48 protein-coding genes and 1 pseudogene (2 of these 49 only partly in view) are annotated in these 56,843 nt (G+C 65.8%); 21 read left to right on the top strand and 28 right to left on the bottom strand.

The features are described from left to right. From ACV7NL_RS19890 to ACV7NL_RS19840, 11 genes and pseudogenes are all read right to left on the bottom strand, one after another. Positions 1-513: the 5' portion of a TonB-dependent siderophore receptor gene (locus ACV7NL_RS19890; RefSeq protein WP_463357175.1), read on the bottom strand. Its footprint begins 99 nt before the window's first position; only the first 513 of its 612 coding nucleotides appear in the window; it begins with the start codon at positions 511-513; its stop codon lies beyond the left edge, outside the window. A gap of 44 nt (positions 514-557) precedes the next feature. Beyond that, positions 558-825 (bottom strand): annotated as a pseudogene (locus ACV7NL_RS19885) (transposase); the annotation flags it as partial. Continuing rightward, positions 826-1,164 (bottom strand): hypothetical protein, encoded by a 339-nt coding sequence (locus ACV7NL_RS19880; protein WP_463356628.1) that lies wholly within the window; start codon positions 1,162-1,164, stop codon positions 826-828. Then, positions 1,161-2,270 carry an IS5 family transposase gene (locus ACV7NL_RS19875; RefSeq protein ID WP_463356627.1) on the bottom strand — a complete coding sequence of 370 codons (1,110 nt, stop codon included), beginning with the start codon at positions 2,268-2,270 and terminating at the stop codon, positions 1,161-1,163. The genes ACV7NL_RS19880 and ACV7NL_RS19875 overlap by 4 nt, the downstream gene beginning before the upstream one ends. A gap of 353 nt (positions 2,271-2,623) precedes the next feature. Beyond that, positions 2,624-3,121, bottom strand: a complete 498-nt coding sequence (locus ACV7NL_RS19870; RefSeq protein ID WP_463356626.1) for a GFA family protein — start codon at positions 3,119-3,121, stop codon at positions 2,624-2,626. A 45-nt stretch (positions 3,122-3,166) separates the two neighbouring features. Then, complete coding sequence (locus tag ACV7NL_RS19865; RefSeq protein WP_463356625.1) at positions 3,167-3,499, bottom strand: four-helix bundle copper-binding protein; 333 nt, start codon at positions 3,497-3,499, stop codon at positions 3,167-3,169. A gap of 60 nt (positions 3,500-3,559) precedes the next feature. Continuing rightward, positions 3,560-4,357, bottom strand: coding sequence for a cytochrome c oxidase assembly protein (locus tag ACV7NL_RS19860; protein WP_463356624.1), 798 nt, complete (start codon positions 4,355-4,357; stop codon positions 3,560-3,562). A 19-nt stretch (positions 4,358-4,376) separates the two neighbouring features. Next, positions 4,377-4,775, bottom strand: coding sequence for a GlcG/HbpS family heme-binding protein (locus ACV7NL_RS19855; RefSeq protein WP_463356623.1), 399 nt, complete (start codon positions 4,773-4,775; stop codon positions 4,377-4,379). A gap of 44 nt (positions 4,776-4,819) precedes the next feature. Next, positions 4,820-5,275: a c-type cytochrome gene (locus ACV7NL_RS19850; protein ID WP_463356622.1), complete on the bottom strand. Its 456-nt coding sequence runs from the start codon at positions 5,273-5,275 to the stop codon at positions 4,820-4,822. After that, complete coding sequence (locus tag ACV7NL_RS19845) at positions 5,275-6,114, bottom strand: substrate-binding domain-containing protein (protein WP_463356621.1); 840 nt, start codon at positions 6,112-6,114, stop codon at positions 5,275-5,277. Before ACV7NL_RS19845 ends, ACV7NL_RS19850 begins: the two co-directional genes overlap by 1 nt. Further along, the gene (locus tag ACV7NL_RS19840; RefSeq protein WP_463356620.1) at positions 6,083-8,029 is read right to left on the bottom strand and encodes a methanol/ethanol family PQQ-dependent dehydrogenase; all 1,947 of its coding nucleotides are present in this window, start codon (positions 8,027-8,029) and stop codon (positions 6,083-6,085) included. Before ACV7NL_RS19840 ends, ACV7NL_RS19845 begins: the two co-directional genes overlap by 32 nt. Before the next feature lie 344 nt (positions 8,030-8,373). Between ACV7NL_RS19840 and coxB the strand changes: the two genes are divergently transcribed. The 7 genes from coxB to ACV7NL_RS19805 are packed head-to-tail and all read left to right on the top strand — an operon-like array spanning position 8,374 to position 13,829. Further along, positions 8,374-9,351 (top strand): cytochrome c oxidase subunit II, encoded by a 978-nt coding sequence (gene coxB, locus ACV7NL_RS19835; protein ID WP_463356619.1) that lies wholly within the window; start codon positions 8,374-8,376, stop codon positions 9,349-9,351. 10 nt (positions 9,352-9,361) lie between these two features. Beyond that, on the top strand, positions 9,362-11,350 hold the full coding sequence (gene ctaD, locus ACV7NL_RS19830; protein ID WP_463356618.1) for a cytochrome c oxidase subunit I: 1,989 nt from the start codon (positions 9,362-9,364) through the stop codon (positions 11,348-11,350). Continuing rightward, on the top strand, positions 11,343-11,975 hold the full coding sequence (locus ACV7NL_RS19825; protein WP_463356617.1) for a cytochrome c oxidase subunit 3: 633 nt from the start codon (positions 11,343-11,345) through the stop codon (positions 11,973-11,975). Before ctaD ends, ACV7NL_RS19825 begins: the two co-directional genes overlap by 8 nt. 4 nt (positions 11,976-11,979) lie before the next feature. After that, on the top strand, positions 11,980-12,393 hold the full coding sequence (locus ACV7NL_RS19820; protein ID WP_463356616.1) for a hypothetical protein: 414 nt from the start codon (positions 11,980-11,982) through the stop codon (positions 12,391-12,393). Next, a complete protein-coding gene (locus ACV7NL_RS19815; protein WP_463356615.1) occupies positions 12,384-12,740 on the top strand; it encodes a c-type cytochrome in 357 nt (118 codons plus the stop codon). The genes ACV7NL_RS19820 and ACV7NL_RS19815 overlap by 10 nt, the downstream gene beginning before the upstream one ends. Positions 12,741-12,766: 26 nt before the next feature. Next, positions 12,767-13,339 (top strand): DUF4396 domain-containing protein, encoded by a 573-nt coding sequence (locus ACV7NL_RS19810; protein WP_463356614.1) that lies wholly within the window; start codon positions 12,767-12,769, stop codon positions 13,337-13,339. A gap of 10 nt (positions 13,340-13,349) precedes the next feature. Continuing rightward, positions 13,350-13,829 carry an MgtC/SapB family protein gene (locus ACV7NL_RS19805; protein ID WP_463356613.1) on the top strand — a complete coding sequence of 160 codons (480 nt, stop codon included), beginning with the start codon at positions 13,350-13,352 and terminating at the stop codon, positions 13,827-13,829. A 99-nt stretch (positions 13,830-13,928) separates the two neighbouring features. Here ACV7NL_RS19805 and ACV7NL_RS19800 read toward each other — a convergent pair whose 3' ends face one another. Together ACV7NL_RS19800 and ACV7NL_RS19795 are read right to left on the bottom strand one after the other, a co-directional pair. Then, complete coding sequence (locus ACV7NL_RS19800; protein WP_463356612.1) at positions 13,929-15,182, bottom strand: cation:proton antiporter; 1,254 nt, start codon at positions 15,180-15,182, stop codon at positions 13,929-13,931. A 639-nt stretch (positions 15,183-15,821) separates the two neighbouring features. Next, positions 15,822-16,373, bottom strand: a complete 552-nt coding sequence (locus ACV7NL_RS19795; RefSeq protein WP_463357174.1) for a fasciclin domain-containing protein — start codon at positions 16,371-16,373, stop codon at positions 15,822-15,824. A 386-nt stretch (positions 16,374-16,759) separates the two neighbouring features. On the opposite strand from ACV7NL_RS19795, the gene ACV7NL_RS19790 reads away from it, so the two are divergent. The 4 genes from ACV7NL_RS19790 (at position 16,760) to ACV7NL_RS19775 (ending at position 19,933) form a co-directional block, all read left to right on the top strand. Beyond that, on the top strand, positions 16,760-17,218 hold the full coding sequence (locus tag ACV7NL_RS19790; protein WP_463356611.1) for a PRC-barrel domain-containing protein: 459 nt from the start codon (positions 16,760-16,762) through the stop codon (positions 17,216-17,218). A 26-nt stretch (positions 17,219-17,244) separates the two neighbouring features. Next, positions 17,245-17,529, top strand: coding sequence for a hypothetical protein (locus tag ACV7NL_RS19785; RefSeq protein ID WP_056184286.1), 285 nt, complete (start codon positions 17,245-17,247; stop codon positions 17,527-17,529). Between the two features lie 107 nt (positions 17,530-17,636). Then, positions 17,637-18,632, top strand: coding sequence for a mechanosensitive ion channel family protein (locus ACV7NL_RS19780; RefSeq protein WP_463356610.1), 996 nt, complete (start codon positions 17,637-17,639; stop codon positions 18,630-18,632). Further along, entirely contained in the window at positions 18,629-19,933 is a 1,305-nt protein-coding gene (locus tag ACV7NL_RS19775) for a DUF2254 domain-containing protein (protein WP_463356609.1), read from the top strand. Before ACV7NL_RS19780 ends, ACV7NL_RS19775 begins: the two co-directional genes overlap by 4 nt. A 33-nt stretch (positions 19,934-19,966) precedes the next feature. On the opposite strand, the gene ACV7NL_RS19770 is transcribed toward ACV7NL_RS19775, so the two are convergent. The 4 genes from ACV7NL_RS19770 to ACV7NL_RS19755 all read right to left on the bottom strand — a co-directional run bounded on the left by ACV7NL_RS19770 (position 19,967) and on the right by ACV7NL_RS19755 (position 23,715). Continuing rightward, positions 19,967-21,358, bottom strand: a complete 1,392-nt coding sequence (locus ACV7NL_RS19770) for an SLC13 family permease (RefSeq protein ID WP_463356608.1) — start codon at positions 21,356-21,358, stop codon at positions 19,967-19,969. 254 nt (positions 21,359-21,612) lie between these two features. Beyond that, a complete protein-coding gene (locus tag ACV7NL_RS19765; protein ID WP_463356607.1) occupies positions 21,613-22,008 on the bottom strand; it encodes an exopolysaccharide production protein YjbE in 396 nt (131 codons plus the stop codon). A gap of 141 nt (positions 22,009-22,149) precedes the next feature. Then, positions 22,150-22,449 (bottom strand): DUF3862 domain-containing protein, encoded by a 300-nt coding sequence (locus tag ACV7NL_RS19760; protein WP_463356606.1) that lies wholly within the window; start codon positions 22,447-22,449, stop codon positions 22,150-22,152. 54 nt (positions 22,450-22,503) lie between these two features. Beyond that, positions 22,504-23,715, bottom strand: coding sequence for an efflux RND transporter periplasmic adaptor subunit (locus tag ACV7NL_RS19755; protein ID WP_463356605.1), 1,212 nt, complete (start codon positions 23,713-23,715; stop codon positions 22,504-22,506). A 148-nt stretch (positions 23,716-23,863) separates the two neighbouring features. Between ACV7NL_RS19755 and ACV7NL_RS19750 the strand changes: the two genes are divergently transcribed. Further along, a complete protein-coding gene (locus tag ACV7NL_RS19750; RefSeq protein ID WP_463356604.1) occupies positions 23,864-27,019 on the top strand; it encodes an efflux RND transporter permease subunit in 3,156 nt (1,051 codons plus the stop codon). A gap of 320 nt (positions 27,020-27,339) precedes the next feature. Here ACV7NL_RS19750 and ACV7NL_RS19745 read toward each other — a convergent pair whose 3' ends face one another. Next, positions 27,340-27,534 carry a hypothetical protein gene (locus tag ACV7NL_RS19745; protein WP_463356603.1) on the bottom strand — a complete coding sequence of 65 codons (195 nt, stop codon included), beginning with the start codon at positions 27,532-27,534 and terminating at the stop codon, positions 27,340-27,342. An 833-nt stretch (positions 27,535-28,367) separates the two neighbouring features. After that, positions 28,368-32,099, bottom strand: a complete 3,732-nt coding sequence (locus ACV7NL_RS19740) for a vitamin B12-dependent ribonucleotide reductase (protein ID WP_463356602.1) — start codon at positions 32,097-32,099, stop codon at positions 28,368-28,370. A gap of 495 nt (positions 32,100-32,594) precedes the next feature. Here ACV7NL_RS19740 and ACV7NL_RS19735 point away from each other — a divergent pair, with 495 nt between their 5' ends. Further along, positions 32,595-33,011: an NADH:ubiquinone oxidoreductase subunit NDUFA12 gene (locus tag ACV7NL_RS19735; protein ID WP_056184269.1), complete on the top strand. Its 417-nt coding sequence runs from the start codon at positions 32,595-32,597 to the stop codon at positions 33,009-33,011. 146 nt (positions 33,012-33,157) lie between these two features. Continuing rightward, the gene (locus ACV7NL_RS19730) at positions 33,158-33,802 is read left to right on the top strand and encodes a DUF2155 domain-containing protein (protein WP_244476873.1); all 645 of its coding nucleotides are present in this window, start codon (positions 33,158-33,160) and stop codon (positions 33,800-33,802) included. A 23-nt stretch (positions 33,803-33,825) separates the two neighbouring features. Here ACV7NL_RS19730 and aat read toward each other — a convergent pair whose 3' ends face one another. From aat to ACV7NL_RS19705, 5 genes are all read right to left on the bottom strand, one after another. Further along, a complete protein-coding gene (aat, locus tag ACV7NL_RS19725; protein WP_463356601.1) occupies positions 33,826-34,494 on the bottom strand; it encodes a leucyl/phenylalanyl-tRNA--protein transferase in 669 nt (222 codons plus the stop codon). A gap of 125 nt (positions 34,495-34,619) precedes the next feature. Then, complete coding sequence (locus tag ACV7NL_RS19720; RefSeq protein ID WP_156376029.1) at positions 34,620-34,952, bottom strand: hypothetical protein; 333 nt, start codon at positions 34,950-34,952, stop codon at positions 34,620-34,622. 863 nt (positions 34,953-35,815) lie between these two features. Next, positions 35,816-37,171: an acetyl-CoA carboxylase biotin carboxylase subunit gene (accC, locus tag ACV7NL_RS19715; protein WP_056184260.1), complete on the bottom strand. Its 1,356-nt coding sequence runs from the start codon at positions 37,169-37,171 to the stop codon at positions 35,816-35,818. A gap of 14 nt (positions 37,172-37,185) precedes the next feature. Then, positions 37,186-37,668, bottom strand: a complete 483-nt coding sequence (accB, locus tag ACV7NL_RS19710) for an acetyl-CoA carboxylase biotin carboxyl carrier protein (protein WP_056482066.1) — start codon at positions 37,666-37,668, stop codon at positions 37,186-37,188. Between the two features lie 113 nt (positions 37,669-37,781). Continuing rightward, positions 37,782-38,570: a DsbA family protein gene (locus tag ACV7NL_RS19705; protein WP_463356600.1), complete on the bottom strand. Its 789-nt coding sequence runs from the start codon at positions 38,568-38,570 to the stop codon at positions 37,782-37,784. A 161-nt stretch (positions 38,571-38,731) separates the two neighbouring features. Here ACV7NL_RS19705 and ACV7NL_RS19700 point away from each other — a divergent pair, with 161 nt between their 5' ends. Next, on the top strand, positions 38,732-39,910 hold the full coding sequence (locus ACV7NL_RS19700) for a pyridoxal phosphate-dependent aminotransferase (protein WP_463356599.1): 1,179 nt from the start codon (positions 38,732-38,734) through the stop codon (positions 39,908-39,910). A 60-nt stretch (positions 39,911-39,970) separates the two neighbouring features. On the opposite strand, the gene ACV7NL_RS19695 is transcribed toward ACV7NL_RS19700, so the two are convergent. Beyond that, positions 39,971-43,054, bottom strand: a complete 3,084-nt coding sequence (locus ACV7NL_RS19695; protein WP_463356598.1) for an Rne/Rng family ribonuclease — start codon at positions 43,052-43,054, stop codon at positions 39,971-39,973. Between the two features lie 799 nt (positions 43,055-43,853). Here ACV7NL_RS19695 and ACV7NL_RS19690 point away from each other — a divergent pair. Together ACV7NL_RS19690 and ACV7NL_RS19685 are read left to right on the top strand one after the other, a co-directional pair. Continuing rightward, positions 43,854-45,137: an N-acetylmuramoyl-L-alanine amidase gene (locus ACV7NL_RS19690; RefSeq protein ID WP_463356597.1), complete on the top strand. Its 1,284-nt coding sequence runs from the start codon at positions 43,854-43,856 to the stop codon at positions 45,135-45,137. A 234-nt stretch (positions 45,138-45,371) separates the two neighbouring features. Beyond that, positions 45,372-47,804, top strand: coding sequence for a penicillin-binding protein 1A (locus tag ACV7NL_RS19685; RefSeq protein ID WP_056184248.1), 2,433 nt, complete (start codon positions 45,372-45,374; stop codon positions 47,802-47,804). Positions 47,805-47,857: 53 nt separating this feature from the next. Here ACV7NL_RS19685 and ACV7NL_RS19680 read toward each other — a convergent pair whose 3' ends face one another. The 3 genes from ACV7NL_RS19680 to ACV7NL_RS19670 form a co-directional block, all read right to left on the bottom strand. Continuing rightward, positions 47,858-48,844 (bottom strand): alginate O-acetyltransferase AlgX-related protein, encoded by a 987-nt coding sequence (locus tag ACV7NL_RS19680; RefSeq protein WP_463356596.1) that lies wholly within the window; start codon positions 48,842-48,844, stop codon positions 47,858-47,860. A 65-nt stretch (positions 48,845-48,909) separates the two neighbouring features. Further along, positions 48,910-51,036: a TonB-dependent receptor family protein gene (locus ACV7NL_RS19675; RefSeq protein ID WP_463356595.1), complete on the bottom strand. Its 2,127-nt coding sequence runs from the start codon at positions 51,034-51,036 to the stop codon at positions 48,910-48,912. Positions 51,037-51,255: 219 nt separating this feature from the next. Then, entirely contained in the window at positions 51,256-52,275 is a 1,020-nt protein-coding gene (locus ACV7NL_RS19670; protein WP_056184244.1) for a DUF1775 domain-containing protein, read from the bottom strand. Between the two features lie 697 nt (positions 52,276-52,972). Between ACV7NL_RS19670 and ACV7NL_RS19665 the strand changes: the two genes are divergently transcribed. The 4 genes from ACV7NL_RS19665 to ribD all read left to right on the top strand — a co-directional run. After that, complete coding sequence (locus tag ACV7NL_RS19665) at positions 52,973-54,271, top strand: L,D-transpeptidase family protein (RefSeq protein WP_056184365.1); 1,299 nt, start codon at positions 52,973-52,975, stop codon at positions 54,269-54,271. A 273-nt stretch (positions 54,272-54,544) separates the two neighbouring features. Further along, on the top strand, positions 54,545-55,849 hold the full coding sequence (glyA, locus tag ACV7NL_RS19660) for a serine hydroxymethyltransferase (protein WP_056184242.1): 1,305 nt from the start codon (positions 54,545-54,547) through the stop codon (positions 55,847-55,849). A 126-nt stretch (positions 55,850-55,975) separates the two neighbouring features. Continuing rightward, the gene (gene nrdR / locus ACV7NL_RS19655) at positions 55,976-56,563 is read left to right on the top strand and encodes a transcriptional regulator NrdR (RefSeq protein ID WP_082507860.1); all 588 of its coding nucleotides are present in this window, start codon (positions 55,976-55,978) and stop codon (positions 56,561-56,563) included. Between the two features lie 11 nt (positions 56,564-56,574). Continuing rightward, positions 56,575-56,843, top strand: partial view of a bifunctional diaminohydroxyphosphoribosylaminopyrimidine deaminase/5-amino-6-(5-phosphoribosylamino)uracil reductase RibD gene (gene ribD / locus ACV7NL_RS19650; protein ID WP_463356594.1) — the 5' portion only. 844 nt of this gene lie beyond the right edge of the window; only the first 269 of its 1,113 coding nucleotides appear in the window; its start codon is at positions 56,575-56,577; its stop codon lies off the right edge, out of view.

Here is a 56,843-nt window from a genome sequence, read left to right as displayed (position 1 = left end):
GTCGAACAGATTGTTGGCTGCAACCTGGAAGCGCCAGCTGTCATAGGTGTAGCGGATCGAAGCATCGGTGAGGACGTAGCCCTTCACCGGGACCGTATTCTGCGCGTCCGCATAGGTATCGCCGATGTAGCGCAGGCCGACGCCGAATCCGAGGCCGCGGAAGGCGCCGGTCTGGACCGTGTAGTCGAGCCAATTCGAGATCACGATGTTGGGCACCTGGATCGGCCGCCTGCCGATCGCGCTGAGGCCGGCCGGCGGCGTGTCCCGCGTGACCCGCGCATCGAGTGCGGTGAGTGAACTCAGCAGGCGAAACCCGCTGCTGAGTTCGACCGTTCCCTTGATCTCGAAGCCGCGCACGTCGACCTCGCCGGTCTGGTAATAGGCCTGCTGCAGCGGATCGGTGGCGTCGAAGCTGAGCGCGTTGCGCTTCTTGGTGTCGAGGACGGCGAACAGGAAGGACGTCACCGCGCCCGGCGGCACGAACTTCACGCCGGCCTCCACGGTCTCACCGATCTCGGGCTTGGCCGGCGAGATCTGTGAGATGTCGGCACCGGAAGGCCGGCGACCTCGCAGCGAGCGGTGGGCCTCACCACTTTCGTTTCAGGACCTCCTGCAGCATGGATCGGTCCAGCGTCAGGTCAGCGACCTGCCGCTTCAGCTTGCTGTTCTTGTCCTCCAGCTGCTTGAGCCGCCGGATCTCTGGTACGCCCATGCCGACGAACTGTTTCCTTCAGCGATAAAACGTTGGCTCGGACCCACCCATCTCGCCGCGCAGACCTCGTCGACCGTCGCACCGTTCTTCGCCTGCCGAAGGGCGAAAGCGATCTAGCAGGGTGTTGAAAAAGTCGGCCAACGGCGGGCGATGAAGGGGATTTCGTCGCCGCGATGGACGCGGATTTCGCCGCGAAGCGATCCGTCAGCCTGGAGCTCAGCCGATCCAAAGCCGCAGACCGGGTCCATCTCGTCATTGCCGTTCCAGTCGAACGCAATGGCGGCACGATCACTCCCGTGGCCGGCTCCGCCAGCGAAAGCCCCGGTGACACACCCGAAATCGAACTCGCCGCGACCCTTCTCGAAGAGGATGTAGGCTGGCTCGACCATGTCGGCATAGTCGTCCTCGTAGCCGGGTAACTCGACGATCCGCCACTTGCCCAGGACGCTCACGCCAGAGCTCCAAGCAGCTTTGGCAGGCGGACCAGGTTATAGGCCGCGGCCGTCAGAGTGAAGGCCCATCCGACCTTGTCGCGGCCTACGAAACGGGTCTTGCGCAGGCCGCCGACGGTCTTGATCCAGCCAAAGCCCTCCTCGATTCGCTTGCGGATCTTCTGGCTCCGACCGTAGCCGGCGTGGCGGGTGGTTCGTCCGTCGATGGAGGAGCGGCGGCCGTTGGTGTTCCGGGCCACGTGCGCGCGCACGTTCATCGACCTGAGCTCATTGACGAAGTCCTCGGCGTCATAGGCCTTGTCGGCACCCACCGAGATTGCCTTGGGCCGATCCGCCCTCGGCTCGATCATCGACAAGGCCGCGATCCGCTCGGCGTGACCGTTCGCCGAGGTCAGGCGGGTGTCCACGATCAGGCCCGAGCGGTTCTCCATCAGGGTGTGGCCGAGGAAGCAGAGCTTGGCCTCCATTCCCGGACCCTTGCGGTAGAGGCGGGCTTCTCGGTCCGTGGTGCTCGCGTGGGTCTCGTTCGAGCGCGTCTGACCCCTGAAGTCGACCTCGGCGTTACGCTCGCCGGCGGAGGGCGGCGGGTCTTCCCCTTGATTGGTGCCGCCCTGATCCTTGGGCTTGAAGCTCTTGATTGAGGCCCATGCCTCGATCAGCGTCCCGTCGACGCTGAAGTGATCGCTGGACAGAAGCCGCTTCACGCGGGGTTGAGCCAGCACGGCGGCCAGGAACTGGGCCGCGATATCGCCGGCCAGAAGCCGATCCCGGTTCCGGGTGAAGCTCGAATGATCCCAGGCCTGATCGTCGATGCCCAGTCCTACGAACCAGCGGAACAGCAGGTCGAACTCCAGCCGCTCCATCAGCTGCCGCTCCGAGCGGATCGAGTAGAACGCTTGCAGGAGCAGGGCCCGTAGCAGCATCTCGGGCGGGATCGACGGACGACCCATCCGAGCCGCATAAAGCGCCCAGAACGACCCGCTTAGGGCCGCCAGCGCCTCGTCCGTCAGTTGCCGGATGCTCCGCAGGGGATGATCCGCACGGACCCGAGCCTCAAGGTCCACATACGAGAACAACGCTCCCGAACGTTGATCTAAGCCTCGCATCTGACTTCCCCGTCCGCCGCCGGGACGGAGTGAATCATGCCAAGCCCCGTCACGCCACGGACTTCTTCAACACCCTGCTAGGCGTTCGTGAAGCGTTTGCGAGGCATGTCATCCACGCTCGTTCAAGATTCAGGATGTCCGAAAAACTTGCGTTCAGCGTGGACCACTTTGCTGGGTCAGGGTCAGCCGAGAAGCAGGACTGCCAGATGGGGGGCGCGGAGACGGGGGAGGGTCGAACGGATGATCTGCGGCATGTCTGCCGCCGGGTTCGTCGACGGTGAGAGGTGGACGGGCGCTCAGCGCCTCGATGGATGAACCGAGCGACGCCCGGAGAGTTCGGGTGCAGCCCGCATTCAGTCGACCCAGAGGCCGCGTTTCCGGTGCCAGTCTTCGAGCGACTGCGTGGAATAGCCCTCGAAGATCGCATCCCCGTGCCGGACATGCGTGGTGACCCAGTCCGGCTTGAAGCGCAGCATCATGTGCACGCTCGCCGGCGGGACCGGCAGAGCCGTGTCGATCGCGGAGGCGAAGGGATGGACGAGATCCGGATAATCCGGCGCGAAGAGCCAGAGCGCCGTCGCGCACTGAGCGCAAAAGTTCCGCTCCGCCGACGACAATCTGCAGGCGCCATCGTCCTGGCGGATCTCCGCGCGGAAGACCCGCAGGGCTGAGCCGGGATCCTGTATCTCCAGGCTCGCCGTGTCGGCCCCGAGATTGATGGCGTAGCCGCCGCCTCCGGCCGTCTTGCGGCAGATCGAGCAGTAGCAGCGCTGATAGGGCTGCGGCGTGTGGCTCTGGCAGGCGAACACGACGGCGCCGCAGCGGCAGGAGCCCTCGAGGGCGAACGGCATCGGCAACCCCGTATCGGGCGGAACGGATCGGAAGCGGGTATCCGGTCAGGCCGCCATCTGGCGGCACATCTCGGCGCAGCGGCGGCACTCGGCGACGCAATCGTCCATGCCGCCGACAGTCGCGCAACTCGCTGCGCAGGCCTGACACACTTCGGCGCAGGTCCGACAGGTGCTCCGGTGTTCGGGCAGGCCCAGGAGCAGGAAATGCGCCGAGGTCCGGTAGATCTCCGCACAGGCGAGCATCAGGCGAAAGTGCTGCGGCTCGACGTGCTTGCCGCCCACAGGAAGGCAGTGGTCCGAGGCCATGCCGAGGCAGGTCCGGTAGCAGCTCAGGCACGCCTCGGTGCAGGCGTGCATCTCGCTTGATGTCGAATGCATAGGACCTTGGGTGTGTGTGAAGGGGCAAGATGATGCGCCGGTCGGGCTTGGCCGCGTCGATCAGGGCCCCTGCTTCGACAGGACCGGCTCGGGATCGGTCCGGATCAGCCGATGAAAGGACAAGCAGGCCGCGGCCACGAAGATACCGCACCCGGGAATCCACATCAGAATGCCGCCGAGCTGCTGGTCTTGAAGCGGGGTGTAGCCCCAACTCGGCGCGGTCAACACGTGGTCGCCGAAGCGCGTCCGGCCGGCGAAGGTCAGGATCGCGCCGAGGAGCCCCATCTGGATCGAGGTGCCGATGCCGAGCAGGAGGCTGGCGAGGCTCTCGGACCCCCCGGCGAGAAGGCTCGACCACAGGGCGAGCGCGCTGCCGAACAGCGTGAGATGCATCAGCCAGTAGATTGCGTCGCTGCGGAAGGTGGCGGCATAGGGTCCTGGCATGTGCCAGAGCCACAGCATGAGCGCGAAGACCACGCCCGAAGCTACGGCGCCGGGATGCCGCATCGGTTCGAGGTCCCGCCCGCCGATCAGGGCGCGAAGAGCCACGCGCGGGCGGCCCATCACCACGAGGGGGGCGCCCACGAGGGCGATCAGCATGTGCTGCCCGACCCGGGCCGAGAACAGGGCCACCGAGAACGCGCAGAGCGGCGAGACGAGCGCCAACCCGACGATGCTCCAGCCTACCAAGAATAGCGCGCGCTCGGAGCGGCCGAGGCCGGCGCGCGCCGCCCCGATTGCATAGGCCAGGGCGCTGCCCACGAGACCGGTGATGAGCACGGGATCGAGGTTCCAACGCTCCGCCAGGAGGCCGGGAACCGGCGGGCTGCCGCAATAAGGGGTGATCGACTCGAACATGCGGTTTCGGCCTCTCGCTTCAGAGCGCTGCGGCGCCGGCCTCGGCCACCGCCTGATCCTGCTTCGAGAAGCCGCCGCTGACGCCGACCGCGCCGATGACCCGCCCGTCGCGCTTGAGCGGGATGCCGCCCGCGAAGATGACGACGCGGCTGTGGTTGCTCGCATGGATGCCGAAGAACTGTTCCTCCGGCTGGCTCAGCTCCGACAGGTCCTTGGTGGACAGGTCGAAGGCGCGCGCGGTGAACGCCTTGTTGATGGCGATGTCGATGCTGCCGAGCCAGGCGTCCGGATGGCGCACGAAGGCCAGGAGATGGCCACCGCCGTCGACCACCGCGATGTTCATGGGTTGCTTGACGTTGTCACTGGCAGAGGTTTCGGCTGCGGCGATGATGCGCTTGGCGTCGTCGAGCGTGAGCATTCGGTCTCTCCTGCGCCGTGTCGGATCCGATTGTCGGGCGTGCGTCAGAGCGGCGGGGCGATGCCGCCGGGCTTGCTGAGCGATTTCACATAGGCCGCGAGCTGCCACATCTGCTCATCGGGGATCTTGCCGCGCCAGGCTGGCATACCCTTCGGGCGGCCCTCGTAGAGCGTCGCGACGATGTTCGGCAGCGAACCGCCGTAGATCCATTGATGGTCGGACAGGGCGGGCCCGAAGCCCCCGCCGCCACCCGCATGGCAGCCGTTGCAGTTGAAGGCGGCGTAGAGGCCTTTACCGGCCGCGATCGCATCCGGGTCGTCCTCGTACTTCTTGGCCATCTCCGCCCCGGTGGTCGGCACCGCTGCGCCGCCGACGCCCTGCGGCGTGAGAACGACCTTGGGCTCACCGCCGCCCGTATCGTCGGCCAAAGCCCGATGGATCGGTGGCGCGGCCACGAGAACGAGCGCGGTGGCGCCGAGTGCGGCGAGGACAGGCTTCATCACTGGACCTCCGGGGAACGGGGTTCGTCGAGGCGGGGCACCGCGTAGTCTGCGAGGATCGCGTCGACCTCGGCACGGTGGCGTCGCAGGGCGCCGCCGATCTCCCGGGCGAAGGCGCCGTCATCGTCGTCGCGACGCACCGAGAAGGCGATGTCGAAGGCGAGCGGCAGGCGCGCCCCGTCGAAGGGCGGGCGCACCAGGGTTACGCGCAGGGGCGGATCGGCCTTGGCTGCGAAGTATCCGGCGAGCGGCCCCCAGACCACGGCCACGTCGACCTCGCCCTTTGCCACCGCATCGACGATGCGCGAGGGCGGATGCGGTTGGCTGTAGTCGCCGTAGACCCCGTAGCCGCGCACGCTCGCGACGATGCCCCGGCGCGACAGCGCATGGGCGGGCGGCGTGTTGTAGCCGTCGTCGCCCACCATCTGGACGCCGATCCGCATGTCCTTGAGGCGCGCATCGTCGAAAGAGGTGATCGGCTCGGCGCCCATCGGCTGCACGAAGGCGTAGCCGGAGCGGTAGAGCGGGGTGGTGGGCCGAGTCAGTTCGGTGCCTACGGGAAGGCCCGGCACCACGTCGCACAGGCCGGCATTCAGGGTGTTGCGCAGGAAGCCCCGGCGCTGGGCCCACCACGTGTAGGTGAGCGTGGCCCCGAGATCCCGGGCAACGATTTCGGCGATCCGGTTCTCGAAGCCCTCGCCCGCCTTGTTCGAGAAGGGCAGGTTGTTCGGATCGGCGCAGACGCGAAGCTCCCGTGCGCCGGCGGTCCCGGAGCCGGCCAGCGCCAGCACCGCGACGGCCAGCACCTTAGGACGGAGTCTTGGGAAGCTTGAAGACATAGAGCGTGCCTCCCGCCGTAGTGACTTTCGGTAGATCGCGCATGGCCGCGACGAAGCCGAGGGCGGCCGTGCCCTCGCGCGGATCGAGGCCGCCCGACACGATGGCGCCGGACCAGCCGCCGACGCCGTCGATGATGGAGACGTACTGGTGTCCGTCCGGCCCCTTCCAGATGGTCGGCTGGCCGATGATCCCGGACCCGGTCTTGAACTTCCAGAGCTCCTTGCCCGTGTTGGCGTCCACCGCCTTGAACCAGCCATCCATGGTTCCGTAGAAGACCACGTTGCCGGCCGTCGCCGCCGCGCCGCCCCAGACGGGGAAGGTCTCCTTGATGGTCCAGGCTTCCGAGCCGTCGGTGACGTTCCAGGCGGTGAACTCGCCGCGATGACCGCTGGGGCCGGGCTTCATGTTCACGTCCGCCCCGACATAGGGGGTGCCCTCGATGTACCCGACCTGGCTCAGGCGCTCGTCCATGCACAGGTTGTTGTGCGGCAGGTAGAGGAAGCCAGTCTTGGGCGAATAACTCGACGGGCTCCAGTCCTTGGCGCCGGGCGGGCTCGGGCAGATGTCGCGCGTGACCGTGTCGACCTTGGGCGCCTTGTCGGTGTTATGCTTGAGCTGGCCCGTCTTCAGGTCGACGCCGAAATTCGTGTTGGTGTAGTGGTATGTGCCGGCCGACAGCACCTCGCCGGTCTGGCGGTCCATGAGGTAGACGTGGCCGTTGCGGTCGGGATGCACCAGGGCCTTGCGCGGCTTGCCCTTCCACTCGATGTCGAGGAGCACGTGCTCGTTGACGCCGTCATGGTCGTAGTAGTCGTGCGGGCTATACTGGTAGTACCACCGGGCGTTTCCGGTATCGACGTCGCGGGCGAAGACGCCAGCGGTGAACTTGTTGTCGCCGGGGCGCTGCTCGTGGTTCCACGGCCCCGGGTTCGAGGTACCGTAATAGACGAGCCGCAGCTCGGGGTCGTAGCTGACCCAGCCCCAGACCGAGCCGCCGCCCTGGCGCCACATGTCGGCGGGCCATGAGGTGACGCCGAGATCCTTGCCCTTCTCCTGGTCGTAGAACGGCTTGTAGTCGGGACCGATCTTCACGTCGGCATCGGGGCCGGTGGTGTGGGCGCGCCAGACCTCCTTGCCAGACTTGAGGTCGAGGGCTTTCGCCCAGCCGCGCACCCCGAGCTCGCCGCCCGAATTGCCGACAATGACCTTGTCGCCCGCGACGAGCGGGGCCATCGTCATGGTCTCGCCCTGGTTGATGTCGCCGTTCTTGGTGCGCCAGACCTCCGAGCCCGACTTCGCGTCCACCGCGACGGTGAAGTTGTCGAGGGTGTTGTAGAGGATCTTGCCGTCGGCATAGGTCGGCCCGCGATTGACCAGATCGCAGCAGGCCACGCCCTGGGAGGCTATTTCCGATTTGGGGTCATAGGACCACTTCATCGGAAAACCGGGCTTGGTCAGGTCGAGAGCGTAGAGAATGTTCGGGAACGACGAGACCAGGTAGAGCGTGTCGCCGACGACGATGGGCGACGATTCCTGACCCCGATTGGTGCCCACCGAGAAGGTCGCGGCGACCTGCAGGGTCTTGACGTTGTCGCGGTTGATCTCGTCGAGCGCACTGTAGCGTGTGAGCGCGGTGTTGTGGCCGGGGCTGGTCCACTGCCCGGCCGTCTCATTGTCGGATTTCTGCGCGAAGGCTGGGATCGTGGGCTTGGAGGCGCTTTCCGTGACCTTGTTCACCGTCGGCTCCAGGGCTTTCGGGTTCTTGCCAAGCTCCTGCTGGGGAGACGGCGTCTGTCCCGAAGGGCCTTCGGTGCCGGTGCCCTGACCGGTGGCCTCTCCCTGTCCCTGAGCGATCGACGGTCCCGCCCCACAGATCATGGCGAGGAATGAGACCGAGACGAGAGTCTGCCGCATGAAGGGCCCTTCTTGCTCACGAAGATCCGGATGGCGGCCGCCGACCCGGTCGTTACGGGTATAACCAAGACGGGAACTGCGTGTTCAGGCCCGGACGAATAAAATGCAGAAATAGTCCTGCCTTATCTCAAGTGATTTTCATCACATCTCTTACCGACCTAGGCTCTTGCCCGATCATCTCCGGAATCCGTCATCTCATCGAATGACAGGATTCTCTTTTTAGCCAGACCATCGAGGGGATTGACTTGAAGCAACCCTCCGGTTCCTTGTTACTTGCTTTCACTGATCTAGTACGTTCTACGAGACGAATCCGATCGGGATCGGTTTTCACGTTCGCCCTGCTCATGCCGGCACCGGCCTTCGCAGATGGGTCGCCCCTCAACTACCTGACCGCGTATGGCCCGCGCGCCGACGCCATCCTGCCCCTGACCTATGGGACGATGGTGATCTCCTGCCTCGTCTCGGTCCTCATCGCGATCCTGCTTGGCGGGGCGATCCTGCGGCGGCGGCCTGCTTCCGACGCTGAGAATCCCCACGCCCTGGCCGTGAAGCGCAGCGGCAGCGGCCTGCCCTGGATCTATGTCGGCGTCGGAATCTCGACCGTGGCGCTGTTCGGCATTGCCGTCTGGACCATGGTGGTGCTCTCCGCCGTGGCGACGCCGTCCGGCAAGCCGAAGCTCACCATCGAGATCACCGCGCGGCAATGGTGGTGGGGGGTCCGCTACGCCGGCGAGCCGCACGACGGCACCTTCACCACGGCCAACGAGATCCATATCCCAGTTGGCGAGCCGGTGGCGTTCACGCTGAAGAGCGAAGATGTGATCCACTCGTTCTGGGTGCCCGCCCTGCACGGGAAGACCGACGTGATCCCCGGGCAGACCAACACGACCTGGCTGGAAGCCCGGGTGCCCGGCACCTATCGCGGGCAATGCAGCGAGTATTGCGGCAAGCAGCACGCCCATATGGCCTTCGTGGTGATCGCAGAGGATCGCCCCGCATTCGAGGCCTGGCTCGAACGCCAGCGCGCCCCGGCGCCGCGGGTCAGCGGGGCCCTGGTGGAGGCGCAGACGACCTTCGCCGCCAAGTGCGGCCTGTGCCACGCGGTGCGGGGAACACAGATCGGGGGTCGCCTCGGGCCGGACCTCAGCCACCTGAAGAGCCGCGCGACCCTTGCAGCCGGCACGCTCCCAAACACACCCGGCCATCTCGGGGCCTGGATCGCCGACCCGCAGCACATCAAGCCGGGCGCCAAGATGCCGAGGCTCGACATCTCGGGGCCGGAACTCGCCCAGGTCCAGGCCTATCTCGACACGCTCGATTAGAGGACGCCCGATGGCGGAAGCAGGAACGGCCGACGATCGGGTCCCCGAGACGGTGGTGCGCCCCGGCCCAGAGGTTCGCGAGCGACTCCAGCGGATCTGGCGGACGGAGCCGGGCCTCCTGGGCATCGTCGCCACGGTCGACCACAAGATCATCGGCATCCGCTACATCGTCACGGCCTTCGCATTTCTCATCGCGGGCGGCCTGGAAGCCCTGGCGATCCGCCTCCAACTTGCTGGACCGGACCGAAGCCTGATCTCGCCGCAGGCCTACAACCAGCTCTTCACGATGCACGGCGTGACGATGATGTTCCTGTATTCGTTTCCCGTGCTGTCCGGCTTCTCGAACTATCTCTGGCCCCTGCTGCTGGGCTCGCGCGACATGGCCTTCCCGCGCCTCAACGCCCTGTCCTACTGGATTTTCCTGGCCTCGGGCCTGTTCCTCTACGCGAGCTTCTTCATCGGCCAGGCACCCGACGACGGCTGGTTCAATTACGTTCCCTATGCCTCCAAGACCTACAATGCCGGACCGAACATCGACTGGTACCTGCTCGGCCTGATCTTCCTCGGTATCTCGACAACCGTCGGGTCGATCAACTTCATCGTCACCCTGCTGCGCACCCGGGCGCCCGGCATGTCGATCAACCGGCTGCCGATCCTGGTCTGGGGCACGATGACCGCCTCGGTCGCCAACATCTTCGCGGTGCCGGCCGTCAGCCTCGCCTGCCTGCTGCTCTGGCTCGACCGCCAGTTCGGCACGAGCTTCTTTGAGGCGAAGAATGGCGGACCGCCACTGCTCTGGCAGCACCTGTTCTGGATGTTCGGGCACCCCTGGGTCTACGCCCTGGTGCTGCCCGCGATGGGCATCGTCTCGGACGCGCTGCCGACGTTCTGTCGGCGTCCCCTGGTGGGCTACACCCTGGTTGCACTCGGGACAGTGGCAACGATGGTGTTCGGGTTCGGCGTGTGGGTCCACCACATGTTCGCCACCGGTGTGCCCGACCTCGCCCTGTCCTTCCTCTCGGCGACCTCGATCGTGATTGCGGTGCCGAGCGCGGTGGCGGTCTTCGCCTGGATCGCCACGATCTGGACCGGACGGCCGGTCCTCACCACGGCGTTCTTGTTCTTCGCGGGCTTCGTGCTGCTCTTCGTGATCGGCGGCGTTTCCGGCGTGATGACCGGGGCCGTCGCCGTCGACTGGCAACTCACCGATACGTATTTCGTCGTCGCGCACATCCACTACGTGCTCGTTGGGATCAACGTCTTCCCGGTGATCGGCGGGATCTACTACTGGTTCCCGAAGTTCACCGGCCGGATGCTGAGCGAGCGCCTTGGCGCCTGGAACTTCTGGGTGATGTTCGTCGGCTTCAACCTTGGCTTCTTCCCCATGCACATCACCGGGCTGATGGGGATGCCGCGCCGGGTCTACACCTACGGCGCCGAGATGGGCTGGACCAACCTCAACCTCCTGACCACCCTCGGCTCGTTCCTGTTCGCGGCCGGCGTACTTCTGTTCCTCATCAACATCGTCGTCAGCCTCCGGGCGGGCGAGCGGGCGGGTGACAACCCCTGGGACGCCCCCACCCTCGAATGGGCGACCACCTCGCCACCGCCGCCCTACAACTTCGCCGTGATCCCCACGGTGGCGAGCCGCCATCCGCTCTGGGAGGACCGCCTGGAGGCAGAGAGCACCGAGCGCTCCCGGCTGGATTCCGGCCTCCTCCTCGACCAGGGCCGCGAGACCATCGCCACGACGATGCTCGACGCCGAGCCCGACGTGATCCTCAAGATGCCCGGCGACAGCCAGGCGCCGTTCTGGCTCACCCTCGCCCTCTCCATCCTGTTCGTGGCGATGCTGCTGCACGCCTGGTGGTTCGCCGGGGCAGCCCTGCTGGGCACCGGTCTAGCCATCCTGGTCTGGCTCTGGCCAGAGGTGGAACTCGGCCAGCGCGAACCTGCTCTGCGGGGCGGGGCGACTCAAGGAGCAGCGGCTCATGTCTAGCACCGCCACCCTCGACCAAACCGCGCCGGATCACGTCGAACCGGATGCCCGGCGCCTGCCCGTGGGCACGGTCGGCGGGTATCGCTCGTCGGGCTGGTTTGGGATGCTGTTCCTCATCCTGACCGAAGCCTCGATCTTCGGGTACCTGGTCTTCGGCTACTTCTACACCGCGGCCTTCGCCACGGGGGCCTGGCCGCCGCAGGGGCCGCCGCGCCTCGCCTACGCGCTGCCGAACCTTCTCGTCGCCCTGGTGAGCGCCGCGACGATGGGCTGGGCCGAGCGCAGCCTGCACCGGGGACGGCTGAAGCCGGTGGCGCTGGGCCTTGCCCTCACCCTCGTCCTCGGCCTCGCCTTCGCGGGGCTCCAGTTCCTCGATTGGCGGGCCCATGCCGGGCTGGTTCCGGGCGCCTATGCGTCGCTGTACTTCACCATCACGGGCATCCACGTCGCCCATCTCCTCGTCGGGCTCTGCGTGCTCGGCGCGCTCCTGGTCTGGACGCTGCGGGGCTATGTCAGCCCCGCCCGCGCGGCCCCGGTCCTGATCGGAGCGGCCTACTGGTACTTCGTGGTCGCGGCCGAGATCGCCGTCTTCGCGACCCTCTCGCTGTCGCCCTACCTCGGTTAGCACCATGGCATCGGACATCGCCGCCGGGCATCCGGCTCCGCAACGCCGACGGGTCGGCGGTCTCGCGATCCTCCTCGGCCTGACCGGCGCGCCCGCTGCCTGGATCGGCGTGAGCCTCGTCAACTACGGCCTGACCAGCGAGGCCTGCGCCCGATCCGGATCGGCGGGACTCCCCTGGACGATCCTGCTCGGCCTCAATCTTCTGGGTCTCGCCGCCGCCCTCGGCGCGCTCTGGATCTCCTACGATGGCTGGCGGCGCAGCCATACCGAGCAGGCCGGCGAGCAGCAGAGGACCCTGGAGGTGGGCGAGGGCCGCACCCGGTTCCTCGCCCTCTGCGGCATCGTCACCAGCATCGGCTTTGCCATCGGCATCGCCTTCGCCATCCTCCCCCTGCTGCTGGTGATGACATGCGTCTGATCGGCGGGGGACTGGGCCTCGCCGTCCTCGCGGCTGCGCTCGGGGCGTGTGGCGAGCCGGCGACGTCCCACGGCGATGCGGAGGCGATCCGGCTGGTCGAGGCCCATGGTTGCGGCGGGTGCCACGTGATCCCTGGCATTACCGGCGCGAGCGGTCATGTCGGGCCGCCACTCACCGGCATGGGCCGGCGCGTCTTCATTGCCGGGATGCTGCGCAACACGCCCGACAACATGGTCCGGTGGCTGCGCGACCCGCAATCGGTCGTTCCGGGCAACGCAATGCCCAATATGGGCCTCGACGCGCGCGACGCCCGCGTGCTGTCCACCTATCTCGCAACCCTACGCTGATGCGGACGGATCAAGGGAGGGAGCCGATGTTTCCCGACTGGCTGCATGGTCTCGCGATTGCCGCTCTGCTTCTCGGGGCCGGCTGCGCCCTCGTGGTCTCGATCGACGTCGTCCGGCATCCGCAGCACATGGGTATCATGAACGTCGTCTGGCCGGTCACGGCGCTGTTCGGGACGGTCGCGGTGATCTGGGCCTATGTCCGCTACGGACGTCTCGCCATCAGGGAGGCGCCCCACGCGGCGATGGAGCGGCACGAAACGCCGCCGAACGTGACCGGCATGCCGTTCCCCGTGATGGTCGGCAAGGGCGCGCTCCACCGCAGGGCCGGCTGCATGCTCGGCGACGTTCTCACCGAGTGGCTCGCTTTCCTCGTGCTGGCGGTGGCGATCTGGTTCGGCTGGCAGAGCCTGTTCGCCGAGACAATATACGCCGTCTGGGTGCTCGATTTCCTGTTCGCCTTCGGGCTTTGCGCGCCCAGGGCGGAGGTGAACACGGTCGCGTTCTGGTTCATCATGCAGGTCGCAATGGTGGCGGGCTTCGCCACGGCCTACCCGGTGAACTGGTGGCTCGTCTTCTCCGGAATTAAAGAGCGCATATAGGCCGACGCCGATGCCGCCCGACCTCACCGCCATCCCACTGGTCGACATCCTTCTCCGTTTAGGCCTAGCCACGGTTTGCGGATTGCTGCTCGGTTTCGAGCGCGAGTGGCGTGGCAAGGACGCCGGCATCCGTACGCATGCGCTCGTCGCGCTGAGCTCGGCCATGATCACGACCTCGGCGCTGAGCCTCTATGCCGAGGTCCAGAGCCATGGCGGCGACGCCGATCCGCTCCGCGTCATCCAGGGGCTCGCGCAGGCCATCGGCTTCATCGCCGCCGGCACGATCTTCGTCGCCAGGGGCGACCCGCGGCGCACGGTCCGGAACCTGACGACGGCGGCCAGTATCTGGCTGGCGGCCTCGGCCGGGATCGTGGCCGGGGCGGCGCAGTTCCGGTTGCTCGCCGTCGCGATGGGCTTCGGGCTCCTCATCCTCACGGTGGTCACCACGCTGAAGCGAGCCGGGCTTGCCCGGCACGAGGACGAGGACTGAGGCCCTTGGCAGCCCCCTTCGCAGGTTAGGCTTCAGACGGGGTCAGGGGACGTGGGGTGAAGGTCCGGGATCAACCTTGGTGCCCACCGGCGTGGAGCTTTACATATCTCGCAACGTCCTTCGCGCCACCATCCCGAGCGTGGAGCCCTGGACGATGATGGTGAACAGCACCACCGCGTAGGTCGCCGCCAGGATTGCGGGCTTGGCATCGCTTTCTGGAATCGACAGCGCCAGCGCCACGGAGATGCCGCCGCGCACCCCCGCCCAGGTTAGGAACGGAACGTTGCGGGGAGAAAGGGTACCACCCCAGCGGAAGACGAGGAGGGGCATCGACACGGCCACCAGCCGGGCGAGGAGGACGATGGGCACCGCGCAGGCGGCGAGCAGAAGACCGTTCGCCTCGAAACGCAGAACCAGCACCTCCAGTCCGATCAACAGGAACAGCACCGAGTTCAGCACCTCGTCGATGAGGGTCCAGAGGGCGGAAACGTATCCTTGGGTCCGCTCGCTCATCGCGTCGCGCGAGGCCCGGTCGCCGACCAGTAATCCTGCGGCGACCACCGCGAGGGGACCGCTGGCATGGATCTTCTGCGCGAGGGCGTAGGTCCCGGCCACGAGCGCCAGCGTGATCAGCACCTCGACGGGGAAGTCGTCGATGGTCCGCATCGCCCGGTAGGCGACGTAGCCCGTGACGACCCCGAGGAGGAGGCCGCCGCCCGCCTCCTGCAGCAGGAGCCGGGAGATGCCGGTGGCACTCGTCGCCTCGCCGCCCGAGCCCGCCGCGAAGGCGACGAGGACCGTGAACAGCACGATGCCGACGCCGTCGTTGAACAGGGCCTCGCCCTGCATCTCGACTTCCAGCGCCTCGGGGACCTTGACGTTCTTCAGGGTCGCCAGGACCGCCACAGGATCGGTCGGGCTGATGAGCGCGCCGAAGACGAGCGCCCACGCGAGCGGGATGGGCCGGCCGATGAGGTCGGCCGCAAGCCAGAACCCACCGCCGACGATGGCGGTGGAAATCAGGGTTCCGAGGAGGGCTAGGGTGGCCACGGCCCAGGCGCGGTCGCGGAGCGTGCGCAGGTCGAGGCTCATCGCCCCGGCGAACAGCAGGAAGGCCAGCATGCCGTTCATCACCACGTCGGTGAAGTCGACCTGGCGCAGCACCTTCGTGAGATCGTCGTAGAGGTGCTGAGATGGGAAGGCGAGGTCGAGGCCGACGAGGGCCAGCGAGGCGGCAAGTCCCATGACGAGGAGGCCGATGGTGTGCGGCATCCGCAGGAACCGCCGGTTCAGCCAGCCGAACAGGGCCGAGAGGGTCAGCAGCATCGCGGCGAGGTCGAAGATGGAGATCACGGGCATTCACCGTTTGCGCAGCAACGACCTGCCGGGATGTTTCGATGGACGAGGGCAGTCGATGCGGATCCGCCCGTTCGGTCATGTCCTCCGCGGCCGGGTGCACGCCCCGTGCGCCTCAGCGCATGTCCTTCGGAAGGTGCTGGATCGGGTTCGTCCTGCCGCCCTGGTCCTTGCCCTGAACCGAGCCTTCGGAATGCATGACGTCCGTCGAGGATTGGATCGCGCTCGGCGGCGCGACCCCACCGGTGCCCTAATGGCGCACCGCATCCGACCCTTTCGTGGTCGACGTTCCCGACGGCATCGTTCCGGAGGTGGGCTGGTCGATGGAGCTCGCTGCGGACTGCGCGACCGCCGGCCTGGCCAGGACGAGGCCGGCAACGATGAGAAGAGAGCCGGCGAGACGCGCGGTGGCGCAGCCCCATGCGGGGCGGGAGAAGCTGCAGATCTGCATCGGCGGGGTTCCTGTCGGACGCCTGGGCGTCGGTGCCGTAGAGTCGAAGCGCCGCGCGCCGTCCTTGTTCCCCTTCCGGACACGCATGGTGGCGTGGGCCGGGATGACTCGACCCACGCCGACCACAGGGAGACGCGAGTTGGCCCCACCCCCAGCGTGGGGAGAGGGCCAACTGGTTTGGCGGGTTACTTCGGCATCAGCACGCTGTCGATCACGTGCACCACGCCGTTCGACTGGTTCACGTCGGCCTGCTCGACGAAGGCGCCGCCGCCCTTCTGGTCGATCAGCGCGAGCCGGTTGCCGTCCATCTTCACCGTCAGGACCTGACCCTCGACCGTCTTCAGGTTGGCGTCGGCGCCGCCCATCTTCGCCTTAGCCATCAGCTCCTTGGCGTCGAGCTTGCCCGGGACGACGTGGTAGGTGAGCACGCCCGTCAGGGTCTTCTTCATCTCGGGCTTCAGGAGCGAGTCGACCGTACCGGCGGGCAGCTTCTTGAAGGCGTCGTTGGTCGGGGCGAAGACCGTGAACGGACCCTTGCCGCTCAGGGTGTCGGCGAGGCCCGCGGCCTTCACGGCGGCGACGAGGGTCGTGAGGTTGCTGGCCTTGGACGCGTTCTCGACGATGGTCTTGTCGGCCATCATGGGCGCGCCACCGACGATGGGGGACGTTTCGGCGAAGGCGGGAGCGGCCACGGTCAGGCCGATGGCGAGAACGGCGGCGTTCAGGGGCGAGCGCATCATGGGGAACCCTTTAGGTGAGATGAAGCTTCGCAAATCGAGGCTCATGCCATCCTTACGCACCGAATTGCCGAACGGTTTCAGCGTTCTGATCACAATAATTTCATAAAAACAGAGACATGACACTCGGTCATTCCCATAGCTGAAAGACTATCAATTTAGATTACGCATCTAAGTTACCTCTTGATATCGAGGCAGCCCATCCCATGGGCCATACACGATGCCGGCTTGTCCGGCCAATACTTCGAATGAAGCCGATCGATTGACATGAACGTTTCCTGAAGGGGCGCGTTGGACCTGCGAACCGGTCGACCGAGCGTCGGTCAATTACCCTCCAGGCTTCGCTGGTATTCCAGTCCGTTCAGGCCCCATTCCCGGAGATCTCCTTGTCCTATCGCACCCTCGCCGCCGCCCTTGCACTCACCTGCCTGTCGCTGCCCGTGCTTGCCCAGACCACACCGGCCGCGCCCGCACCCGGCACCGCGATGCCGGCGACGTCCGATACGGGCATGAAGATGGCCGACACCGCCACGGTGAAGCTGAAGTTCATGACTGTGAAGCCCGCCGACGTGATGTCCTCGAAGCTCGTCGGAACCACCGTCTACAACAACAAGAATGAGATCGTTGGCGAGGTCGAGGACCTTGTCATCGAGAACGGCAAGACCCTCACCGGCGTCGTTGTCAGCGTCGGCGGCTTCCTTGGGCTCGGCGAGAGCTACGTCGTGCTCGACCCCTCTTCGCTGGCTATCAACAACAAGGACGGCAAGTGGATGGTCCATGCCGACACCGACAAGGACACCCTGAAGAACGCGCCGAAGTTCGAGTATTCCAAGAAGAAGATGTGATCCCCGCAGAAAGAGGAGACCTAACCATGAAGCACACCATTCTCGCCTCGGCGCTCCTGGCTGGCCTCGGCCTCTGCGCCTTCAGCCTGCCCTCGGCCGCCCTGCCCATGAACGCCTCCGGCGTCACGGCCTCGGATGGCGGCGAACTCGTACAGGTCCGCATGACGCGGCGTCAGATGCGTCGTCACCGCATGATGCGCCAGCATCGCATGCGGCAGGGCTCGGCCAGCCGCGGCAACGCGAGCATGCCCTCGCGCAGCCAGTTCGGCGGACAGCAGTACGGCGGAACGTCCGGTGGCCCGCGTCGCTGATATCAGCGTGATAGGTCTGCGCGGTCCGTGACGGCGCCAATAGCCCTTTAAAACGCCGCCGGATGGCACGCCCGCCACCGGCGGCTTTCCCATGACCCACGGTTCTCATGATTTTCTCGGAAGCGCTCGGGCGCCTCGAAGGACTGGGGCGCTCGGCCGCCGCCCTGCTGCCGGGGCTCGCCGTCGCCCTCGTGCTGTTCGGCCTCGGCCTGCTGGTCGCGCGCGGGGTCCGTGCCGCCGTTCGCCGCGCCGCCACGTTACGGGAGGCCTCGCCCGGGTCCGCCTCGGTGCTCGGGCGCATCGCCGGCGGCATGACCATCCTGGTCTCGTTCCTGGTGGCGGCCTCGGTCGCCTTCCCCTCCGTCTCGGCCGCCGACCTGTTCAACCTCCTCGGCATCGGCGGCGTCGCCATCGGCTTCGCCTTCCGCGACGTGCTGCAGAACCTGCTGGCCGGCATCCTCATCCTGCTGACCCGACCCTTCGTCATTGGCGATCAGATCCGGGTCGGATCGCACGAGGGCACGGTCGAGGACGTTTGGGTGCGGGCGACGGTGCTGCGCACCTACGACAACCAACGCGTGCTGATCCCGAACGCCACGCTGTTCGTCGACAAGATCACCGTCATCACCGCACACGACAAGCGTCGGCTCGCCTTCCCGCTCACCATCGGCAACGGGGACGACATGAAGGAGGCGCGGCGCGTCATCGTCGAGGCCCTTCGCGGGACCGAAGGGGTCCTGGCCGACCCAGCCCCGGAGGCGCTGGTCACCGGTCTCGGGGCCGCCGGCGTCGACATGACGGCGCGCTTCTGGATCGACCCGCCTCGGCGGCGCGACGCGATGGACGCCCTCGACCACGCCATCTCCAACGTCAAGGACGCGCTCACCGCAGCCGGCATCGACCTGCCTTACCCCACGAGCCAGGTTCTCCTGCACGACCAGACCGAGGCGTCGGATGGGGACCGCACGCGCCAGCGCGAGGGCTGGCCCGCCGGCAAAAGCCCGCCGCGGGCGCGGTGGCAGGTGCTACGCGCGGATCGTGACAACGTCCGACGTGAGAACTCCGAATGCTGGGGTTCGGAAGCAAAGGATGAACCGGCATGAGGGCACGCCTACGCGCCTGGATCGAATCTTTGGGCGACCAGTTCTGGCTTCGGCCCGCTCTGATCGTCCTTGGCTGCATCGGCCTCGCCCAGCTCGGGATCTGGCTGGAGACCGCCCATGTCGCCGGATACGACGCCTCCTCGCCGAACAAGAACTGGGGCTATTCCGGAGGCGCCGAGGGGGCCCGGGCGCTCCTGAGCGCGGTCGCGTCCTCGACCATCGGGGTCGCCGGCACCACTTTCTCCATCACCATCGCGGCCCTGACGCTGGCCTCCGGGCAGATGGGCCCGAGGCTGCTGCGCAACTTCACCCGTGACGCCCGCAACCAGATCGTCCTGGGTATTTTCCTCGGCACCTTCGCCTATGCGCTCATGGTCCTGCGCACCGTGCGAACGGTGCAGGAGAGCCCCTTCGTCCCGCACCTCGCGATCACGGGGGCCATGCTCCTGGCGCTCCTCTCCCTGGCGACCCTGGTCTGGTTCGTCCACCACATCGCGGCCAGCATCAATGTCGAGACGGTGGTCGATGCGGTCCATCGCGACCTCTGCGCCGCCGTCGAAGCCCGGACCTGTGAAGCGGCCGGCATGACGCTCCCGGACCGGCTGCCCATCAGCGGCGGAGTCTCCATCGACGCCAGCGGCTACCTCCAGGCCGTGGACGAGGATGCCTTGGCCGACTGGGCGCAGGAGCACGGTGCGACCGTCGCCCTAAGGGTGCGGCCCGGCGATTATGCGCCAAGCGGGTTACCCGTCGCGTTTCTCCCCGCCGGTATCGCGAATGCGGAGGTGGCGCTCGGGCGAGCCCTGACCTTCGGGCGCCGCCCGGCCGCCCTGCAGGACCTCGAATACTCGATCCGGCAACTGGTCGAGATCGCGGTCCGGGCGCTTTCGCCCGGTATCAACGACCCCTTCACGGCCGGCAGCGTCGTCGACCATCTCGGCGATGCCCTGTGCCGGGTGGCATCACGCCATCTACCCACCGGTGCCGTCGTCCGGGACGGCCGGGTGGTGCTCGTCCTGCCCGTGACCGATTACGACGGCCTGTGCGATGCCATGTTCCACATGATCCGCCAGAACGCTGCCGGATCGGTGCATGTCCTCGCCCGGCTGCTCGACGTGCTCACCCGCGTCGCCGAGGTGGAGCGCCTCAAGGACCGGACCGCCGAACTCGCCCGTCACGCCGACCTCGTGGTCGCTGCCGCCCGGCGCGACGTCGCGGATCCCAACGACCTCGCCGACCTCGAAGCGCGACATCGCCAATTCCACGCCGTCGCGACCCCGTTCTCGCAAGCGCCCGTTTAAGAACATGCCCAGCGTCGGGCAATGGGTAACGGATTACCTGAGCGCCAAGCCAGTCTGCGCCCAGAAGGCGTAGTAGGCGACGATGATCAGCGCCGCGTAGGCCGGGGCCAGCAGCGCCCCCAGCTTGAGCAGATCCGTCGAGGTCCAGGCCGGCCGCTCCTCGACTTGGAAGATCAGCAGCGCTTTCGAGGAGACCGGCAGGGTGAGGCAGTAATCCATGCCCGCATTTGCCAGGAAGGCGACCGCGACCGGGTTGAGGCCGAGCCTGTCTGCGAGGAGTAGCAGGGGTGGCAGCAGGGCCACCACCCGCGCGGTGTGGGACACCATGTAGAGGTGCGCCGTCAGGCCGAGCGCCGTCAATCCGAGCAGGATCGGAAGCGTCGGGCTGTCGGGCCCGAGACCGCTTGCGGAAAGCGCGGAGCCGATCAGCCATTTCGCGGCGCCCGTCGAGATCAGGGCGCGGCCGAGCACGAGGGAGGCCGCGATGAACAGGACGAGCGACCAGTTCACGGCCTTCACACCGTCCTCCCAGTCGAGGACGCCGACGACAGGCATCGTCAGGATCACCGCGCCGACGACCGCCACGGTGGCGATGCCGAAGGGATGATAGCCCTCCGTCAGCCACAGACCCAGCATGGCGAGCACCACGGCCGCGGCCCGCCACTCCTTGGCGGACAAGGGGCCTGACGACGCCTCGATCTCCGCGACCTGCCGGGCGCGGGTCTCGGCGTCGAGGAAGAGGTAGCCGATCAGGAATGTCGTGATCAGGCAGGCGGCAACGCCGAAGGGCAGTCCCCAGAGCATCCATTGCCCGAAGCCGATGCTCTGGTCGGAAAGCCGCTCCAGCAGGTCGACGGTGACGAGGTGGGAGCCGGCGCCGGTAAGGCTGCCGATCGTCGAGAGCACGATGAGCGCCGGGATCAGCAGTCCGATGGCCTTGGCGAGGCGCGGGTCGTCGTCGGCCTCGGTGAGGCTGCGATGCAGCGGCAGGAGCACCGTGGCCCGCCCCGAGGTGGAGGGAATCAGGAAGGCGAGCGGGACGATGCCCAGGGTCAGGCGCCACATCAGCCCGCCGACGCTGGTCCCGCGCCCGGCGATCAGGGCGGTGAGCCGGCCCGCAAGCCCGCTCTTCTCAACCGCCGCGCCGAGCACGAAGGTGCCGATGACGAGCCAGACGACCTTGGAGCCGAGGCCCTCGATCAGCGCGCGCTGCTCGATGGCCCGGACCGCAACCAGGGACACGGCCGCGGCGACGGCGACATAGGCCGCGCTGAGTCCGGTCAGGACCCATAAGATGGCGGCGCCCCCGAAGGCCAGCATGGCCGCCCGCGCCGGCCAATCCAGGTCCTCCGGCAGGGTCACGGCGAAGGCCAGGGCCACAAGAAGTCCGGTGGCCGAAAGCGTCCGAGCGCTCGTCATCTGCATGGTTGACAGACCCGCGCCGGGACAAGCGACGGTGCGGCCGCCGTTCGGTCAGGGAGACACGTATCCCCGGACGCGGCATGCCAAGTGTCGAGGCGCTCCCTAAGACCTGGGAATGCCAAAAGGCCATGAAATTTCATTGGCGGGTCGGGTCCTTGGCCGCCAAGGTCTTCGATGACGTGGGGCAAACATGGGAAGGGCCCGCCTCGGCAGTGCTCGGCGGGCCCAGTGGGGTGGTTTCGCTCAGACGGCGTGCCTCAGCAGTTGTCGTCCTTGCCAAGGCCCTGGTTCGCGCCGGCGTTGTTCATGGCCCCGACCGTGCCCGGCGAAGCGGGCTGCTGGCCGCCGGCGAGGTTCTTGCTCGACGTACCGACGCCGTTGCCCTGGTCGTTCTTCGCCTCGGAGCCCGGCTTCTCACCGACCATCTGGTTGGTGCCGACGTTGTTCATGGCACCGACCGTGCCCGGCGAAGCGGGCTGCGGACCGCCGGCCAAGTTCTTGCTGGACTTGTCGACGTCCGAACTCTTCGGGTTCACATGGTCCGGCGTCGGGTCCTTGGAGCGCGTAGCTCCCGTGTTGCAAGGGGCCGCGAGGGCCGGCGCAGCCAAGGCCAGGGTGGCGACAGCGGCGAGAGCGAAGGAGCGCATCGACATATCCTCAGACTGTTGACGTTGTCTCCGACAAGCCTTCCGATACCATCGGGTTCCTATTCGGGATGGCTATCCGGGGGCTCACCAGGGCGCGTTGACCCGGTCCATCGCGATGATCCTCCCAAAACGCTGTGCTCGGGGTCATCAGTTCAGTCCCAGCTGCGACTTGCTCGTCAGTTGGCCATTGCGGAACGACAGGGTGAGGTTTGCACCGTAACGGCCGGTCCCTTGCCAGGCATAGGTCGTGCGCCGGGTCTCGCCGATGCTCATCCGGGTCACCGTCCGGCCGGGACAGCCCAGGATCTCGACGACCCGGTGGTAGGGCATGCCGTGCTTCAGGGCGCCGTAGGCCGCGCGGGTCGCGCGGCACTCGGACGCGGTTGCCGGTACGATTCCGAAGGCAAGGAGAACGGCCAGGGCGGCCGTATATTGAAGATTCGACATGGAGGGACCGGCGGGTGGGGTGGCGGGATTGGGGCGAAGACCGTGATGCCGCGCTCAGCCGGGCTCCTTCCGAGCCGGTGCGCCTGCATCCCCCGGTTCCCGGTCCGGCTCTCCATCCCCCGCCGGCCGCCCCACGACCGCGAGGCCCTGTTGCATCTCCTGAAGGTGATCGACCACGACGCGGTCGCCGTCCGAGAGGCCGTCAAGGATCGCGGTGTTCTCGCCGAAGGTGTCGCCGGTTGTGACAGGCTTCTGCTGAATCTTGCCCTCGGCATCGACCACGTAGACGATCTGCTGGGCGAGCTGGGCGTCGAGGGATGCGGTCGGGACCAGCAGCCTGTCCTTCGTGCCGGTCCGGATGCTGGCGCGGACGAACTGGCCCGGCAGGAAGCGCTCGTCGGCATTCGGCATCAGGGCCCTGACGAGGCGCCGGGCAGTCCGGGGATCGAAGCGGTTGTCGAGCTGGTAGATCTTGGCCTCGCGCACGGGCTTGCCCTGGGCATCCAGGACCGCGACCGTGACGCTCCCCTCCGTCATCGCCGCCCGGATCGCCTCCGAATCCTCCGCCGACAGCGCCATCTGGATGTCGATGGGATCGAGCTGAACCACCGAGACCAGTTGCGTCTGGTTCTCGATGACGAGGTCGCCGGGATTAATGGTCGAGAGGCTGGCCCGACCGTCGAAGGGTGCGTTCACGATGGCGTAATCGAGGTTCAGGTTCTGCCGGGCGATGGCGGCTTCCGCCCCCTGCACCTGGGCGACGGCCGAGGTCCGGTTCGATTGCAACTGCTGGAAGCGCTGCTCGGTGGCGTAGCCTTTATCGGCCAGGGATTCGGTGCGGTCGACCTCCGCTTGCGCGAAGGTGAGCTGCGCTTGCGCCTGCGCCTGCTGTGCCTTGGCCGTCTGGAGCGCCACCTCGAACGGGCGCGGATCGATGCGGAAAAGCACCTGCCCCTTCTTGACGTGTCCACCGGGCTCGAAGGGCCGCTCCGTCACGTTGCCGGTCACCCGCGCCTGGAGGGTGGCGTCCTGCTGCGAGATGATGGTGCCCGTATAGGTGAAGGCGATCGGAACCTGCGCCGTCCGGGCGATGACAAACCGGACTGCCAGGGGCGGCTCGTCCGGCTCGGCTGCGCGCTTGTCGGCGGTGAGCGGCAGTGCGGCCATCATCTGGTTCGGCGAGGGCCGTCCGGCCGCATACCATCCGCCCGCGCCCGCCAGCCCGGCCAGCCCTACCCCGATCCCAACCCTGACAGCTGCCCGCACCCGATGACGCTCCTGAGGTCGAAGGGCCGGACCTCCGCGTCCGCCCAGCGCCAGAGGAACACGCTTGAAGACCGGACGTTGCACCGCGGGGTCGACGATCGCGGCCTTCGAGCCCATCGCGCCGCAAGACCGAAAGTCACGATCTCGCATGTTCGCTCGCTTCGTCGACCGGCCGGTGCTCGCCGGCGTCATCTCCGTGCTGATCACGCTGATCGGAGCCGTCGCGGGCCTGACCCTGCCCATCGCGCAGTTTCCCGAGATTGCCCCGCCGATCATCAACATCCAGGCGACCTACCCGGGCGCCAGTGCGCAGCAGGCCTACGAGGCCATCGCGATCCCCCTCGAGCAGGAGATCAACGGTGCGCAGAATCTCCTCTACATCAGCTCCACCAGCAACACCGACGGCAGCGTCAGCATGGACGCGACCTTCGAGGTTGGCTCGGACCTCGACGCCGCCGCCGCCGAGGTGCTGACCCGCGCCAATCGGGCAGAGGCGAAGCTCCCGCCCTCGGTGAACGCGCAAGGGCTGGAGATCACGAAGAGCTCCCGCCAGCGGCTGGGCAACATCGTCCTCTATGCGGAAGAAGGCGCCCCCTACGACGAGTTGTTCCTCGCCAACTGGGCCGAGACACAGGTGATCAAGCCCCTGCGCCGGGTGCAGGGCATGGGCCGCATCGTCAACTTCTCGAACAAGCGCTACGCCATGCGGGTCTGGCTCGATCCGCTGAAGATGGAGGCGCTCGGCATCAGCCCCAGTGCCGTCACGGACGCCATCAGCCAGCAGAACGCCCAAATCACCACGGGCACTCTCGGCAAACCGCCGGTGGACCAGGCGACCGCCTTCGAACTGCAACTGGTGACGCAGGGGCGCCTGCGCCAGCCCGAGGAGTTCGGCAACATCCTCCTGCGCGCCAACCCGGACGGATCCGTGGTGCGCATCCGCGACGTCGCCCGTGTCGAGCTCGGCTCGGAGCAGTACGGCGTCCGGTCGAGCTTCGACGGGGCGCCCTCGGCGACCCTCGGTCTCTATCAGAACCCGGACGCGAACGCCGTGCAGGTGATGGACGGCGCGCGGGCCACCATGACCGACCTCGCGAAGCGCTTCCCGCCCGGCCTCAAGTACCGGATCGCCCTCGACCGCACCGAATTCGTCAAGGAGGCGATCTTCGAAGTCGTGCGGACCCTCTTCGAGGCGCTGGCCCTCGTGGTGATCGTGACTTACCTGTTCCTGCAGAACTGGCGCGCCACCCTGATCCCAGCGATCGCGGTCCCGGTGGCGCTGGTTGGCACCTTCGGGCCGATGGCGCTGCTCGGCTTCTCGTTCAACACCTTGAGCCTCCTCGGCATGGTGCTGGCCGTAGGCCTCGTGGTGGACGACGCCATCATCGTGGTCGAGAATACCGAGCGCCTGATGGACGAGGGGATGGCGCCACGCGAAGCGTCGCGCGAGGCCGTGACGGAGGTGGCCGGACCCGTCATCGCCACCACCCTGGTGCTGGCCGCCCTGTTCGTCCCGGTGGCCTTCATTCCCGGCCTTACCGGTAAGCTCTACAATCAGTTCGCCCTCACCATCGCCATTTCCGTATTGATCTCGGCGGTGGTCTCCCTCACCCTGACCCCGGCACTGTGCGGGCTGATCCTCAAGCACCGCGACGCGGAGGCGAAGGACGAGAGCCGTTGGCGCGCCCCCCTGCGCTGGTTCAACGCTATGCTTGAAGGTACCAGCCGCCGGCTTGTGGCGGCCATCGGCTGGCTCACCGGCCACGTCGCGCTGGTGGGCCTCGCCTTCCTGCTCCTCGCCGCCGTGACGGTGTGGATGACGATGCAGCGTCCCTCCGGCTTCGTGCCGGACGAGGATCAGGGCTACTTCTTCGCCGACGTGGTCCTGCCGAAGGGGGCCTCGGTGGCGCGCACCAACGCCATGGTCGATCGCCTGGGCGAGACATTGCGCGCGATTCCGAGCGTGGAGCACACCATCGGGGTGACCGGGCGCAGCATCCTGGCCGACGCCATCGCGCCGTTCTACGGATTCCAGATCCCGACCCTCAAACCCTGGGGCGAACGCGAGCAGAGCGTGAGCGACGTCATCGCGACGGTTCAGAAGCGCTTCAAGCACGATCCCGATGGGCAGGTCCGTGTGGTGAATCCATCGCCCCTGCCGGGCCTCGGATCACGCAGCGGCCTGACTCTGGAATTGCAGGACCGCAGCGGCACCGGCGGCCTGAAGCTGGCGCAGGCCGCCAACCGCTTCATCGCTGAGATGGAGACGCTGCCCTCCGTGGGCCGCGCCATCCCCACCACCACCTACGGCGTGCCGCAGATGCGGCTTGAGATCGACCGGGCCAAGGCCGAGCAACTCGGCGTGCCGCTCCAAAACCTGTTCGATACGTTGGGCACCTATGTGGGTTCGAGCTTCGTCAACCTCTTCAACCGCTTCGGCTACGTCTACCAGGTCTACGTCCAGAGCGAGGCATCGGGCCGGCGGACGATCCAGGACGTCGAGGCACTGACCGTGCTCAACAGCCGCGGCGAGCCCGTGCGGGTTGGCTCGCTGATCCAGACATCCTTCGTCACAGGCCCGACGGCAGTCCTATCCTACAACACCTACCCGACCATCGAGATCGCCGTGGACACGGCACAGGGTGCCAGTTCGGGCACCGCCATCGCGGCGATCGAGGCGCTCGCGGATGCCAAGCTGCCAACGATCTATGCAGTGGAATGGACCGACGTCGCCTATCAGGAGAAGATCGCCGGCGGCTACGCACCGCTGATCTTCGGCCTCGGTACGCTGATGATCTTCCTGCTGCTGGCCGGACAGTACGAGTCCCTGCGCCTGCCGTTCGTCATTCTGCTCGGGACGCCAATCGCCATTTTCGGCGCGGTGGGTTTCCTGGCGATCCGCGGGCTCGCCCTCGACATCTTCGGGCAGGTCGGCCTCCTGCTGCTCGTGGGGCTGGCCGCCAAGAACTCCATCCTGGTGGTGGCCTTCGCCGAGGACCTGCGCAAGCAGGGCGAGGACGTCCTGACGGCTGCGCAGGACGCCGCTCGCCTGCGCATGCGCCCGATCCTGATGACGTCCTTCGCCTTCATCATGGGGTCCGTGCCCCTCGCCATCGCCAGCGGCGCGGGCGCCAACGCCCGCATCTCCATGGGCACCGTCGTGATCGGCGGCCTCCTGGTGGCGACCTTCATCACCTTGTTCGTAACGCCGACCTTCTACGTCGCCTTCGAGCGCTTGCTTGGCAAATCCCCCACCTCGCGGGAGGAGACAGATGACACAAGGATGCCTCAGCCGGCAGAGTGATTGCCTGCCTCGAAGGAGATCCTGACGTACAAACGTGTCTCTCCGGAAAGGACACCCTTTGATCCGTCTGCTCAGGCGCCGTATCGCTTTGCAAGCAGCCATGCTGCTTTTGACCCCAGGCGGACGTTTCGATCGCGATCCATGCCAAGCATCTGGACAGACGTGGGCGCTTTCCTAAAACCGGCCCTTCAGTACAGCGACCGGTTGGTGGTGTCCCGCGAGCGCGGACGTCGTCCGAGGGCAGTCACGCCAATGCAGGGCCGCCCGACGGGATAAGATCGAGGCAAAGGGGGCTAGGATTGTCGGCGTCGCTCCCGATGCTACGTGCCAATTGCTGCGCGATCTCCTGCGTGCAAATGCGGCATCGACCGCGTCGGGAAAGTTGCTTTCGCCTCGAAGAGTATGACCGGATGCTTCTCCGCGAGGTCGTCGAGCTGGGTCAGACCGGTATCCGTCGCGCGATGGATGTCGATCGGGTTTGCATCCAACCTGAGCTTGCTGCGGTCCGTTGCCAACGTCTCGATCGCGTCGAGAAAAACGACGATCGGACCGGCTGATGCGGCTTCGCCTTCATCGGTGCGAACAGCTCGGAGACCGCCATCTAGGTTGTTCCCATAGCTGAGTAACCCAGCATATGAGGGTCCACTTCAAGCAACCTCATGCCTGTGGCCCTGAAGAATCGCGCGACCTTGTTGGCAAATTTCCGCGCCAAGGATGTTTCGCGGGTATCCGGCAGACCCATCAGCAAGATGATGCCGTGTAGCAGAAGCCCCGATCGCGCGATTTCACGCCAGCCGGTGAAGTTCAGCGCGGCTTGAGCGTGCAGCTGTTATTTGACTGCGACCTTGGCCATGATCGAGCCCGACAGCTGCTCGAGTCTTTAGTCCGTCAGATTACGTATCGTTTGAAAATTTTTGGGCAGCTCCAACTTCAACTTCTGGTAGTAATAGATAACTTTACCCACAGTCTGCAGTTCCACGCCAGGTTCCATGCAATCATCAGGGTAAAGCAATGCTCCTCCAGGCCAAACTTTCTTGGTTTGTTCTTCCTAGTATTTTTGGCCGGCCCCAAGTGGGCCGACCAAGCTATCAAGATCTACAAAGCCCCAGATCTCTGAAGTCGAAGCTCAATTGAGGCGACCCTCGCCTTCCGTTCCAAACAAGAGAAATGCCTTCTTCGTGCGGCCACCCAACTTCGAACCCAGAGATCTCGCATTTTGAGTAGTAGCCTTTGCATAAAACCTCGAAAGGGCGCTTCCAGAGCATTCTTTAGGTGCTGAAGGAACTTCCCAATTGTCTGAAACGACTAAACACAAATTTGGATCACAGCTACTCCGCCCGCATCCAGCTCAGCTGCACCCAGTTGTTCCGCCGCAGGTGTCGCACTTCAGGCAGGTGCCGTTGCGGACCAGGGTGAAGTTTGCGCATTCGGGGCACGCTTCGCCGACATAGCCCTTCATCTTTGCTTCGGCACGGCGGTCAGAGACCGATCGCTCCGGCTTGGCGAAGGGGAGGGCGTCGACCAGCGCTTCGGCGCGTCCGGCCGCAACCGGCTCGGCTTTCAGCGCCGTCGCGCCGCGCAAAGCGTGGACTACGCCACCGGCCGGCGACGTCTGGCCGGTGGAGGCCGCACCGACGCCAACCGTTCCGCCGGCCGGTCCACCCTGGATCAAGGTGAGACGGTCGGCTGACCCGCGCAGGAGGCCGCGGGACACCACACTGGCTGCGGTGGTTTCCGTCCGGGCAGGATCGCGGGTGGTGTCGGTCTCGCCGCCGCCGATCACCGTGCCGCCGATCTCGGATGGGTTGACGTGGGCGAGGTCGGCGCGGCCGAGATAGGACACGGCCAACTCGCGGAACACGTAGTCGAGAAGCGAGGTCGCGTTCTTGATCGCGTCGTTGCCCTGCACGAAGCCCGCGGGTTCGAAGCGGGTGAAGGTGAAGGCCTCGACATATTCCTCCAGGGGCACGCCGTATTGAAGGCCCAGCGAGATCGCGATGGCGAAGTTGTTCATCAGGCTGCGGAAGGTGGCCCCCTCCTTGTGCATGTCGATGAAGATTTCACCGAGGCGACCGTCATCGTACTCACCGGTGCGGAGGTAGACCTTGTGCCCGCCCACGACCGCCTTCTGGGTGTAGCCCTTGCGCCGATGGGGCATCTTCTCCCGCGACCGGATACGTTCGACGCGCTCAATCACCCGCTCGACAATCTTCTCCGCGACCTGCGCGGCCTTGGCGGCGGCCGGCGCTGCGGCCAGAGCCTCGATCATCTCGTCGGCATCGTCCTCCTCGTCGGCGATCAGGGCCGAATTCAGAGGCTGCGACAGCTTCGAGCCGTCCCGGTAGAGGGCGTTGGCCTTGAGGGCCAGGGTCCAGGACAGCTTGTAGGCGTTCTTGCAATCCTCGACGGTGGCGTCGTTGGGCATGTTGATGGTCTTGGAGATGGCCCCCGAGATGAAGGGCTGCGCCGCCGCCATCATACGGATGTGGCTCTCGACCGAGAGATAACGCTTGCCGATGCGGCCGCACGGATTGGCGCAATCGAACACCGCGTAGTGCTCGGTCTTGAGGAAGGGGGCTCCCTCAAGGGTCATCGCGCCGCAGATGTGGGTGTTGGCCGCCTCGATGTCTTTCTTCGAATAGCCGAGGAAGGGCAGAATCTCGAAGGTCGGGTCGGCCAGCTTCTCGGCCGGAACCTTCAGCACGTCCGTGAGGAAATCATCGCCCAGCGTCCAGCGATTGAACACGAACTTGATGTCGAAGGCCTGCTTCAGGCCAGCCTCGACGGCGGCGAGCTTGTCATCGGTGAAGCCCTTGGCGCGGAGGGAGCCCGGATTGATCGCAGGGGCTTGGCCCATCGACCCGTGACCGACGGCGTAGGCCTCGATCTCGGCGATCTCCGATTCGCGGTAGCCGAGCGTGCGCAGGGCGTCGGGCACTGCACGGTTGATGATCTTGAAATAGCCGCCGCCCGCGAGCTTTTTGAACTTCACCAGGGCGAAGTCGGGCTCGATGCCGGTGGTGTCGCAATCCATCACGAGGCCGATCGTGCCGGTCGGCGCGATCACGGTCGCCTGCGCGTTGCGGTACCCGTGCTCTTCGCCTAGCGCCAGGGCGCGGTCCCAGGCATGCTTCGCCCGCTCGGCGATGTCGGCCTGGGGGACGTTAGCGAGGTCAAGGGGTACGGGGGCGATCGACAGGAACTCGTAGCCCTCCGCCTCGCCATGCGCCGCGCGGCGGTGGTTGCGGATCACCTTGAGCATGGCGTCCGCGTTCTCCTCGTAAGCCGGGAAGGCTCCGAGTTCACCGGCCATCTCCGCCGACGTCGCGTAGGCGACACCAGTCATGATGGCCGTGAGGGCGCCGGCCAGGGCACGACCTTTATCCGAGTCGTAGGGCAGGCCCATGCTCATCAGCAGGCCACCGATATTGGCGTAGCCGAGGCCCAGCGTCCGGTAGCGGAACGAGAGTTCGGCGATCTCCTTGGAGGGGAACTGCGCCATCATCACCGATATTTCCAGCACCACCGTCCAGAAGCGGTTCAGGTGCTCGAAGGCGGCGACGTCGAAGTGGTTCGCGGCTCGGTCATACATCGTCAGCAGGTTGGCGCTGGCGAGGTTACAGGCGGTGTCGTCGAGGAACATGTACTCGGAGCATGGGTTCGAAGCACGGATCCGCCCGCCCGCCGGGCAGGTGTGCCAATCGTTCATCGTCGTGTTGAAGTGCAGGCCCGGATCAGCCGAAGCCCAGGCGGCCTCGCCGATTTTTTCCCACAACTCACGCGCCGGCAGCGTCTTCGTGGTCTTGCCGGTAGTGCGGGCCTTCAGCTCCCAAGGAGTATCGTTCTCCACGGCGCGCAGAAAATCGTCGGTCAGCGAGACCGAGTTGTTCGAATTCTGCCCGGCCACTGTGAGGTAGGCTTCGGAATCCCAGTCGGTGTCGTAGACGGGGAAGTCGATCTTGGTGAAACCCTGGCGGGCGAACTGGATCACCCGCTTGGTGTAGGAATCCGGCACCATGTCCTTGCGCGCGGCCTTCACGGCCTTTTTCAGGACAGGGTTACGCTCCAGGTCGAAGCAGGCGTCGCCCTCGGCCTCACACTGGGTGCAGGCCTTCATCACCGCAGTGAGGTGCTTGGAGACGATTTTGGAGCCTGTGACGAGGGCCGCAACCTTCTGCTCCTCCTTCACTTTCCAGTCGATGTACTGCTCGATATCCGGATGGTCGATGTCGACGATGACCATCTTGGCAGCGCGACGCGTCGTCCCGCCCGACTTGATGGCACCGGCCGCCCGGTCGCCGATCTTGAGGAAGGACATCAACCCGGAGGACTTGCCGCCGCCGCCGAGCTTCTCGTTCTCGCCGCGCAACATCGAGAAGTTCGAGCCGGTGCCTGAGCCGTACTTGAACAGGCGCGCCTCACGGACCCACAGGTCCATGATGCCACCCTCGTTGACGAGATCGTCCTGCACGCCCTGGATGAAGCAGGCATGCGGCTGCGGATGCTCGTAGGAAGAGGCCGACTTCGTCAGCTCGCCCGCGCGGTAATCGACATAATAATGGCCCTGCGCCGGCCCATCGATGCCGTAGGCCCAGTGCAGGCCGGTGTTGAACCATTGCGGGGAATTCGGCGCCACCATCTGGCGAGCGAGCATGAAGCGCAGTTCGTCGAGGAATGCCGACGCATCCTCCTCGGAACTGAAGTAGCCCCCCTTCCAACCCCAGTAGGTCCAGCACCCGGCGAGACGATCGAACACCTGCGTGGACGAAATCTCGGAAACGTAGCGCTCGGCTTCCGGCAGCTCGGCAAGGGCGTTCAGATCAGCCTCGGAACGCCACAGGAACGACGGCACGTCGTTTTCCTCGACCTTCCTGAGCGCCGCCGGCACACCGGCCTTGCGGAAGTACTTCTGCGCCAGGACGTCACTCGCCACCTGGGACCAGCTCTCCGGCACCTCGATGCCGTCCAAGCGGAAGACCGTCGAGCCGTCCGGATTGCGGATCTCGCTCAGCGTCTTGCGAAAGGGAATCGTCGCGTAGGGGGATTGCCCGGCCGTGGTATGGCGCCGCTCGAACCGCATGTAACCTGTCTCCCGAGCCACGCATCGGAGCGCGGCACCGTGTCCAAGAAGGAAGATGGCAAGCGTCCGCGACCGCTCGCGAAGCGCTGAACTCAGCAACGAAAATTCGGTGATCCGCCGGTGACGCGACAGCCTCGGCGATGTTCCGAAGGTATCCCGCCGAGGGGGCTCACGTCAATAACTAGTGTGCCGACTGCGTGTTCCCGGCTAGATGTAGTAGGATGGAGCTGAATCCTGTGGATATCCCGGAGGCCTTCGTAAGTGCCCTTTCGGCCTGAGAGATTCGCCTGCGAAAAGTTTTCCACCCACAGGCTGTCGGATCGCCACCTTCGTCGAAGGGATGGTTAACGCCTGGGGTGTGGGATTTCCGCCTCATTCGCAGCCACCGACCCGGTCTCGGAGGGGGCCACGGCGACTGGACTTACGGGGGGCACCTCACCATAGTCCCGCCGACACTCGATGGCGGGGTTTCCACGCCCCAATCAGGCGAACGCAATGGCTCTCAAGGACACGCTCCTGCGGATTTTCACCTGGTGGAACGGGCAGACCATGTCGCTCGCGCTGTACACGGCCCGGCGCGGGCAGCGGGTCGGCTCCGACGATCACGGCAACGTCTATTATCGCGCACAGGGAGCGCTCATTGATCGCTCCGTGGGAACCGAACGGCGCTGGGTCGTCTATAACGGCTACGCCGACGCCTCGAAGGTCCCTCCCGGCTGGCGCAGCTGGCTCTGCCACAACGGCGATGTGCCACCGAGCGAGGAGACTTACACGCCACGCGAGTGGCAGAAGCCTCACGTTGAAAATCTCACGGGCACGAGCGGTGCCTATCGGCCCCGCGGTTCGCAGCTCAATGTCGGCCAGCGACCGGCGGCGACCGGCGATTACGTTCCATGGAGCCCGGGCAACTGATCCCGAACGCCCGGCATTCGGGACGCCGCGGCCCTTTTTCCACCAATCTTCTCAGGCCTAACCTCGCCCTCGCACCGCCGCTCCGATGAGAGCGCAGCCGAGAGGGGGCGCCCGTGAGCCGCAGCACAGCAGGATCGTACCGCCCCGTGGTCAAGCGCCTTATCCTCGCGTCGATCGCGACGGGCCTGCTCGCCGTTCCGGCTTCCGCCGACAAGATCAAGAACCCGACTGCGGTGTTTTCCGGCCTCGACAAGATCACCGGGCGTATCGTCTCCTTCGAGGTGGCTGTCGACGAGACGGTGCAGTTCGGCGCCCTGCAATTGACGCCGCGCGTCTGCTACAGCCGGCCACCGACCGAGAGTCCGAAGACCACGGGATTCCTCGAGGTCGACGAGGTGACGCTCGATAACAAGTACCGTCGCATTTTCACGGGCTGGATGTTCGCCTCGAGCCCGGGGCTCCATGCGATCGAACATCCGATCTACGATGTCTGGCTCGTTGATTGTAAGGGCGGTGCTGATGTGATCGCCGAGGCGCGCGAGCAGGAAGACGTGCCGGCGATGGCTTCCAAGCCGGAGAAGACCCGGCGTCCGAAGGGCGGGCAGGACGCGACGCGCACCGCCCAGCAGGTCAACCCGAACGGGCAGGTGGATGTGGAAGCGCCGCGCGGTGTGCCGGTGCAGCCCAAGCAGAAGCCATCACGGAAGTTCTTCCCGTCGAACGAGGGTCCGGCGGCCGCTCCGCCGCCGCCGCAACAGCCGCAATCGCTGTTCGACGCCCTGTTCCGCTAAGACATCCGCGGAACGCAGCGCACTCAGCCCTCTCCGAGCGCGGCCAGGGCCTGCCGTCCACCGACGGAGCCGTCCCCTGGCCAGACGTCCCAATCGGCTGGCTGGAGAATCGCCTCGGCGAGTCGCCGCTTGTAGATATGGCGTGGCAGTTCTTCGGCGCCGAACTGCGTCAGGTGATCGGTGACGAACTGGGTGTCGGCGAGGCGGTAACCGCCTGCCCGCAGGCGCGCCACGAGATGGACAAGCGCAACCTTCGAGGCATCGCGCACCGTGTGAAACATGCTCTCCCCGAAGAACGCGGCCCCGAGGGACACGCCGTAGAGGCCGCCGACCCGCTGACCTTCGAGGAAGACCTCGACGGTGTGAGCATACCCGGAGTCGAACAAAGCGCCATAAAGTTCACGAATTCGACCATTGATCCAGGTTCGCTCGGCATCGCCGCGTGGAGCGGCACAGCCGGCGATCACCGCATCGAAATCCTGGTCGGTCCGAACCTCGAACACGTCGGAACGCACCGTCCGGGCAAGCCGCTTCGCGACATGGAATCCGTCGAGGGGCAGAACCCCCCGCGCGCGCGGCTCGACCCAGTAGATGGCCGGGTCGTCCGCATCCTCCGCCATCGGGAAGATCCCGGCCGCATAGGCCTTCAGCAGGATCTCGGGCGTGATCTCAACACGGTCGCTATCGTACATGCGATGATTTTGAAACGGAGCTGCGCGGAAGGCCAGGGGCGGTGCGTCCGACAGGGATTCAAATAAGGAAAAAGGGCGAAGCCTTGCGGCTCCGCCCCGACCTGGACGAGGAACGTTCGCGTGTCTCAGTTGCTCGGACCGCCGGACGTGGTCCCAAGGTTTGGCACAGTGCGGTTCGGCTGCTCAGCATTTCCACCCTTGGCCGAATCATCGACGATCGCTTCGCGGTTCGAGGTGTAGGGCGCCTCGACGACCGAACCGGTGACGTTCATGTCGACGCGGCCATCGACGTTGCGATAGGCGCCATACGTCGACGGGTTGTCGATCGGACCACGGGTGGTGCCGCCGGCCTGCGGAACCGCACGCTCGGGCTGGCCGACGTTGCCGGACGGCGACTGGGCGAGGGCTGCGGTGGCGATAAGCGTTGCGGCGACGAAGCTGAGGCTGAAGGTGCGCATGGACGTCTTTCGGTCGTTAGGAATACTCAGTCGCTGACGTGGAGAATTGCCGCTGAGCACCCTTGGCTCACAGCGTCTCCGCCAGACTGACGTGGGGTGAGAAGCCGTGAACCCTCAATGCGTTCCGGTGAATGTTTTGCTGGCAATGTGTCGCAGATCCACGCAATGGACGAATCCGAAATCATTCCCAGGCGAATCAAAACGAGCCTTAAACGCTCAGTTCGCAGCGTTTTGCAGCGGTGATGCGGATGACGACGATATCTTTCGCGTCACTTGAAGGACGTTCAAGCACAACCTAGTTGTGCGCAATCTCACACGAGATTCAGCAATCCCAGCCGATCCGATGACCAAGATCAAAAAAACCGGCCCCGTAAGGAGCCGGCTTTCAAGAGAGGATCGGTCGCGGGATGAGGAGCGAAGAACGCCTCAGCGGGCTGGGCCGCCTGACGTGCTACCGGTGTTCGGAACGCTCCGGTTGGTGTCGTTCGCGTTGCCGCCCTTCGCCGAGTCCACTGCACCAGCTCCATGACTCATGCCACGCTCGCCCACCGGTGCGGTGGCGCCCTCCGCCGGTGCCATGCCGCGTGTGGAGGGATTGTCGATCGGACCCTTCGTCGTACCTTCGGCTTGCGGCACAGCGCGCTCGGGTTGGCCGACATTTCCAGAGGGAGACTGCGCCAGTGCAGGACCGGCAAGCAGAAGACCAACGATCAAAGAAATATCGAAGCGCACAGGAGAACGTCCTTGTGATGAAGCTGGTACCCCCCGGGACGAGACACCAGTGCAGCGGATAGACAAGAAACCGGCCTCCCGCCAACGCGTTCCGCGGCTCTCCGCCACCGGCGCTTCATGTGCTTGCCTGCCTAGGGCTCATCGAGGCCACCATCGGCCAGAAACCCCTCCAGCCAATGGATATCGTAATCTCCGTTCTGGACATCCAGGTTGCGAACCAGGGTCCGGAAGAGCGGCAAGGTGGTATCGACGCCGTCGACCACGAACTCGTCCAGAGCCCGGCGCAGGCGCATCAGGCACTCGTTGCGCGTGCGGCCATGCACGATCAGCTTGCCGATCAGGGAATCGTAGTTCGGTGGAATCCGGTAGCCCTGGAAGACAGCCGAATCGACGCGAACCCCAAGGCCGCCGGGTGGATGAAAGTAGGTGATCAGACCGGGTGAGGGTCGGAAGGTCGCTGGATGCTCGGCATTGATCCGGCACTCGATGGCGTGACCTTCCACCTTGATCTCATCCTGCGTCACCGACAGAGGCAGGCCGGCCGCAACACGGATCTGTTCGTTCACGAGATCAATCCCGGTGATCATCTCGGTTACCGGATGCTCGACCTGGATGCGCGTATTCATCTCAATGAAGTAGAACCGGCCATCCTCGTAGAGAAATTCTACCGTACCAGCGCCGAGATACTTGAGTTCCTGCATCGCGCGGGCGCAGATGCCGCCAATCTCGGCCCGCATCTCAGCGTCGAGGACCGGGGATCCGCCTTCCTCCCAGACTTTCTGATGCCGTCGCTGCAGGGAGCAGTCGCGTTCGGCCAGATGCACCGCATTGCCGCGTCCATCCCCGAGCACCTGAACCTCGATGTGGCGCGGCTTCTCGAGATACTTTTCCAGGTAGACCGCATCGTCACCGAAGGCCGCTTTGGCCTCGGTCCGGGCCATGCCGAGCGCCTGTTCGAGATCGGCCTCGGTCCGGGCGACCTTCATGCCGCGCCCGCCACCACCGGAAGCGGCTTTGACCAGGACGGGGTACCCGATCTCAGCCGCGATCCGCTTGGCTTCCTCGGGTTCCTCGACGCCGCCCTCCGAGCCGGGAACGCACGGAATACCGAGACGTTTTGCGGTGCGCTTGGCCTCGATCTTGTCGCCCATGATGCGGATATGCTCCGCCTTAGGACCGATGAAGCCGATATTGTGATGGGCGAGCACCTCGGCGAAGCGGGCATTCTCGGAGAGGAAGCCGTATCCGGGATGAACCGCGTCGGCCCCGGTGATCTCGCAGGCGGCGATGATCGACGGAATGTTGAGGTAGCTGTCGCGGGCCGCCGGTGGGCCGATGCAGACGCTCTCATCGGCCAGACGCACGTGCATCGCATCGGCATCGGCCGTGGAATGGACCGCCACGGTCGCGATTCCGAGTTCCTTGGCCGCGCGCAGGATGCGCAGGGCGATTTCGCCCCGGTTGGCGATCAGGATCTTTTCGAACATGGGTGCGGCCCGGCTCACTCGATGACGAGGAGAGGTTCGCCGAACTCGACGGGTTGCCCGTCCTCGACGAAGACGGCGGTGACGGTGCCGGAACGAGGAGCGACGATCTCGTTGAAGGTCTTCATCGCCTCGATCAGGAGGAGTTTCTCGCCCGCCTCAACCTTGGACCCGACATCGACGAACAGCTTCGCTTCCGGCGACGGGCGGCGATAGGCGGTACCGACCATGGGGGAGGGTACGGCCCCCGGATGCCCGGCGCCGGCCTTGCCGCGATCGACCCCGCCGCCCGGACCCGGAGTGGCGAGGGGAGCCGAGACGGCTGCCATCGCGGGAGCCGGCGCAGGCGCGGCAACCTGCACCTGGACCGCTTCAATGCGGCGGGCGACGCGGATGCGCAGATCGCCCTTTTCGACCTCGATCTCGCTGAGATCGGTCTCGTTGATCAGCTTGGCGAGCTCGCGGACGAGCTCCGGATCGAAGGGGTCGTTCTTGGACATCGGCTCGGTCGTCTTCAGGTCAGGCGCAGGGTGCGGCTAGGATCGACGGGAAATGACGCCGCCATGCGAGACTCGCAAGGCGGCGACGGATCGAATGCGGAGGACGGGTGGGTTCAGCAGTTCGCGTGGCCGCACTGGCGCACGTCAGAAATGGTCTTACGGATCGGCTCGACGCCCAACGCACCCCGGATAACCTCGTCGCCGATGATGAAGGCGGGGGTCCCCGTAAGGCCGAGCTTGTCGCCGAGCCCGACGTTCTCGGACAGGGCAGCCTGCACCTCCGGACCTTGCGCATCCTTGAGCAGGCGGGTGACGTCGAGACCCATTTCCTTGCCAACGGCCAGCGCGCGTTCGCCGTTCACCCCACCCTTGAGTTCGAAAAGTTTGGTGTGGAATTCGAAGATCTTATCCCCCTTGAGCTGCTGCTTGGCGGCCAGCGCGATCTTGCTCGCCTCCAGCGACCCGGCACCAAGAACGGGAAAGTCCATGAGGACGACGCGAAGCTTCGGGTCGCCCTTGATGAGCGCCTGGATGTCCGACAGCGCCTTACGGCAATAACCGCAATTGTAATCGAAGAATTCGACCATCGTGACGTCGCCATTCGGGTTGCCCGCGACCACGCCATGGGGTGAATTGATCAGGGCCTCACGCGCCTCCTTGAGTGCGGCAGACTGAGCAAGCTCCTGCGTCTCCTGCTGGCGGCGCTCACTTTCCACGATCGCCTCCTGCAGCACGTCCGGGTTCTTGACGAGATAGTCCTTGATGATGCCCTCGATCGCTTGGCGCTGAACGTCCGTGAACGCAGCGGCCGGAGCGGTTTGGCTCGGAGTGGTCTGCGCCGAGGCGACACCTAGGGTGCCGGCAATAAACGTGGCGCAGAGTAGGGAACGGAAGAGGGGCATACGTCCTCGCGGGGCGGGACCGGTCAGGCGTAGGCCGGCCATCGGGGGGCATCTCAATTCGACATGCGGTTAGCGGCCGGGTTAGGCGTTTTCGCGGCGGGCGGTCAATCGTGGAATGGCGGGTTTGTCCCAGGTCCTGCGCAGGGGCTATGACGGGGCGGATGACACAAGCTCCGATCCTCGCTCCGAAGTTCTCATCGCAGCGCGCAGCCCGCGTTGCGCCGTTCCTGGCCATGGACGTGATGTCGGCCGCCGCAGCGCGCGAGGCGCGCGGGGAGGGCGTCGTCCATATGGAGGTCGGCCAGCCCTCGGCACCGGCGCCCCGAGCCGTGATCGCGGCAGCGCAGGCTGCACTTGCGAACGGCGCTTTGCCCTACACCCAGGCCCTGGGATTGCCCGCTCTGCGCGAGCGCATCGCGCGCCACTATACGGAGACCTATGGAGTCGCGGTATCACCGAGCCGCATCGTGGTGACCACCGGCTCGTCGGCGGCCTTCGTGCTGGCCTTCCTCGGGCTGTTCGATGCCGGCGCCCGCATCGCGGTGCCGCAGCCGGGCTATCCGGCCTATCGCAGCCTGCTGCATGCCCTTGACCTGGTCCCGGCGCCCCTGGTTCTGCAAGATGCCGACCGGTTCGCTCCGACCGGCTCCGCCCTGCGGGCGCTGCACGAACGCGAAGGACTGTCGGGCATCCTGGTGATGAGTCCGGCGAACCCATCCGGCACGGTGATCGAGCCCGAACGCCTCGCTGACCTTTGCGCCACGGCCCGGGCGCTGAACCTCCGATTCATCTCCGATGAGATCTATCATGGGCTCGCCTACGGCGTGCCGACGGAGACCGCCCTGCGCTACGATGACGAAGCGATCGTCATCAACTCGTTCTCAAAGACCTGGTGCATGACCGGATGGCGCATCGGCTGGATGGTGGTACCGGACTGGCTCGCCCGTCCCGTCGAGCGGCTGGCCCAGAACCTCTACATCTCACCGCCATACTTATCGCAGGTGGCTGCACTGGCTGCCTTCGACGCGGTTGAGGAGGTTGAAGACGTGCGGGCGGGCTATGCCGCCAATCGAGCGCTGCTGCTCGACGCCTTCCCGGGTCTCGGACTCGGGCGGACACATCCAGCCGATGGCGCCTTCTATCTCTATGCCGATGTCTCCAACCTGACCAACGACTCGGTCGCCTTCTGCCGGCGCATGCTCGACGAAGCGGGGGTTGCGGCGACCCCGGGCTTGGATTTCGACGCACAGGATGGGGGCCACCACGTCCGATTCTCCTTCGCCGGCTCCAACGCCGATTGCGTCGATGCGGTGCGACGCCTCAAGGCGTGGCTGCGCTGAAACGCAAAGCGGGGCGGGCATCACGCCCACCCCGCTCCGTTCATACCGGTGTGACGGCGTTCACTCGCCCGTCAGGGCCGCCTTGGTGCGCGACCACCAGCCGGCACGCTTTGGACGATCCGGGTCCGAGGGCGGCGTGAGAACCACCGCCACCGGCTCGTGAGCAGGCATCGCCGGGACTGACGCCGGCTCGACGGAGACCTCCAGGGTATCGATAGGAGCGGCCACATTGCCCTGATCGCTCTCGGCTGCGATCGGCAATTCCAGCGCTAACGATCCCGAAGCTTGCGGCGTGGACGGGGCCACGGCTTCGGACACCGCCTCGGCACTCACGGGCTCCTCGCCGCCGAGGAAGGCGGACGGCGCATCACTCGCACCTTCGTCTCCCTCGACCGAAGCAACCGGCCGCTCACCGAAATCCGAGTTCGGAAGCTCCTTGTTAGCGAACTCCTGGGCATTGCCCTCGCCGTCCCGGGTACGGCCATCGCGGTCGCGACCACGACCCCCGCGACGACCACGACGACGGCGGCGACCGCTGCCATCATCCTCGCCAGCGGACGAAGCTTCGGCAGGCGAAACGCTCTCGTCGGTCTCAGGCTGCGCAGCGATCTCCTCGGGCTCCTCGGTTTCACCCTCGTCGTCACCGTCTGTGGCAGCGCTCTCGCCACCAGCCTGATCGCCGGTCTCGTGGCGGCCACCACGACGGCGACGCCGGCGCCGACGCCCACCTCGGCCATCGCCGCTCTCGGAAGTCTTCTCGGGTGCTTCCTCGGTGGAGCTATCGGTTTCGACCTCCTCGGCCTCAACCTCGACCTCGACAATCTCCTCCTCGATCTCCGGATCGAAATCTTCCTCGGGCTCCAGGGCGGAATTGATTGCCACCGCACGCACCCCGGTGACCGGCCCCTCGGCCCGCGTCGCAAGCTCACCCCGGTCGAGCTGGAAGGCGGAAGTGGCGGCCAAGCGCTCATCGGCGGCGATCGTCACCGAGACGCCGAAGCGGACTTCGAGTTCCCGCAGATGAGCTCGCTTCTGGTTGAGGATGTAGAGCGCCACCTCGGTGCGTGTCTTGAGGATGAGGTTGTGGCTGGTGCTCTTGAGCAGCGACTCCTCGATCGCCCGCAGGATCTGCAGCGCCACCGAAGACGTGGCACGAACATAGCCCGAACCGCCGCAATGGGCGCAGGGGAGGGACGAGCTCTCGAGCATGCCGGTGCGGATGCGCTGACGGCTCATCTCCAGCAGACCGAAGGGCGAGATGCGACCGACCTGGATGCGGGCGCGATCGTTCTTCAAACACTCGTTGAGCTTCTTCTCGACAGCGCGGTTGTTGCGCTTCTCCTCCATGTCGATGAAGTCGATGACGACAAGGCCCGCGAGGTCGCGCAGGCGCAACTGGCGGGCGACCTCTTCGGCCGCCTCCAGGTTGGTGCGCAGGGCAGTGTCCTCGATGTCGTGTTCGCGGGTCGAGCGACCCGAATTCACGTCGATGGAGACGAGGGCCTCGGTCGGATTGATGACGAGGTATCCGCCCGACTTGAGGGTCACATGGGTCGAGAACATCGCGTCGAGCTGCTGCTCGACCCCATAGCGCGCGAAGATCGGCGTCGGGTCGCGATAGGGTTGCACGACCTTGGACTGGCCCGGCATCAACATGCGCATGAAGTCGCGCGCCTCGCGGTAGGCCTCGTCGCCGGCCACCAGGATGTCGTCGATATCCTTGTTGTAGAGGTCGCGGATAGCGCGCTTGATCAGCGAGCCTTCCTCGTAGACCAACGCCGGTGCGGAGGAGGACAGCGTCAACTCGCGTACACTCTCCCACAGGCGCATCAGGTACTCGAAGTCACGCTTGATCTCCGGCTTGGTCCGAGAAGCGCCGGCCGTGCGCAGGATGACGCCCATGCCCTCCGGCACTTCCAGGTCCTGCGCGACTTCCTTGAGGCGCTTGCGGTCGGCCGCCGAGGTGATCTTGCGGGAGATGCCGCCACCACGACCGGTGTTGGGCATCAGAACGGAGTAGCGGCCAGCCAGCGAGAGGTAGGTGGTCAGCGCCGCGCCCTTGGTGCCGCGCTCCTCCTTGACGACCTGCACCAGGATGATCTGGCGGCGCTTGATCACCTCCTGGATCTTGTAGTGCCGGCGATACGTGCGCGGACGCTCGGGGATTTCAGCGAGAGCGTCGCCGCCAACCTGCGCGATCTTCTGCGGACGCTCGCCGTCCTCGCCCTCGGACTCGTCGTCGTCCTCATCCTCGTCGGAATCGTCATCATCCTCGGACTCGTCGTCCGAATCGTCCTCTTCTTCGTCCTCGTCATCCTCCTCGTCGGAGTCATCCTCGGATTCAGGCTCGACATGGAGGTTGGCGACAGAAGTCTCGCCTTCGAACGACCTGGTCTCCGAAGATTCAGCGTTCGAAGATTCAGCGTCCGAGGGCTCCACTTCATGAGACTCGGGCTCAGAGGAACCAACTGCCGCGCCGTCACCCATCGGTGCAGCCTCGAGAGCCAGTTCGACGGCCGGGGCGATCGGCGCCTCGGCCGTAGCACCGACGAGGGCCTGATCCTCGGAGGCTTCCGATGAAGAGGCGGGTGTCTCGGGACTGCCGAGATCGGATTGCGGCAGGTCGGTCGAGGCATCGCCACGCGAAGCGATTTCCTGAGACCCATCGGTGAAGCCGCCCTCGAGGAGCGCGTCCGTTGCGCCGATCGCGGAATCGTTCTCGACGAACGTGGCGACATCCTCGGACGTCACCGTATCGGAGGTCCGAGCGCGCTTGGCGGCCGTCCCATCGCGACGACCGCGCGAGCGGCGGCGAGGCTTACGCTCCTCGCGCTCGCGGTGCTCCTCGGCCTCGCGGGCTTCGTCCTCCAGCAATGCCTGTCGGTCGGCGAGTGGAATTTGGTAATAATCCGGATGGATCTCGCTGAAGGCGAGAAAGCCGTGGCGGTTGCCGCCGTACTCGATGAAGGCCGCCTGGAGCGAGGGCTCCACGCGCGTTACCTTGGCGAGATAGATGTTGCCGCGAAGCTGGCGCCGATTGGCGGCCTCGAAGTCGAATTCCTCAACCCGTGACCCGTGGACCGTGACGACCCGAGTCTCCTCCGGGTGCATCGCGTCGATGAGCATCTTGTTGTTGTTGGCCATGACGAACTTTCGACATGGCGGTCGACGTCGTTCTCCTCGAACCGCTCGGTCCCGATGGTGCGCCGTTCGGTCCAGGCTCACTGGCCTGGCGGATCGGTGCACGTGACGACCCGGGGAAGGGGGTCGCGGAAGCTGTGGGGAAGGGATTGCCGTCAACCGCCGTTGGGCGCCGGATCTCGGCGCGCGTGGGGTTGATCCTGGCCAGGGTCGACGAGACGGCGGCGCCACGCGAAACGCGCAGGCGTTGAACACGAGCAACGGCAACCGATGCTGTGTGTCCGCTCATTCTCTCCCTGACCTCGCGAAGACTGTGTGGGCCCGTCCGAGGACAGGCGTGCATTCCAAGAACGGTGCGACGGCCGAAAAAGCCACCGAATGAACCGACTCCCACCCAGCCTCGCCATGCCGCATTGTCTGACGCGGGGAACCGACTGCGAAGGCTATCCAGCAAGAAGCCGGATCGCACCCGCGGGCCGCGGAGCAAACCGCACGGCGCCGGGAAGGGGACCGTATCATTACAGAGCGTCGCGACGTTTTGGCAAGGACCTTCCTGTTGCGGGTCGCGGTCTTCCGCTTGAATCGGTCCGTATCCTGGGCTCGGCCCCCGGCGTCCTGCCTGGATTCCCGTGTTGCGCGAGCCTGTCGCCGTGGAGACACAAGCTCCGCGGAAGTGGGGGCACCGCTTGAGGAACGGTTAACCATCCGGTCCGTATCTCGTAGAGGCTGCTTCATATCGCAGTTCGCTAACAGCATGCCCAACCGGGGCGTGCTTGTCCTCCCGAGGATGAATGCCGGAACGATGCAGAGACGCTTACGCCTTCTCCGCTCCGCCCTCGTCGCCCTCATCTTTGCCGGCGCGATCCCGTTCGTTTGCCCGAGCGCGCAGGCTCAGGACAATGAAAAGTTGCGCGGGGCCAGCTCTCAGGCCGCCGTCGCCATCGCAGCAGATCTCTCCACCAGCAATGCGACGACGAAGCTGACCCTGACGCTCTCGAAGGCCATCGACGCCAAGGCCTTCGTGATGGAGCGTCCCGACCGGGCGGTGATCGATCTCGCGGAAGTGAACTTTCAACTGGGTCCGGAGACCGGACGGAAGCGCGAGGGCGTCGTCTCCTCCTTCCGCTACGGATTGTTCGCACCCGGCCGGTCGCGCATCGTGGTCGACCTTGCCCAGCCCGCCACGGTGGGCCGGATCGAAACGGTCACGCGGGCCCGCGACGGCGCCGTGCTGCTCAGCATCGACTTCCAGCGCAGCGATCGTGAGGGCTTTCGGCGTGCCGCCGTCTCAAGCGATCCCGCGCCCGCCCAGCGCAAAGCGGCGATCTTACCGGAGCCCACGGACGCGCGCCCGCTCATCATGGTCGATGCCGGCCATGGCGGAACCGATCCGGGGGCCATCGCGGCAACCGGCGTATTCGAGAAAGATATCGTTTTCGGCTTCGCCCAAGCCCTGGTGGCCCGACTCGAGTCCAGCGGACGCTACAGGGTGCGGATGACGCGGGACCGCGACGTCTTCGTTCCCCTCTCCGAACGCGTCCGCCTCGCCCGCGAGGCGAAGGCCGACCTCTTCGTTTCGATCCATGCGGACTCGATCTCATCGGCGCCTCAGGTGCGCGGCGCCACGATCTACACCGGCTCCGAGAAGGCTACCGACGCCGAATCAGCCAAGCTTGCCGAGCGCGAGAACCGTGCCGACGCGGCAGCGGGCACCGAATCGAACGAAGGCCCCGGCCATGTCGCAGATATCCTCCAGGAATTGACCCTGCGCGAAACCCGCACCTTCTCTTCGGGCTTCGCCAAGGGACTGATGACCCATCTCGGACCCGTGATGGAAATGAGCACAAAGCCGCACCGCGAGGCGGGATTCCAGGTCCTGCGCTCGCCGGATGTCCCATCGGTCCTGGTCGAACTCGGCTATCTCTCCAGCAAGCGCGATCTCGACCTTCTGCAATCGGAGGCTTGGCGCGCCGAGGTGACCGGAGGCATGGCCAAGGCCATCGATGCGTTCTTCGGAAGTCGGACCTCTCTGACGCGGCCGCAGCCGGCACGCCGGTCGGCGGCAATCGCCCCAGTTTCACCATAGAATACGTGTGAAACCGGGGCTCACAGCGCCCCGGTCACACCGACGCCGATCGTCTCGGCGGGATGGATCGCGGCGCTCATGAGCGAACGCCGCCGACATCGTGGCCTCGACCGCAAATCCGCGGCGGGACCCTTGCATTTCGGGATGGGACACGGTCCGAGGAAGCGCACGCCATGCTGGCGCGCGCTGACACGGCCGACCGGCGGCGGTGGATCATCGACGGACGGGACCCGGATGCGCTTCATCCTTCGTTTCTTCGGCTTCCTGTTCAGCGTCGGTGCGATGATCTTCGTGCTGGCCGCGGGCGCGGGAGCGTTCTTCTACTGGAAGTTCAGCCAGGACCTGCCCGACCACGCCGCGCTCGCCAATTACGAGCCGCCGGTGATGAGCCGCGTTCATGCGGCGGATGGTTCGTTGCTAGCGGAATACGCCACGGAGCGCCGCCTCTACCTGCCGATCCAAGCGATGCCGAAAATCGTCGTCGCGGCCTTCCTGTCCGCTGAAGACAAGAACTTCTACAAGCATGGCGGCGTCGACCCCGAAGGGCTGGTGCGCGCAGCGCTGACGAACTTCAAGAGCGGCAAGAAGCAGGGTGCTTCGACCATCACCCAGCAGGTCGCCAAGAACTTCCTCCTGTCGCCGGAGCAGACCTTCGAGCGCAAGGCCAAGGAGGCGCTCATCGCCTTCCGGATCGAGGCGGCTTACTCGAAGGATAAGATCCTCGAACTCTATCTCAACGAAATCTTCCTCGGCACCATCGTGCCCGGCCGCAACCTGCACGGCGTCGCGGCGGCTGCGCTCGACTACTTCGGCAAGTCGGTGCACGAACTGACGATCAACGAAGCAGCTTACCTGGCCGCGCTGCCGAAGGGGCCGAACAACTATCACCCCTATCGCCAGACCCAGAAGGCGCTGGACCGGCGCAACGAGATTATTGGGCTGATGGCCCAGAACGGGTACATCACCAAGGAGGAGGCCGAAGCCGCCCGCAAGATGCCACTCGGCGTCAACCCGCGCGTCGCCTTCGCCAATGCCGCCAACGCCAACTACTTCACCGAGGAGGTGCGCCGCGAGATCGCCGAGCGCTACGGTGAGAAGAAGCTCTACGAGGGTGGTCTCTCCGTGCGCGCCACGCTCGATCCGAAGATGCAGGCCTGGGCACGCAAGTCACTCGTGGACGGCCTGATCCGTTACGACCAGTCGCATGGCTGGCGCGGCGCGCAGGCCAAGGTCGATCTCGTGGGTCGTGACTGGGGCCTCGCCGTCGCAGAGGTTCCGGGTCTTGGCGACGTGCAGCCCTGGCGCCTCGCTGTGGTGTTGAGCACCACCGGGGGAGCCGCACAGATCGGACTCCAGCCGCGCCGTGAAGCTTCGGGCCATGTCTCGAAGGATCGCGAGACCGGCACGATCACGGCAGAGGGCACCCGCTGGACCGGGCGCTCGCCCGCTGCGGCTCTGAACGCGGGCGACGTCGTCTACGTCGAGGCGACCGATACCAGCCGCAACCAGTACCGCCTGCGTCAGCGTCCCGAGGTCTCGGGCGCCATCGTGGCGATGGACCCCTATACCGGTCGCGTCCACGCGATGGTCGGCGGCTTCTCCTATGACGAGAGCCAGTTTAACCGCGCCACCCAGGCGATGCGTCAGCCCGGCTCGTCGTTCAAGCCGATCGTCTACTCGGCGGCGCTGGACAACGGCTATACCCCGTCCTCCATCGTGCAGGACTCTCCGATCACCATCGAGGCGGGCCCCGGCCAGGAAGCGTGGACACCGTCGAACTACGACGGCAAGTCCGGCGGGCCGCACACCCTGCGCTATGGCATCGAGCACTCGAAGAATCTGATGACGGTGCGGCTGGCCAAGGATGTCGGCATGCCGCTCATCGCCGAGTACGCCCGCCGCTTCGGTGTCTACGACGACATGCTGCCCGTGCTGCCGATGGCTCTGGGTGCCGGCGAGACCACCGTCATGCGTATGGTCACCGCCTACTCGATGCTCGCCAATGGCGGGCGGCGCATTCGCCCAACCCTGATCGATCGCATCCAGGATCGCGTCGGCGAAACCATCTACAAGCACGACAACCGCAAGTGCCTCGGCTGCGACGCGGATAAATGGTCGGGCCAGGACGAACCCAAGCTCGTCGACGATTCCGAGCAGGTGCTCGATCCGCTGACCGCCTATCAGATGGTTTCGATCATGGAAGGCGTTGTCCAGCGCGGCACCGCCACCATCCTGAAGCAGATCGGCAAACCGCTTGCCGGCAAGACCGGGACGACGAACGACGCCAAGGATGCCTGGTTCGTGGGATTCTCACCGGACCTCGCGGTGGGCGTCTATATCGGCTTCGACAAGCCGCGCTCGCTGGGCGATCGGGCCACCGGCGGCGGCCTCGCGGCTCCCATCGCCCTCGACTTCCTCAAGCTGGCCCTCAAGGACAAACCACCGACGCCGTTCCGCGTGCCCCCGGGCATCAAGCTGATCCGCGTCTCCGCCTCGTCCGGAATGCGTGCCGGCTCGGGTGAAGGCGGGGGCACGATCCTCGAGGCGTTCAAACCCGGAACCGCACCGCCGGACGCCTACGTCGCTGCGCCGGCCCAGCAGTCCAGCGGTCCGGCAGCGGTGCCGCCGGATGCCGACCGCGCCGCTCAGGCCGGTGGCCTTTACTGAAGTCCCCTTATGCTGAACACAGCCCCGGCGCCCTCTCCGGGGCTCTGGCCGGTTCAGCCGGACTTCCGTGCCAGAGCGAGCTTCGCAAGTTTCTCGATGTTGAACCCAGTCTGCGGCACGTCGATCATGAAGCGCTCCGCGATCTCTGCGACCACGAAGTCCGGCTTCGTTCGGGCGACGTAGCCCCAATCGATGCTCGTGGACCACAGAACGTGGACCTCGCGAAACGTGTCGGCGAGCATCGGTGTCAGGCTTGCCGTGTGTGGCGTGACCGTATGATGCCCATAAGAATCGGCGAACAGCACCAAACGGCGTGGATCTGCCTGCGGTGAGTCATTCCGGAAGATGACGTGGGCCCCGATATGCGCATCGCGGCCGCGTCCCTGGGACTCCAAGGTAGTCACGAGGCTGTTGGCGTAGATGCGGCGTGCTGCGCTGTCGAACAGGCACGGCTCCGCCATTTCTGAGCGGACGGGATCGAACTTCAGTCCGAGATCGCCCGCATAAGCCCCAGCCGAGCCGATACAGCGCCGTGCGATATCCTCGCGGGGCCGGAGGCCGAGATGGCGGCAGATCTCCCCATAGGCGAGGAGATATCCCGAGAAGCTCCAGTGGCTGTCGGTACGACGATAGAGCGGGATTTCAGTGGCGCGGGCGCGGAACGGACGAACGAGATCGATCCAATGGCGCCGCGCGGATGAGAAGCGCAGCCAGCGCTCCATTCGAAGGACCGGGGCCCGGTCTGGATCGAAGGGGAGTCCATCGCAGGTCTGCGGGTAGATCGCGAGCTTCTCCGGTGCCACCACATGGGCATAGCGAGTGCCGAGTTCCACGCAACGCCGGACCCGTGTTTCGAGAATTCGGCGCCAGCGCCAGAGCTTCGCGCGTGGAAAACCGGGGTCGGCGTACTGGTCGAGCACGGCATTGCTACCGCCGGTGAGGAAGAGCCAACCATCCCGCCCGACATGCACGTCGGAGTGGCCTAGCCGCTTTGGTCCCGATACGGCGGACACAGGCGCGATGGTGATACCCTCGGTCATCGCGCCCTTGTATCGGTCGTGCAGCGACGGTGCACCCTTTTGGATCATCCGTATCCCAGGCCGGGTCAGAACCCGGCGCGGACGCCACCGAAGATGCTGCGCCCCACGCCCGGGTAGAACGCTACCGGACCACCCGCGACGGTCCGGGCATTCGTGACGACCGAGATGTCCGAGATGTAGCGGGCGTCGGTCAGATTGCGGGCATCGACGAATAGCGAGACTCCGTTCTGAAAATCGATTCCGGCACCGATGTTCAACAGTGCGTAGCCCGGCACCTTCAGGGTATTGGCGTGGTCGGCGAAGGCCCCCTGCGGAACCCAGTCGACCGAGGGGCTGATGTGGAAGCCTTGCCGGTTCCGGTAGGTGAGCACCGTCCGCAACACGTCGCGCGGAATGCCGGCGATCTGGTTGTTGGAGAAGACCGGATCGGCGATGAAGCGGAAGTCGTTGTGGGTCCAGACCTGCGAGACGACGAGCCCGTCACCGGGAGCGATCAGGTCGCGCGCCACATCGAGGGACACCGCGGCCTCCACGCCCTGGTGCCGGGTGCGTGGCGCGTTGAAGGTCGCAGCCGGGATGCCGAGGCCGGGATTGATCGAGAAGTTGATGAGTTCGTCGCGGACCTCGGAGCGATAGAAGGTCAGGTCCCAGAACAACCGGTCGATCCGGCCGCGCGTCCCCGCCTCGTACGTCACCGCGTTCTGTGCACGCAGGGGCACGAAGGTGGTGTTGAGCGAATTCTGCTGCACGAGGTCGGAGAAATCGGGCACATCGCGCGATCCCGTGATGTCGCCGAAGACCTGAATGTCGGGCAGCGGCTGCCACAGCAGTCCCACCTTCGGGTTGAGGCCGGAAAAGGTCTCGTTGGCCGAGGATGGAACGGCATTGCCACCCGTGAACCCGCCCTTGTTGCTGTAGGTGCGATTCGACGAGAAGGCCTTGGCACCCGCCATCAACGCCACGTCCGGCAGGAACCAGAAGCGATTTTCGCCGTAGGCCTCGTAATTTGAGGCACTCTGGAGCGAGCGCAGCGTCTGGGCGCCACGCTGACCCGCGATGTTGACGAACTGCAGGGCCGAGTTCTGGCCGGCGAAAGCACGCAGGCCCAGGATCAGGTCGTTGCGATAGCCGGCGACGTCGAAGGTCCCGGACCAATGCGGGGCGATCCCATAGGTCCAGCCGTCCTGGTCGATCACCTGAAAGATCGGGTGATACAGCGATTTGTGGATCGCCCACGTGTCGATATCGAGCTTGCCGACATCAAGCAGGAACGAGGTGCGATTGGCGATCCGCTCGGTCTCGACCTTGCGCGACTGGTTGCCGGTGATCGCCGAGGGGTTGGCCAGCGTCGGATTGTTGAGGGCGTTGAAGAGACTGAGCGTACCGGGGAGCTTCTGGTCGGTCAGGTAGACGCCGGCATAGAAACGCGTCTCGACCCCCGGGGCCAATTGGTAGCCGAGGTTGGCGTTGAAGTTCTGGGTCCGTTGGGTCTCGTGGTCCCGGTAGCCATTGGAATTCGTAATCGTCCCGTTGATCAGCACATCGACCGGGCCGGAGATGCGGGAAACCTGGACGTTCTCGCGGATCGTGTTGAACGCGCCGCCATCGATCCGCAGGATGTTGGGCGCTAAGGCGGTCTGGGCCGTCGGCGTCACAACGTTGATGGCGCCGCCAAGTGTCGTTGCCCCAAAGGTCAGGGCGTTGCCGCCCTTGTAGACCTCGATCGAGCGGAGGCCGAGAGGATCGATCTGGTAGAAGTCGCCGCTGCCGTCGGCGAGGTTGAGCGGAATGCCGTCCTGCAACAGCTCGAGACCACGCAGGTGGAAACCCCGCGCGATGCCGGAGCCACGCACCGACAACCTGAGTTCCTGGCCATAGCGCTCCTGCACGTAGACGCCCGGTACGTCCTTGAGGGTGTCGCGCAGGGTGTTGGCGTAGCGGTCCTGGAAATCCTTGGCGTCCACGAAAGCGACGGACCCGACCGTGGCACTCACGGCCGCGCGTTGGGCCGCGACGCCGGGAACCGTCAGGGAACCCGCTGAGGCGCCCTCGATGCTGAGCTCGGAGAGTGTTGCGGCGCCCGTTTCCTCGGCGCGAGAGGGCGTCCCGGCGAGGCAGAGCGTCAGAAGTGAGACGCCGCCTAGGAGGGCACCAACGGAAAATCTGGGGCGGCAGGGCAGGGGACCGGACATCGGTGAGGCTCCGGATCATGGGCCCACGCTTCGCAATGGCGCGAAGGGGCCTGCATGATCCCGGTGAGGGGTGAGGACGGGAGAGCGGACGCCGCACGACGGATCGCGCAGTGGAGACTGGAACGGGAAGGCTGCATTGCGGATCACCGCCCGCACCGCCCCACGCGGGAGCGACGGGATCAGGTCGGCCCCGTTGCCCCGCATGCGAGGGGAGCGGCGTCAGTGGTCGTGCGGACCCGGCGCAGATGGCGCGGCTGCGGGCGCACCCGGCTTCATCGCACCGATCGGCGCCACGCTGAAGCTGACCGGAACGGTGCCGGCCTTCTCGAAGCGGAGCGTTCCCTGAATCGCTTCGCCGGCTTTCGGCGCCCCCGTGAGGTCCTCGAACATCAGGTGGAATCCGCCGGGCTTCAGTTCCACAGTCTCGCCCGGCTTGATGACCAGGCCGCCCTCAACCGGGGCCATGCGCATCACGGCCCCCTCCATGCTCATGGAGTGGATTGAAGCGCGTCCCGCCAATGGGATTGCTGCGCCGATCAGGCGGTCTGCCTGCGTGCCCGTGTTGGTGACGCGGACGTAGCCGCCGGCGACCTTGGCGCCGCCGGGTGTCGCGCGCATCCACGGCGTTTCGATGCTGAGATCCCCGGCCTTGAGGCTCGCCGCTTCGGCCTTGCCGGAACTCGCCGTGGTGTGATCAACTCCGGCAGATGCTGACACGGCGGCGGCGATCCGCACGCCGGGTGCCGGGGATTTCAGTGCATGTGCGTCCTGGCCCGCTGCCGGGATCTCGGTCCAGCGATACTGCCCTGTGGCGCAATCCTGCTCGACGGGGAAGTAGACAGTGCTACCGGGCGCGTAAGCATCGCTGACCCGCGCCAGGAAGGTGAATTCATCGACCTGATCGTCTGGAAGGCGACCGCCGGTCCAAGTGATGGTCTTCACCCCCTCGCGGATGTCGCCGTGATAGTACGGATAGGCGCGAGCGTAGGCTCCCTTCTCGGTGCTCAGGGTCCAGCCGGGCTTCGGCATCGGCTTGGCGCCGATAATGCCCTCCGGAATTGTAACACTGACGCGGTTGGTCGGCTGCCCGTCGCAGCCGTGCGTGATCTGCACAACGCCACGATAGCTGGCATTCGGGCTCGCCTCTTTGCGCTCCAGGGTGGCGTGGGCCAGCGCGGCGGTCGTCGAAAGCGTGAGGACGAGGCCCGCGATGAATTGGGCTCGGGGAAGTCTGTACATGGGGATGGTCCGTGTCTGAGGGGATCGCAGAGAACTGATCACATCAGACGAAGGGGGGACCTCGCGGATGGGGAATTGAGCCGGGCGGCCCGCGCGCGGAGGCTGAAGATTCGCGCTGCCAGGCATGTCTGCACACGACCGGCGTCGGCCATGTGATCGAGCGGGGCATGATCTCGGGCAGAGCGGCGTGCAGCATCGACCCGGCGACGGTGCAGCAGGGTAGATGATGCGTGTGAGCGCCATTGGGCGTTCCCGAATCTAAGTCATCCGTTTGACCGAGACAGAGGAGACCATGTGAAGCCGCCGACGGAAGCGGAACCAGACCGCTCAGGACTGCGTGCAAGACGAAAGCGTAGAGTGCGATCACTGCAGTGATCGCACGCAAAGGGCCCCAATTCCCGTGGCCGAGCTGTTTTGCCGGGAGCGTCATCGTGATCCCGCTTACGCCATTGGCTATCGTTGCGCTATGCCGGTTGCATAGCGGACCACGGTGCTGTGGCACACAGGTCGCAGTCACGAGGATGTATGCGGGGATCGCGGGGATAAACCGGACCATGCCACAATGTGGCCGGGTCCCCATGAGTTCTTAACGCTACCCCGACACGTTCGCGACAGGGGCGTTCAGAACCTCGGCGCGTCGCGCCGAGATCGACAACACCGCATGTCGCTTCGTCAATCAGATCAGAGTTTCCGTCCGATGCTGAAACAGGCTTTCCACACCCGCGCGTTCGGCTTCACACTGCTCGCGTCGGCGGCCCTTGTCGGGCAATCGGCGACGGCGCGTGAAGCGGGCGGCTTCGCACAAGCCGAGTGGGCGCAGGACTATGCCTCGCCTGCCACCATGCAGGTGCAGCGTTCGTCGACGCCGATCCTGTCGCCGCAGACCGTCGCGGCCACCGAGCAGATGATCGAACGCTACCGCGACATCGTCAATCGGGGTGGCTGGAAATCGGTCTCGGGCGCCGATCGCCTGCGCGTCGGCGCGAAGGGTCCGGCGGTGGCGGCCCTGCGTCAGCGCCTGATCATCACCGGCGACCTCGACCCGGCCTCCGGCGGCTCAGGGGTGTACGATTCCTACGTGGCGGCCGGCGTGAAGCGCTTCCAGGCGCGGCATGGCCTGAGCCAGACCGGCGCCATGAGCCAGACCACCCAGGCGGCCATGAATGTCCCGGCCGATGTCCGCCTTCACCAGCTCGAAATCAACGTGGTGCGGCTGCGCTCTTATGCCGGCAACCTCGGCAACCGCTTCGTCATCACCAACATCCCCGCCGCCCTGGTTCAGACGGTGGAGAACGGCCAAGTCGTCACCCTGCACGCCGCCGGTGTCGGCAAGATCGACCGCCAGTCGCCGATCATGAACACCAAGGCGACGCAGATCAATTTCAACCCCTTCTGGACGGTCCCGGCTTCCATCGTGAAGAAGGACCTCATCCCCAAGATGCAGAAGGACCCGACCTATCTCACCGAGAACAAGATCCGCATCTTCGCAGGAGAGAACGAGATCTCCCCGGCCTCGGTGAACTGGAACTCGGACGAGGGCACCCGCTACCGTTACCGCCAGGATTCAGGCGCCGACTTCAATTCGATGGGCATCGTGCGCATCAACATCCCGAATCCCTACGGCGTGTTCATGCACGACACGAACTCGAAGGGCGTCTACGGCGACGACTTCCGATTCATCTCTTCAGGCTGCGTCCGCGTCCAGAACGTGCGCGAATACATCACCTGGTTGCTCAAGGACACGCCCGGCTGGGGCCGAGATCAGGTCGAGCAGGCGATCGAGAGCGGCAAGCGCGTCGACGCCACGCTGGCAAGCCCGGTGCCGGTCTACTGGACCTACATCACCGCCTGGTCGACCCCGGACGGCCTCGTTCAGTTCCGTGACGACATCTACAAGCGCGACGGCGTGAACGTGCCCTCGACCCTCTCCGCCCCGACCCCGGTCGCCAGCGCCGAGCCGGTCCAGAGCTTCGAGCCGGGCGACGAGGAGAATTAAGCCTCACGTCTCACCGCAACGATGTTCGAAATCTCAGGCCCGCGCTTCACAGCGTGGGCCTTTTGCATGGCGGATGCGACGCCACGACACGGGCTGTTGATACCTCGACTCCGCGCCCCGCGCTCTGTGCTGAATTTTTTTAGTGAGACGCAAAAAAATGCCTGTGCTTGGCCTTGGAACCGGTCGCGTGTAGTAATCCAGCCTTCGAACGCCCGCCCGCCCAACGCCAGCGGATTACGGGTGCGTCCGCCCGTTCAACAATCGAGGCTTTCCATGAGCGCCGGTACTGCTGCCGACAAGCACTTCTCCAACTCGTTCTTCGCTGCTCCCCTCGCGGACGCGGATCCGGAGATCGCGCAGGCGGTGGCCCAAGAACTCGGCCGCCAGCAGCACGAGATCGAGCTGATCGCCTCGGAGAACATCGTTTCCCGCGCCGTCCTGGAAGCGCAGGGCTCGGTGCTGACCAACAAGTACGCTGAGGGCTACCCGGGCCGCCGCTATTACGGCGGCTGCCAGTTCGTCGACATCGCCGAGAACTTGGCCATCGACCGGGCCAAGCGCCTGTTCAATTGCGGCTTCGCCAACGTGCAGCCGAATTCCGGCAGCCAGGCGAACCAGGGCGTGTTCCTGGCCCTGATGCAGCCGGGCGACACCTTCCTGGGTCTCGACCTCGCTGCCGGCGGCCATCTCACCCACGGCGCCCCCCCGAACGTTTCGGGCAAGTGGTTCAAGCCGGTCTCCTACACCGTGCGCCGGGACGACCAGCGCATCGACATGGAGCAGGTCGAGGCCCTTGCGCATGAGCACAAGCCCAAGGTGATCATCGCCGGTGGCTCGGGCTACCCGCGTCATTGGGACTTCGCCAAGTTCCGTGAGATCGCCGACGCCGTCGGTGCCTACTTCTTCGTCGACGCCGCGCACTTCGCGGGTCTGATCGCGGCAGGCGTCCATCCGTCGCCGTTCCCGCATGCCCATGTCGTCACCACGACGACCCACAAGACCCTTCGCGGACCGCGCGGTGGCATGATCCTGACGAACGACGAGGCGCTCGCCAAGAAGTTCAATTCGGCGATCTTCCCCGGTATCCAGGGCGGCCCGCTGATGCATGTCATCGCGGGCAAGGCGGTCGCCTTCGGCGAGGCTCTCAAGCCCGAGTTCAAGATCTACGCCAAGCAGGTGATCGAGAACGCCAAGGCTCTGGCCGACACGCTCATGTCGAGCGGCTACAACATCACCTCGGGCGGCACCGACAACCACCTGATGCTGGTCGACCTCACCAGCAAGGGCTTGACCGGCAAGGCGGCGGAAGCCGCTCTCAGCCGCGCCGACATCACCTGCAACAAGAACGGTGTGCCCTTCGACACGCAGAAGCCCACCATTACGTCGGGTATCCGCCTCGGCACCCCGGCCGGCACCTCGCGCGGCTTCGGCGTCGCCGAATTCAAGCAGATCGGCGGTCTCATCGTCGAGGTACTCGATGGCTTGGTGGCCAAGGGCGACGAGGGTGATTCGGCCGTCGAGGCCAGCGTGAAGCAGCGTGTGCACGCGCTGACCGATCGGTTCCCAATCTACGGCTGAGGCGCAACGCCCCGACGAGGGGCGCTTGAACCGGCGCCCCTCACCATGCCATTCAGCGGCCGTGAACCATCGGGTTCGCGGCCGTTCCGTTTTCCCGGCGGCCGTTCCTCTTCAGGTGTCCGTCCGATGCGGTGTCCCTATTGCGGCGGTCCCGACACCCAGGTGAAGGATTCGCGGCCGAGCGACGATGCGGCGGCGATCCGCCGCCGCCGGGTGTGCCCGGATTGCGGCGGCCGCTTCACCACGTTCGAACGGGTACAACTGCGCGAACTCACCGTCCTCAAGCGATCGGGCAAGCGCGTACCATTCGATCGGGACAAGCTCCAGCGCTCAATCGACGTCGCGGTCCGCAAGCGGCCCGTGGACCCTGAGCGGATCGAGCGCCTCGTCAGCGGCATCACCCGGCAACTCGAGAGCAGCGGCGAAGCGGAGATCGGCAGCGAAGCCATCGGCGAGTTGGTGATGGAGGGCCTGAAGGGGCTCGACGATGTCGCCTACGTGCGCTTCGCGTCGGTCTATAAGAACTTCCGTGAGGCCAGCGATTTCAAGGCGCTACTCGGGACGCTTGCCGAGCCGGCCGTGCTCCCAGCCAACGCGGCCATTGAGGGTGATTCCACCTCCGAGGGTCCGGCCGCCGGGGATCGGTCCATCGACACCCTGTCCTCCAAGGTCACGGACCTGCGGTCGAAGCGGCAGCCAAAGTCGCGGGCATGAGGAGCACCGGGATGAGCGAAACCGACCTCCGCTTCCTGCGTCTGTCCCTCGCCCTCGGGTACCGCAACCTCGGTCGGACCTGGCCGAACCCGTCCGTCGGCGCGGTGGTCGTGGCGGGTGCGCCCGGTGCGGAGCGGATCGTGGGGCAGGGCGTCACCGCCCCCGGAGGCCGGCCGCACGCGGAACCGATCGCTCTTGCCATGGCGGGCACGGCGGCACGCGGCGCCACGCTCTACGTCAGCCTGGAGCCGTGCTCACACTATGGCCGCACACCACCGTG

It is taken from the genome of Methylobacterium sp. Ger2507 (assembly GCF_055231875.1).
Note: the sequence above shows the minus strand (reverse complement) of the source record. Positions and strands in the feature narration are given on the sequence as shown.

What these genes read in the sequence shown, in the direction of transcription:
- ACV7NL_RS19875 (WP_463356627.1), bottom strand. Translation starts at nt 2,270, where the DNA reads ATGCGAGGCTTAGATCAACGTTCGGGAGCGTTGTTCTCGTATGTGGAC.
- ACV7NL_RS19870 (WP_463356626.1), bottom strand. Translation starts at nt 3,121, where the DNA reads ATGCCGTTCGCCCTCGAGGGCTCCTGCCGCTGCGGCGCCGTCGTGTTC.
- ACV7NL_RS19865 (WP_463356625.1), bottom strand. Translation starts at nt 3,499, where the DNA reads ATGCATTCGACATCAAGCGAGATGCACGCCTGCACCGAGGCGTGCCTG.
- ACV7NL_RS19860 (WP_463356624.1), bottom strand. Translation starts at nt 4,357, where the DNA reads ATGTTCGAGTCGATCACCCCTTATTGCGGCAGCCCGCCGGTTCCCGGC.
- ACV7NL_RS19855 (WP_463356623.1), bottom strand. Translation starts at nt 4,775, where the DNA reads ATGCTCACGCTCGACGACGCCAAGCGCATCATCGCCGCAGCCGAAACC.
- ACV7NL_RS19850 (WP_463356622.1), bottom strand. Translation starts at nt 5,275, where the DNA reads ATGAAGCCTGTCCTCGCCGCACTCGGCGCCACCGCGCTCGTTCTCGTG.
- ACV7NL_RS19845 (WP_463356621.1), bottom strand. Translation starts at nt 6,114, where the DNA reads ATGTCTTCAAGCTTCCCAAGACTCCGTCCTAAGGTGCTGGCCGTCGCG.
- ACV7NL_RS19840 (WP_463356620.1), bottom strand. Translation starts at nt 8,029, where the DNA reads ATGCGGCAGACTCTCGTCTCGGTCTCATTCCTCGCCATGATCTGTGGG.
- coxB (WP_463356619.1), top strand. Translation starts at nt 8,374, where the DNA reads ATGCCGGCACCGGCCTTCGCAGATGGGTCGCCCCTCAACTACCTGACC.
- ctaD (WP_463356618.1), top strand. Translation starts at nt 9,362, where the DNA reads ATGGCGGAAGCAGGAACGGCCGACGATCGGGTCCCCGAGACGGTGGTG.
- ACV7NL_RS19825 (WP_463356617.1), top strand. Translation starts at nt 11,343, where the DNA reads ATGTCTAGCACCGCCACCCTCGACCAAACCGCGCCGGATCACGTCGAA.
- ACV7NL_RS19820 (WP_463356616.1), top strand. Translation starts at nt 11,980, where the DNA reads ATGGCATCGGACATCGCCGCCGGGCATCCGGCTCCGCAACGCCGACGG.
- ACV7NL_RS19815 (WP_463356615.1), top strand. Translation starts at nt 12,384, where the DNA reads ATGCGTCTGATCGGCGGGGGACTGGGCCTCGCCGTCCTCGCGGCTGCG.
- ACV7NL_RS19810 (WP_463356614.1), top strand. Translation starts at nt 12,767, where the DNA reads ATGTTTCCCGACTGGCTGCATGGTCTCGCGATTGCCGCTCTGCTTCTC.
- ACV7NL_RS19805 (WP_463356613.1), top strand. Translation starts at nt 13,350, where the DNA reads ATGCCGCCCGACCTCACCGCCATCCCACTGGTCGACATCCTTCTCCGT.
- ACV7NL_RS19795 (WP_463357174.1), bottom strand. Translation starts at nt 16,373, where the DNA reads ATGCGCTCGCCCCTGAACGCCGCCGTTCTCGCCATCGGCCTGACCGTG.
- ACV7NL_RS19785 (WP_056184286.1), top strand. Translation starts at nt 17,245, where the DNA reads ATGAAGCACACCATTCTCGCCTCGGCGCTCCTGGCTGGCCTCGGCCTC.
- ACV7NL_RS19780 (WP_463356610.1), top strand. Translation starts at nt 17,637, where the DNA reads ATGATTTTCTCGGAAGCGCTCGGGCGCCTCGAAGGACTGGGGCGCTCG.
- ACV7NL_RS19775 (WP_463356609.1), top strand. Translation starts at nt 18,629, where the DNA reads ATGAGGGCACGCCTACGCGCCTGGATCGAATCTTTGGGCGACCAGTTC.
- ACV7NL_RS19770 (WP_463356608.1), bottom strand. Translation starts at nt 21,358, where the DNA reads ATGCAGATGACGAGCGCTCGGACGCTTTCGGCCACCGGACTTCTTGTG.
- ACV7NL_RS19765 (WP_463356607.1), bottom strand. Translation starts at nt 22,008, where the DNA reads ATGTCGATGCGCTCCTTCGCTCTCGCCGCTGTCGCCACCCTGGCCTTG.
- ACV7NL_RS19760 (WP_463356606.1), bottom strand. Translation starts at nt 22,449, where the DNA reads ATGTCGAATCTTCAATATACGGCCGCCCTGGCCGTTCTCCTTGCCTTC.
- ACV7NL_RS19750 (WP_463356604.1), top strand. Translation starts at nt 23,864, where the DNA reads ATGTTCGCTCGCTTCGTCGACCGGCCGGTGCTCGCCGGCGTCATCTCC.
- ACV7NL_RS19740 (WP_463356602.1), bottom strand. Translation starts at nt 32,099, where the DNA reads ATGCGGTTCGAGCGGCGCCATACCACGGCCGGGCAATCCCCCTACGCG.
- ACV7NL_RS19735 (WP_056184269.1), top strand. Translation starts at nt 32,595, where the DNA reads ATGGCTCTCAAGGACACGCTCCTGCGGATTTTCACCTGGTGGAACGGG.
- aat (WP_463356601.1), bottom strand. Translation starts at nt 34,494, where the DNA reads ATGTACGATAGCGACCGTGTTGAGATCACGCCCGAGATCCTGCTGAAG.
- ACV7NL_RS19720 (WP_156376029.1), bottom strand. Translation starts at nt 34,952, where the DNA reads ATGCGCACCTTCAGCCTCAGCTTCGTCGCCGCAACGCTTATCGCCACC.
- accC (WP_056184260.1), bottom strand. Translation starts at nt 37,171, where the DNA reads ATGTTCGAAAAGATCCTGATCGCCAACCGGGGCGAAATCGCCCTGCGC.
- accB (WP_056482066.1), bottom strand. Translation starts at nt 37,668, where the DNA reads ATGTCCAAGAACGACCCCTTCGATCCGGAGCTCGTCCGCGAGCTCGCC.
- ACV7NL_RS19705 (WP_463356600.1), bottom strand. Translation starts at nt 38,570, where the DNA reads ATGCCCCTCTTCCGTTCCCTACTCTGCGCCACGTTTATTGCCGGCACC.
- ACV7NL_RS19700 (WP_463356599.1), top strand. Translation starts at nt 38,732, where the DNA reads ATGACACAAGCTCCGATCCTCGCTCCGAAGTTCTCATCGCAGCGCGCA.
- ACV7NL_RS19695 (WP_463356598.1), bottom strand. Translation starts at nt 43,054, where the DNA reads ATGGCCAACAACAACAAGATGCTCATCGACGCGATGCACCCGGAGGAG.
- ACV7NL_RS19690 (WP_463356597.1), top strand. Translation starts at nt 43,854, where the DNA reads ATGCAGAGACGCTTACGCCTTCTCCGCTCCGCCCTCGTCGCCCTCATC.
- ACV7NL_RS19685 (WP_056184248.1), top strand. Translation starts at nt 45,372, where the DNA reads ATGCGCTTCATCCTTCGTTTCTTCGGCTTCCTGTTCAGCGTCGGTGCG.
- ACV7NL_RS19680 (WP_463356596.1), bottom strand. Translation starts at nt 48,844, where the DNA reads ATGACCGAGGGTATCACCATCGCGCCTGTGTCCGCCGTATCGGGACCA.
- ACV7NL_RS19675 (WP_463356595.1), bottom strand. Translation starts at nt 51,036, where the DNA reads ATGTCCGGTCCCCTGCCCTGCCGCCCCAGATTTTCCGTTGGTGCCCTC.
- ACV7NL_RS19670 (WP_056184244.1), bottom strand. Translation starts at nt 52,275, where the DNA reads ATGTACAGACTTCCCCGAGCCCAATTCATCGCGGGCCTCGTCCTCACG.
- ACV7NL_RS19665 (WP_056184365.1), top strand. Translation starts at nt 52,973, where the DNA reads ATGCTGAAACAGGCTTTCCACACCCGCGCGTTCGGCTTCACACTGCTC.
- glyA (WP_056184242.1), top strand. Translation starts at nt 54,545, where the DNA reads ATGAGCGCCGGTACTGCTGCCGACAAGCACTTCTCCAACTCGTTCTTC.
- nrdR (WP_082507860.1), top strand. Translation starts at nt 55,976, where the DNA reads ATGCGGTGTCCCTATTGCGGCGGTCCCGACACCCAGGTGAAGGATTCG.